We start from the raw sequence: 57,671 nt of genomic DNA on the forward strand, positions 1-57,671 counted from the left end.
ATTTGCAGTGATTACCGGATGTCTGCGAATTGTCAAAGAAAGTATTTTCACAGGAACAAATAATTTTGTATCGGATACCATCTCAGATACGCAGCTCAATGAATACTTCTGCTCTATACAGCGTGAAGTTGACTGCCTGCTCGCGGATACGAATCTTACGTCTTATGCCTCAGAGCTTCGTAAATGGTACAATGGATATCATTTCGGAGCTTGGGATTTTTAAAAAAAGTGTCAAAGCATGGCTTATAGAAACTGCCGCAAAAGAGGACCGAAAGATTCTATTTGCGGCATTATGAGATGGAAATGCAAAGCTGTTAACCGAATTAATCTCAGATCTTCTGTTTGATACCATCAGCTACCATGATTATGCCGAAAGCTTCTACCATGCATTTCTAATCGGATTATTCTCTAATGCAGGATACCGTATAGAATCGAACTACGAAAACAGACTTAGGCGTTCCGATATCGTTATAAAAGATCGTAAAAACCGCAGAGCCGTCGTGCCGGAAGCAAAACGGGCATATTACGAAACTCAGCTAGAAAGCGAATGCGATAAAGCGCTTGCACAGATTGCGAAAAGCAATACGCAAAAAAGGTGGAACATGATGGATATAAGAATGTAAAGAGGCTCGAAATTGCATTCTTTCAGAAGAAATGCCTGGTGAAAAATGTGCAGATACCCGCTAATCACGTGTCTGCATCAAAATCACCCTCCCCGCCGGAAAACTAATCACCGCTTCATCGGAACCCTCCGCAATTTCATTACTGACGCAAAGGCTGTTACAAGGCTTCAGCGTATGATTTCTCAACGGATATTTGGCTCCCCTGATATCGAATGCGAATATCTCTTCCCCCAGCGGAAATACAGAAAAATACGGCCCGTAAACCTCTCCCCTCTTCAGATGCGTCTCACCGCCGCCTATAATAGATATGGAATTCTGGCGGTCCATGATCTTCGCATCTATTCCGGCTTTGAAAGGTATTGCAAGACTCTGCACATTCGCCCACAGATGATCGACCCTTCCTCCTGTGGCGCCCAGGATAATAAGTTCCTTATATCCCAGCGTCATAGCAAGACGGATCGCAATCTCGGTATCGGAAGCGTCCTTTACCGGATTGTACTCCCTTATGGGCACATTCGTCTCATTCTTGTAATAATCCCTGATCTCCTCTCGCGTACTGTCAAAATCACCCACGATATAATCCGGCATAATCTGATGATAGTACAGGAACTCTACGCCCTTGTCCACCCCGATCACACATCTGTCCTTCTGCTGCTTAAGAACAGAAAGGGTCAGTTCTTCATCCAGTTCCCCGCCGCTGATAATTACACATCTTTTACTCATATTCTCTCAGTATCTCCATGAATTCTCTCGTATTCTCCGCCGTTCTGTCTCCAAATACCGCGGAGCCTGCAACGATCACATTCGCTCCCGCGTTAAGAACTTCCCGCACATTCGAAAGGCCGATCCCGCCGTCCACCTCGATATCCGCCGATATCCCCTGTGCTTCCATCATGCCGCGTATCTTACGAATCTTATCCAATGATTCCGGGATAAACTTCTGCCCCCCGAAGCCTGGATGCACACTCATAACCAGGATCATGTCTATATCCTTAAGATAAGGCTCTACGGACTCTGCCGGAGTCTCAGGACAGATGGACAAGCCTGTCTTCAGGCCGCACTCCCGGATCTTCCCAAGCGTCGCATCTACATCCGCACACGCCTCCAGATGAACCGTCACCAGATCTGCTCCGGCTTTCCTGAAATCTTCTATATAGCGGATCGGCTCCTGAACCATCAGATGAACATCCATCACCTGATCCGACGCATCATGGATAGACGCCAATACAGGCATACCAAAGGAGATACTTGGCACAAACATCCCGTCCATCACATCATAATGCAGATACCTGGCGCCATTCTTCTCCGTCTCCTGAATCTCCCGGCCAAGAACCTTGAAATCAGCCGCCAGAATCGACGGGGCCAATATATAATCCATACTCAATACCTCCTCCTGTTCTTCAATTCCTCATACATCTCCGTATAGTCCTTATAGCGGACAGGATGTATCTTCCCTTCCTCCACGGCCTGCTTCACCCCGCATCCCGGCTCGTGTATATGGTCGCATCCCTGGAAACGGCATGTCCCCTCATACTGCGCGAATTCCGGGAAATGATATTTCAATTCTTCCTTCTCGAAATCATTGACATACAGAGAACTGAATCCCGGAGTATCCATAATATAGGAATCTCCGTCAATGAGAAACAGCTCTGAATGCCGGGTCGTATGCTTCCCCCGTTCGATCTTCCGGCTGATCGCTCCCGTCTCCATGTTCGCCTCAGGAGTCAGCACATTGATCAGCGAGGACTTACCCACGCCCGACGGGCCGGCGATCGCCGTCGTCTTCCCCTTAAGAGCCTGTCTGACTTCGTCAATATTCTCTTCCTTCCATGCGCTTACGAACATCAGAGGATAGCCGCTCTCCCGATAAACCTCCCGCAGTTCGCTGATCTGTGATCCGTCCGCAATATCCGTCTTATTAAAGCAGAGTATCACCGGCAGACCCTTGCTCTCCATCATGACCAGGAAACGATCCAGAAGATTAAAATGCGGGGCGGGCTTAAGAACCGCGAAAACAACCAACGCCTGGTCTATATTCGCCACCGCCGGACGGATCAGTTCATTACTGCGCGGCAGAATACGGATTATGCTGCCCGTCTTCTCCTCTTCATCCAGCGCCTCTATCTCTACATTATCTCCTACCAGCGGTTTGATCTTCTCCTTGCGGAAGATTCCCTTCGCTTTACATTCATAAACACCGGATTCTACCACATGTACATAGTAGAATCCGGCAATCCCTTTCACGATCTTACCATGCATATATCAACCACCCATCTGCTGCCGACACAAAACACCGTTAAAATCCGAAAATTCCCGGATCGACAGTCTGCGGCGGATCCTCCGGTTCCTCCGGTTCTGTGCCTGTGCCTGAACCCTTAGGCCCCTGGCTTACTACAAGGCTTACGGAAGTACCTTCTTCCACACTGTTCCCTACTCCCGGACTGCAGCTGATCACATTGCCGGCCGTCACAGAATCACTATACTGGTAGGATACATTGCCCACACTAAGACCGGCGCTGCTAAGAAGCTGTCTTGCATTCTCCAGGGACGTATCCGTAACCGGAGGCACTTCTACCTTCTCGGCAGGTTTAGGTCCGTTGCTGACCGAGATCCCAACAGCCGTTCCCGGCGCAACCTTCTTGCCGCCGTCTACACTCTGGGCATACACCTGTCCTTCCGGAACGTCGTCATTATACTCATAACCCACAGAACCCACAACCAATCCTTCGGCAAGGATCGCACTCTGGGCATCCGCATCCATCATACCGATCAAGTTCGGAACCGTCTTCTTCTCCGTTCCCTTGCTGACCCGCATCACGATCTCGGTATCCTCCGTCGCCTCCGCATTGGCGGCCGGCGTCGTGCCGATCACATCTCCTTCTGCCACAGAATCACTATATTCGTACTGCGGCGTCGCTATCTTCTTGAAGCCTTCCTGCTGAAGCCGACTCCGGGCATCGTCCTCGCTCATCCCGCTGACATCCGGAACCTTGATCTTATCACCGACCAGAGCCGAGCTCACTACCACATGAACCGTCGTGTTCTTCTTCACCTTCTTACCGGCCTCTGTCTTCTGCTCACTCACAGTTCCGGCTTCATACTGCTTAGACTCTTTCCGTTCATCTACCTTGAATCCCAGACCGACTTCATTGAGCGCCTTCTTCGCCTCATCTTCCGTCTTGCCTACTACATTCGGCACCTTAACCTCGTCGTCCTTCGTCTTCTCATTCTTAAGCGTCGGACCAAACTTAAACAATCCCGCGGTCTTTCCTATGGTAAATATCACGATAAACAGGATAATGACGATCACCACTGCAGTCAGGATCTTCATCACCTTATTCATCCGCGGATTCACACCGCCCGAACCATGTCTGGAATCATATTCATCGAATTCATCGTCAAAATCATCATAATCTCGGTCATAGTCATCATCATAGCCGCGATCATCATAATCGTCGTCATAACCATGACCGTCGTATTCACCGTCGTCATATTCATCATATTCCCGGTCTCTGCCGAAATCACGGGAATCATATTCGTCGAAATCGTCTTCATCCTCGTAAGCATCGCCGATGATGTCCAGCTCATCGCCCCTGATAATCACCGTATTCGCGTTACGCTGCGGCGGTATCGCCACAAAATCTCCGTCCGGATCCACCAGAGAACGCTTCATATCCTGGATCAGTTCATCCGTATTCCTGTATCTTCTCTCACTGTTCTTCTGCGTACATTTCAAAATAATCTGCTCTAAGCTGTACGGAATATCCGGCACCAGCTCCGACGGCGACATAATCTCCTCCTGCAGGTGCTTGATCGCCACCGACACCGTAGAATCTCCGTCAAAAGGCACCTGTCCAGTCACCATCTCGAACAAGGTGATACCTACCGAATAGATATCGCTTCTCTGGTCGCTGAACCCGCCTCTTGCCTGCTCCGGCGACGTGTAGTGTACAGACCCCATCGCATTAGAGCTGACCGTATTGGAGGTGGTCGCCTTGGCAATGCCGAAATCCGTCACCTTCACCTTGCCGTCCTTGGAAATGATGATATTCTGCGGCTTGATATCCCGGTGGATAATATCTGCCGCGTGGGCGACTCCAAGCCCCGTACACATCTGGATCGCAATACTGATCACTTCCTTGTGCGAGAGCCTCCCCTTCTTCTCTATATATTCCTTCAGCGTAATGCCCTCAACCAGCTCCATTACCATGTAATATAAGCCCCGGTCTTCTCCGACGTCATATACGTTCACGATATTAGGATGCATCAATCCTGCCGCCGCCTGAGCTTCTGAACGGAACTTACGTACAAAATTCTCATCCTCTTTGTATTCCTTCTTGAGAACCTTGATCGCCACATACCGGTTCAGCATACGGTCCTTGCCCTTATAGACGTCCGCCATGCCTCCTGCGCCGACCTTGCTCAGCACTTCATATCGTTTACCCAGCACTATACCATCTTTTACACTCATACACTCACCTCATCTGCAAGTGGCTCTGCCATAACAACCCCTATGTTATCTCTCCCGCCGTTACTGTTCGCTTTCTCGATCAACATCTGCACCGCTTCCACGATATCACGGGAACCCCTTACAATATCAAACATATCTTCATCCTCTACCATATTACTCAGGCCGTCCGTACACATCAGTATCATATCGCCTTTCTTCAGCCGGTACTCATAGATGTCCGCTTCTACTCCTTCTTTGACTCCGATCGCCCTTGTAATGATGTTCTTATCCGGATGGTTCTTCGCTTCCTCGGCTTTGATCCCGCCAAGCCTGACCATCTCCTCCACGAGAGAATGGTCCTTGGATATCTGGCGTATCTTCTCATTGATCAGGTAGAGACGGCTGTCTCCCACGTTGGCAAAATACAGTGTATTGCCAACAACCGTTGCCACCACCAATGTCGTCCCCATACCTTCCAGCTTGATGTCCGCCGATGCAGCTTCGATCAATTTATCATTCGCAATACTGACAACATTGCGCAGAATCTCTTCCGGTTTGTTCAAGGGAGTATTCTCCAGTTCTTCCCGCAGGACTCCTACCGTATATTTGGACGCAAAATCCCCCGCCTTGTGACCGCCCATCCCGTCGGCTACCGCAAGAAGGTTCGGAAACGGCCCGATCGGCTTATCCGTCACATATACATAATCCTGGTTGACCTCACGCTTTCTTCCCACATCAGTCATTGCATATATCTTCATCTGTTTCTCCCTGTTTGCGGCCGTTCTCCCCGGCATAACGTCTGCGGAGCTGACCGCAGGCTCCGTCTATATCAGAGCCTCTTTCCCTTCTTATAGTAACATTAATTCCGTTTTTTTCAAGTTTATTTTTGAAATCAAGGGCACTTTCCCTGTCCGGCTTCCTGTAATCCCGCTCCCTGACAGGGTTCAACGGTATAAGATTCAGGTGACAATTCCGTTTCCTCAGAATGCCTGTAAGCTCTCTGATATCGTCCGGCTGATCGTTCACACCTGATACCAGGCTGTATTCAAATGTAATCCTTCTGCCCGTCTCCTGAAAATAATAATCGCACGCCTCAAGCACATCTGTCAATTCGTACTGTCCCGCCACCGGCATCAGTCTCTCCCTCTTCTCCTGGTTTGAACCGTGAAGAGACAACGCCAGCGTGATCTGCAGCCCTTCCGAAGCCAGCCTCCGCATATTGGGTACGATCCCGCAGGTGGAAGCGGTAATATTCCTCTGACTGATATTCAATCCATACTCATCGCTTACCATACGAACGAATTTGACAAAATTATCATAATTATCAAGCGGTTCTCCGGTTCCCATCACCACGATATTAGAGATTCGTTCCCCTGATATCGTCTGGATCTGGTAGATCTGCCTTAACATCTCCGACACAGTAAGATTCCGCTTAAGCCCGCCGATCGCCGATGCACAGAACCTGCAGCCCATACGGCAGCCCGCCTGTGAGGAGATGCATACGGAATTGCCATATGTATACCGCATCAGAACGCTCTCGATCATGTTGCCGTCCTCAAGTTCAAACAGGAACTTCTCTGTGGGATCCGCCTTGGAAATCTGATGCTCGGCCACCCGCATTCCGGCAATCTTATATTCTCCTTCGAGTCTGTCCCGCAACTGTCTGGACAGATTCGTCATCCCGGCGAAATCACCGATAAGCTTCACATGCAGCCATTCATAGATCTGCCTGCTGCGGAAGGACTTCTCGCCCATCCCAGTGATCTCGTCTTCCAATTCTCTATAATCATAAGAACAGATATCTTTTCTATCCATCACTTTCATCTATGTCCTATTCTGTCTTCCCGTCAGTTCCTGCGGAACATGGCAATATAGAATCCATCTCCGCCGTCTCTGCCCGGGAGCATCTGCTGTTCCCGGATCAAGCCAAATTCCGGGTTCTGCCGTACAAACCATCCGGCATTGTCTTCATTCTCTCCCCGATGTATCGTACAGGTACTATAGAGCAGCCTGCCGCCGCTCTTCACATATTCCTTCACTACAGATAATATCTCCCGCTGAAGCGCTGTCAGCTCCTTCTGCTTCTCTGGCGTCATCTTATATTTCAAATCCGGTTTCCTGCCAAGCACGCCAAGCCCGGAACAAGGAAGATCCGCAATCACAATGTCCGCTTTCCCGACAGACGCCTCATCAAGGCGGCGCGCATCCATCCGCACCGTCTCAATATTCAAAAGCCCGCTCCGCATAATGTTATCCTGCATGATCTGCACCTTGTAGTCTGTCAGATCTCTGGCCTCCACATGGCCTGTCCCGCGAAGCGCCTCCGCGAGATGGATCGCCTTGCCTCCCGGCGCCGCACAGACATCTATGATATAATCGCCGGCCTTAACGTCCGCCCAGCCTGCCACCTGCATAGAGCTGATATCCTGTACCTGATAATATCCCTTCCGGAAGCTTGGAAGCTTCATCAGGTAATCCAGGCCGCTAAGATGAAGCGCACAGGGCAGCGCGGCGTCTTCTGCCGCATGGACCCCTTCCTCCTTCAGAATTCCGACCAGTTCTTCCCTGGAGATCTTATCCGGATCAAACCGGACCGTCACCGGCTTCTCCTTCAAGAATTCCTCCGCCATCATACACGCAGTCTCTTCATCATATTCGTCCATCCACTGCCTTAAGATCCACTCCGGCATGGAATAGCGGACGGATAAACCCAAGAGGCCTTCGTCCCCGGACGGATACGAAATATCTGCAAGGTTCCTGCTGATGCTGCGCAGTACGCCGTTGACAAATCCCTTAAGATTCCCAAATCCCTTCTTCACCGCCAGCTTCACGGCCTCATTGCAGGCGGCAGAATCGGGAACACTGTCCATGTACTTCAACTGGTATACCGCACTTCTGATGATCGTCCGGATCACCGGCTTCATCTTCCCGACCTTAACCTTAGAAAACTGGTCAATAATATAATCAAGTTCAATCATGCGTTCAAGCGTGCCATCTACCACCCTCGTGATAAACGCACGCTCTTTCTTATCCAAATACTGGTACTGGTCCAGAACATTCTTAAGAGCAATGTGGCTGTACTCACCGTCCCGTGTAATCTGGAGCAATATTTCAAGAATCAGTTCACGCCCGCTTACGGATGCCGCCATACCTCTCTCCTCCATCAACGTCTCCGGTTATTCGCGATCATTATGATACGGAGAAGCTGCAGGATGGATGAGATCGCACCGGCAACATAGGTAAGCGCCGCCGCAAACAGAACCTTCTTCGTCGCATTCACTTCGTCCTCGTAGAGCATCCCGCTCCCGCCCAGGATATGGATCGCACGGCTGGACGCGTTAAACTCGACAGGAAGCGTCACCAACTGGAAGATAACTGCCAGCGAAAACGCCAGTATACCCAGATTCAAAAATAATATCGAAGAACGGCTGTTAAAAATCAGGCCGATCGCAATCAAGATCCACGCGATAGAGCTTCCAAAATTCACAACCGGAACCAACGCACTCCGAACCTGCAGCGGTACATAACCCGTATCATGCTGGATCGCATGCCCGCACTCATGTGCAGCAACTCCAAGCGCCGCAACGGATGTAGAACCATATGTGGCGTCCGACAGCCGCAGCACCTTGGATCTGGGATCATAGTGATCCGTCAGATTCCCGCCTACATGCTCCACCCGCACATCATAGATCCCGGCACGCCGAAGGATCTGCTCCGCCGCGTCTCTCCCGGTAAGCCCGGAATGATTCCTGACCCGGGAATATCTATTGAAAGTAGAACGCATCTTAGCCGACGCCAACAGACAGATCGCCAGACCAATCACGACCAGAATATACGTAGGATCATAAAAACCATAAAACATAAATATACGCCTCCCAAACTATATCAATACCACATACAGAGTATTATATATGAAAAACAGGTAAAATACCTGTTTTTCATATAAATTTAACAATTCTTAACTTTTTCACCACAGTTCACGCATGAGCCATTATTCTGCTAAGTTTGTGCTCGCACAAGGACTTAGCAGAATGGTGGCTCATGCAGGGAGCGCCTTCTTATGAGCAAAATTAGCCGCGCTGCGGCGAGAAAGCAGCGCTAGCTGCGGTTTTGCGAATGGCGCGGGGGAACGTCCGCCTTCTTATGAAAGCACCGTCCCCGCATCTACCTGATACCCTCTGAGGAACGCCCCCGCATCCATCCTCTTCTTCCCGGGTATCTGCAAGGAGCGTACCTTAAGGCTCCCTCTCCCCGTCTGCACGCAGAATCCGTCCCTCTCCACCCGGATCACCGTCCCAGGCTCCCTGCCTTCATCTATATCCGCCACATCCGCTTCCCAGATCTTCATGGTCCTGCCATTCCACTCTGTATAGGCGCTTGGCCATGGATTCAGTCCCCGGATCAGACACTCAATGGACTTCGCATCCTTGCTCCAGTCAATCCTGCCCATGCCCTTATCAAGCATCCGGGCATACTCTGTCGTGCTCTCCCCCTGCGGTTCCCGCACAACCGTTCCATCCTTAAGCGCCTCTAACGTCTGAACACAAAGTCCGGCTCCGGCTCTGGCGAGCTTATCATGAAGGCTTCCGCCAGTCTCCTTCTCATCAAGGACGATCTCTGTCTTCATCAGCATATCGCCGGTATCGAGCCCCTCGTCCATCTGCATCGTCGTCACGCCTGACACCTTCTCTCCATTGATAACGGCCCACTGGATCGGCGCGGCCCCCCGATACTTCGGCAGCAGAGACGCATGGACATTCACACATCCATAGGGCGTCATCTCAAGAATCTCCTTCGGAAGGATCTGGCCAAATGCAATGACTACCATGATATCGGCATCGTATTTCCTCAATTCTTCGATACATTCCGGCGCCCTGACCCTCTTAGGCTGAAACACCGGGATCTGATGCTTAAGAGCCGCCTCCTTCACCGGCGGATACTGCACCTTCTCCCCTCTTCCCTTAGGCTTATCCGGCTGGGTAACTGCAAGCACGATCTCATGCCCCGCTTCTATCAGGGCCTCAAAGGTTCCCACCGAGAAATCCGGCGTTCCCATGAATATAACCTTCATCTATTCTTCCTCCTCATAATCCACGTCGCGCAGCCCGCCTTCAACCAGATCTACATACATCTTCCCTTCCAGATGGTCAATCTCATGGCAGAGCGCCCTTGCAAGTAGCTCCTCGCCCTCGATCTCGATCACATCCATATCCTCGGTATAAGTCCTCACCTTCACATAATCCGGCCTGGTCACCGTACCGGCCTTCCCCGGAACGCTTAAGCACCCCTCGTCACCGGTCTGCTCTCCTGCCGTGCTTAAGATCTCCGGATTGATCAGAACCACCGGACCATCCCCGATATCCACCACCGCGATCCTCTTAAGGATCCCGACCTGAGGCGCGGCAAGCCCTACTCCCTGCGCCTCATACATAGTATCCAGCATATCGCTGATGAGGATCCTGTTCCTCAGCGTCATCTTCGTTACTTCTTTGCATTTCTTCGTGAGTACCTCATCTCCAAGCTCACGGATCTTCCTAATCGCCATAATCTGCTCTCCTCCCGGTCTTAATGATTACTAAAATATATTCATTGGATTAAAATCGAATTGAATCCTCATAGTCTTAAATCCTTCATTGATCTCTATATACTGCTCCATCCGGTTCTTCACCTCGATCAGCAGTTTATAATCGGCGCCTTTCAGATAAAGCACACGCCGATATACATCATTCACCTTCCCCACATAAGGGCTTGCAGGGCCAACAATCTGAAGCTGCCTGTTCTTATCAAGGCGCACCGCGAAATCCTTCAGATACCTTGCAGCCGTATCAAGCAGTTCCTCCAAAGGCCCGGTCATCAGGACTGCCAGCAATTGTTCCACCGGCGGATAGCCCATCAGCTCCCTGTACTTCATCTCGGCATCATAGAATCCCTCATAATCCTGCGCCGCGGCCATCTCAATACTATAATGCTCAGGGCTGTAAGTCTGTATCACGACCTCCCCCCTGCTCCTCCCGCGTCCGGCGCGCCCCGCCGCCTGGGTCAGTAATTGGAATGTCCGCTCGCCCGCACGGTAATCATTCGAATACAGGGACATATCTGCCGCCAGGATCCCCACCAGCGTCACATTAGGGAAATCATGCCCCTTGACGATCATCTGTGTCCCGATCAGGATATCCGCCTCTTCGCTGGCAAATGCTTCCAGTATCTTCTCATGTCCATCCTTCGTCCTAGTGGTATCCAGATCCATCCGCAGGATACGTGCGCCAGGAAACTGCCTTGCCGCCAGCTCCTCAATCTGCTGTGTACCCGCCCGGAAACCGCCGATATACTGTGAACCGCAGGAGGGACAGACCGTAATCTGCGCTTCCTCATGACCGCAGTAATGGCAGACCAGCTTCCCGTTCCGATGCGACGACAACGATACATCGCAATGAGGACATTTTACTACATATCCGCAAGACCTGCAAGAAACAAATCCGGCATACCCCCTCCGGTTAAGAAAAAGCATGATCTGTTCATGCCTCTCAAGCCTCGCTTTTATCAGGTTTTTCAGGCGGTCGCTGATGATAGAACGATTCCCCGCCTTCATCTCCTTACGCATATCTACCACATAGACCGCCGGAAGTTCCCCTGCTCCGGCCCGTTTCTTCAATTCAAGGATCTGAAAATCTCCTTTCTTGCAGGCATAAAAGGACTCAAGCGACGGCGTCGCAGATCCCAGCACAACGCTGGCATCCTCCGTCCCGGCCCTCCTGATGGCCGTCTCTCTGGCATGATACCGCGGCGCCTGCTCGCTCTTATAAGAAGTCTCATGCTCTTCGTCGATGACGATCAGCCCCAGACGAGGAAACGGGGTAAACAGCGCGGAACGCGGGCCGATCATCACATCCACCTCACCGGCCTTCACCCGCTCCATCTGATCGTAACGCTCCCCCTGTGACATTCTGGAATTGAGTATGGACACGCGGTCGCCGAACCGTCCGTAGAATCTCATGACCGTCTGATATGTAAGTGCGATCTCCGGGATCAGGACGATCGCCTGCCTGCCCTCATCCAGCACTCTTGCGATCATCTCCATATAGACTTCGGTCTTCCCGCTTCCCGTCACACCATAGACCAGATAGGTCCTCCGGATTCCCTGACTGTAGTCTTCCCAGAATTGTTCGATCGCATGCTGCTGTTCCTTGGTATATTCCGGTATCTCCTCCCGGCGGCTCTTATGCCGAACAGGGTTTCTAAGGACCTGCTCTGATTCCAGGGAAACGATTCCCTGCTCTTCCAACGCCCTGACCACTGTCCGGGTCACGTTCAGCTTCTTCGTGACAAGCTCATATTCCTGTCTTGGCTCGTCTAAGAGCGCCGCCAGAAGCCTTGCCCTTGCCTTCTGGTTCAGATGCAGATAATGCTCTAGCCGCTGCCTCCCCGCCTCCACATCCACACAGAGCCGGATATACCTCTTCTTACGCGCCTTCTCCTGCTTCTTGATGGGGATTACCGTCTTAAGCGCCTGTATCATCGTCCCGCCGTAATAATCCTTCATCCACGCCGCCAGATTCACAAGCCTTGACTCTATCGCAACGCTGTCCTTTGCAATGCACAGGACTTCCTTTATCTTCGCCGCGTCGTACTCCGTGGTTTGGGAAAATCCTACCACATAACCCTTTGTCTCCCGGTTGCTTCTTCCAAAAGGCACGATCACTTCCATGCCAATCTGAAGCACCCCGTCCAGATCAGAAGGGATGCTGTATTGAAATATTTTATCCAGTTTCTCATGCGTAATGTCGATAATGATATCAGCGTACATGCATTTCCTCTAATACTTCCTTCACAAGGATACGATCGTCCATATCGTACTTCACACCCTTGATCTCCTGATACGTCTCATGGCCCTTCCCCGCCAGAACGATCACATCCCCCGGCCTGCCATGCTCGATGGAATAACGGATCGCTTCTTTCCGGTCGCAGATCGCAATATATTCGCCGTCCGTCTTCTTGATTCCCGTGATAATATCATCAATAATATCCTGCGGCTCCTCAAAACGCGGATTATCCGAAGTAATGACCGTGAAATCAGACATACGCCCCGATACTTCTCCCATCTCATACCGCCTGGTCTTGGAACGGTTGCCGCCGCACCCGAATATGGTCACGATCCGCTCCGGTCTATAGTCCCTGAGCGTATGAAGGAGACTCTCAAGGCTCATGGCATTGTGCGCATAGTCGATCATCATGGTGAATTCATCCGATACCTTCACCATCTCGATCCGCCCCCGTACCTTCGCCACCTTAAGCGCCTTCTGTATATTTTCCACAGGAACATCAAAATGCCTGCACACGGCAATCGCCGTCAGAGAATTGTATACGCTGAAATCTCCAGGTATATCAATCTCTACATCAAAATCCATCAGTCCGCTCACATGATACCTGACTCCCAGATACCCGGGCCTCGTAATATGCTCGATATCTACAGCGCGAAGATCTGCCTTCTCTGTAAATCCAAAAGTCTCAACCTTGCAGGTCGCATCCTTGAATACATCCTCATACCATGGATCATCCACATTGGCAATCCCAAGGCGGCACTGGGTAAACAATATTCCTTTGCACCGCTTGTAATCCTCGAAATCCTTATGCTCGTTCGGCCCGATATGGTCCTCCCCAAGGTTGGTGAAGATCCCGATCTCAAACATGATCCCTGCCGTGCGGTGAAGCATCAGCCCTTGCGAAGACACCTCCATCACCACACTGTCGCACCCTGCCTCAACCATTTCCGCAAAATACTTGTGGATAGTATAAGATTCCGGCGTCGTATTGTTCGCCGGGATGGACTTCTCACCGATCAAAGCCTCAATAGTGCCGATCAGCCCCACCTTATGTCCGACTCCCTCCAGGATCGACTTCACCATATAAGTGGTAGTGGTCTTCCCCTTCGTCCCTGTGATCCCGATGACCTTAAGCTTCTCTGCCGGATATCCGAAATAAGCTGCCGACATCAGCGCCAGCGCATACCGGGTATCCTCGACACGGATCACCGTCACATTCTCCGGGACATCCACATCCTTCTCCACTACAAGGGCCGCCGCCCCCTTCTCTGCCACGTCCCCGGCATAAGCATGCCCGTCGGAAACCGCGCCGCTGATGCAGACAAACACGCTTCCTTCCGTTACCTTCCGCGAATCATTGATAAGCTCGGTAACATTGATCTCGTCGCTTCCCTGGCTGACTTCATATCTCAAACGTTCTAATAACTGAGTTAATCTCATGACTATACCGCCTCCTGGTTTCTATACCTAACTTTCAACATAGAATTTTACCATACTTCAAACTATTTTTCTACAACAGATATATTTAATAATGCATCCCTTCTAATTTTATGTTAAGATGTCTTTATTAATAAGAAGAAAATACAGAAAAGAGGTATATGATTATGAAAGCATACGAACGATTATTGAAATACGCGGTAGTTCGCACGCCCAGCGATGAGGACAGCACGACGGTTCCGTCCTCCGAATGTCAGTTTGACCTTGCCCGCCTGCTCGAAGAAGAGATGAAGGAGCTGGGGCTTACCGACGTTAAGCTCACCGACCAGTGCTATCTGTACGGTAAGCTGCCTGCAACCGCAGGGCTAGAAGACAAGCCCGCCATTGGGTTTATCTCCCACATGGACACCGTATCGGACTTCTGCGACCATGAGATCCGCCCCCTGATCACAGAGAACTATGACGGGGAGGACTTAGCGCTTGGGGACAGCGGACTGATCTTAAGCCCTGTAAATTTCCCGCACTTAAGAGACTTAAAGGGCCGTACCCTCATCACCACCGACGGCACCACAGTTCTTGGGGCAGATGACAAGGCCGGTATCGCCGAGATCCTTACCCTGGTGGAACGGATTCAGCAGGAACAGATCCCGCACGGTCCGCTCTGTATCGCATTCACCCCGGACGAAGAAGTCGGAAGCGGGGCTTCACATTTTGATGTGGAAGCATTCGGCGCAGATTATGCCTACACCATCGACGGCGACACGGAAGGCGAGATCCAGTACGAGAGCTTCAATGCCTGCAAAGCACAGTTCGACGTCAAGGGCTTCAACGTTCACCCAGGTTCTTCCAAGGATACCATGATCAATGCAAGCCTGGTCGCCATGGAGATCAATTCCCTCCTGCCAGGTATGGAGACGCCGCGGGGCACCGAAGACTATGAAGGTTTCTATCACCTCACAAGTATGTCGGGAGAATGCTCCGAAGCACATCTGAATTATATTGTCAGGGATCATAATAAGGAGTTCTTCGAGGCGAGAAAACGCACTCTTCGGTTGATCGAGAAGAATCTGAACGAGAAATGGGGCGTAGGAACGGTAACCCTTACGATTACGGAGCAGTATAAGAATATGGCCGAGATCATCACAGACTGCATGCATCTGGTAGACAACGCCAAGACCGCCTGTGAGAATGCCGGTGTTGCTCCGCTCATTCTCCCCATCCGCGGCGGCACGGACGGCAGCCAGTTAAGCTTCATGGGACTGCCGTGTCCGAATCTTGGAGCTGCCGGACACGCCTACCACGGACCTTATGAGCATATCACAGCAGAAGGAATGGACAAGGTTGTGGATATCATCGCGGAGCTGGTGAAGCTGTACACAATCGATACTATTATCAGATAAGAAGCACGTCCGCAGGAGCCAGGTGTGCATGCAGGCATGTCCGCCTGGCTCGTTGTCCGCTCTCTATCTCAGCATATCCAGGATCTCAGCCTTCGGCTTCGCACCCACTTCCCGCTTCACAGCTTCCCCGTTCTTGAACACCATCAGGGTCGGAATAGACATTACCCTATAATCCCTGGCAAGCTCCGGGTTCGCATCCACATCCACCTTACAGATCTTCGCGTCCGTGACCTCTCCCGCGATCTCCTCGACCACTGGGCCTACCATCTGACATGGTCCGCACCAGGTTGCCCAGAAATCAACTAACACCGGTACATTAGATTCCAATACCTCTTCTTTAAAATTATCCTTGGTTAAATGTATTACTGCCATCTTTTTCTCCTTTTCTTCTATAATGATATTTGTATTATACCCTATTTCCCTTCCATTTTTATACTTATTTACGAAAATTTTAAAAAGTCGTATAATCTTTGTAACGAATTCGCAGGTCATGCGTCTAATGTGCAAGATAAAGGCAAGGAGGTGACGGAATGAAGCTTGATTTCGAAGAGATCTACCAGCGTTTTTTCAAAGATGTGTATCTATTCGTTCTCGCGATGAGCAAAGACCCGAACATTGCGGAAGAGATTACGCAGGAGACATTTTTCAAGGCCTTGAAGGAAATCAAGCATTTCCGCGGAAACTGTTCCGTCAAATCCTGGCTCTGCCAGATTGCCAAGAATCTCTACATCTCCTACACCCGCAAGAAGAAATCGGTGCACTCCGACCTATTGGAAGAAATGCCCGGTGAATCTGATGTGGAATCTATCTGCATCCAAAAGGACGAGGCATTGTCCATCTACAAGCTGCTGCACTGCCTGGACGATCCTTACAAAGAAGTATTTACCCTGCGGGTACTGGGAGACCTAAGCTTCAAAGAGATCGCCGAGATCTTCGATAAACAGGAGAACTGGGCGAGAGTCACATATCACAGAGCCCGCCTTAAGATACGGGAACTGATACAAACCTGAAAGGAGACGTTGATATGAGTAAAATATCCTGTGATGTTATCAAAGACCTGCTGCCCCTGTATAAAGACCGCGTGTGCAGCGAAAAGAGTATGGATCTGGTGGAGGAACATCTGCCGGAATGCGAAGATTGCCGCAAATATCTGGAAGCAATGGATGAAAAACTGCCGCCAATTAAGGATGAATTGCCATGTGACGCCAGAGATTTCAAGAAGATTGCCAACCGGCTGACTCTGGCAAGGATCATTCCTCTCTGTTCCTTCGCCCTGATCATCGCCATAATCATAATGTCCGTAATCACCAATACTCTGTATTGGAAAATACCTGGACTTGACAGCCGCGTCAAGGCAGAAGACGTCCGTGTCACAGAGCTGTATCTATTGGAGAACGGGAATCTCTACTTTACCCTGGAAAGCGATGTTCCGTTTAAGATTCCCGCCTATACGCCTGACGCACTGCCTTCCTCACCATCCCACGGAAAAGGTGAGGATAAGGTAGCCTTTGAGAAATGCTCTGCTTTTGCAAAAAATGTTCTGGAGACGCCCAGCTTTACCCAATGTTCATTTGCCGTGCCTCTCAAAGAACATGTGTATATGGAAGATCCGTCATTACCCGACGCAGAGTTCGTGATCCGCGAAACTCTCTCTATCTGTTATGAAGGGAAAGGAGACGGGAAGCTTGCCATATGGCAAGACGGACAGAAGATTGAAGCTGCGCCTAAGAAGGTTGAGGAGCGGGTGGCGCATGAGAAAGATCGGCTTGAGAACGGCGCCGGTGGGTATTCTGATGGATATGAAGTGCTGCCGGAGTATGAGGGTGGGATATTGAGCCTTTATTATTAGAAGCTAAAGGATGTTGCGAAGGGGGGGACCGGATGGTCACCCCTCGGCAAATTATTCTGAATGAAGTCCTTAATTTTATTATATCTGCTCCAACTCTAAATCGGAATACTTCCCTTGGCAACCAGACAGTTCAAACTTCATCTCCATTATATATAGCCCATTTCCACTGATAATATCCTCGTCCTCTTCTTCGTCTTCCCAAATACTATATCCATCTATATAAGCAGAAACTTCCAATATTCCCTCGATATATTCCATATCCTCTTCTTCTCTTACATCATATTCAATGATTCTTAGTTCATCTATATAATCTAATTCTGCACAATCTACATCTTCTTCTATTATCTCATATAACTCAGATTCATCTAATCGCCAGATACATTCCAAAGCATACTCTTCAATCTGATCAAAAAACTCACTGCTCAAAATATTTAGAACAATATTTTTATTATATTTCATTTAGAATATACCTCACTCTTCTAAAAACCTTAAATGTTTTTGCCGTTGGTAAGATAACACATCTTGATACAGCTGTGTTTTAACAAAATCCTCTTTTCGATAACTTACCAACAAGACATTCCTAACTCTGTCTTCGTTCATATTCGCTTTTCCGCTTTTCGACAACCGTCCAAGAAATGTACATATATCATGACCATTTGTAATATTCCATAGTGCCTGATCATCTACTGCATCTGCTTCCTGCTTGCACCTTACATATCTTTCCTGCTCTTTTGCCCTTAGAAATAGTTCTTCATCGTTTAATCTCTCACTGGCAAAATCAACCAAATCACCAAACCTTACATTCCTGAAATTTATTCCCAATTCTTCTGTCTCATTCTTTTTCCTTAATATACTATAAGCTGATAGCTGACGCATAGCGTTTATTAGAAAAAGCTCACATGTACTTTTCCCTTTATAATATATCTGGTGAAAACTTGTAGAAATGCAGCGATCCGCTAATAACATTAGCTCCAAACAACAGTGATCATACAGAAATATTCGTTGTGATAAGTCTCTTTCATTCACATAATCCCTATCCCTGATTCCAATAATATCATCTGATTCTTGTTCATCTTCCTCAAGAATCTCCTGCAAACCAGTTTTCCCTGCAAAAGATTCCATACATATCACATTTTCACAAAAGATTTTCTTAGCAAAAAGTACATCGTCAGATCCCTCAACAATAACAAAGCATTTTTCATTCCGTATATCTTCAGATCTCTCCAAACGAATTTCTTCAAGGATATCCTCTTTCGTCCTATTTTCTCTGATTGAGTCCATTCTTATACAATTCTCCTAAATCTATCTGAATGTTTCTGTTCCCGTTAATAATCTGCGGGGAATGTGTTGCAATCAATAATGTCAACTTTCTCAGCTCTGATATTTTCTTTAAGTCCTCGATAAACATTCTCTGCCAAGCAATATGCAAAGACATCTCCGGTTCATCAATCAGCAGAAAGCCACCGTCCGAATTCTCAAATAATAAATTATAAAATAATACAATTATTTCTTTTTCACCAGATGACAATCTTGATAAATGAATCGGTCGCCCTGATGTTTCATCAATAACAACCAGCCCGCGTGTATATGAAATCTCCATTCTCTTAAATCGAAATCTCCGGTTGACTATATTCTGAAATAATTCCAGTCTATCCAATATACCCTCAAATTCTCGATATTTACTGTCAAAATCTTCAAAATAAACCTTCAAAGCACGTGCATCTTCTCTTCGAAATTCCATATTTTTCAATTCCCGCATCCGAGTAAATCCATTATTATGTAATTTCTGAACACGAGTATGCATAAGTTGTAGGCTTTCATAAAAATCCTTCTCTGAAATCCCTTCTTTTTGAATAAAAAGTCTCTCCGGGAAAGTACTGTCCAGTTCATTTGCTTTTTGCGAATAATTCCCCTCTGCTTCCTGCATACATTTCTCAAGTTTATCCGGGATCTCTTCTGTAGACTCAATCCACTCTCTTTCTATACTCCTTTCACCAATATATCGTATTGATCTTCGGGTCCTATCACCCACTATTCTATGCTCACTGATAAAAAAGACATCTCCAAAAATATCCTTCATTATACTTAAAATCTCTCTATAATCCTCTTTCTCTTTTGAAAATTCTTCCATTTCTACATAGCTGACTAATTTCTTCTTGGCTATATCCATACCACGATTAAAATACCGGATATATTTCTGTTTAATCTTTTTACCGTTAAACAATACATAGTCATCTTTTGAAACAATTGTTAACCTTTTTCTTTCATCTTCCGCCGTTACTTCTATCGTGTCATAAATTGGTTCAAAAAAGAAGTCTAAATCACTATTCCCTATTGCATAAATACAACGAATTATTGTCGTTTTCCCATATCCATTTGGTCCGGTCAAAATTGTTATCCCATTCTCTCTTATATGCAACTCATAATTAAAATGCCCAAAAAGCCCCGAAATACTGAATCTGGCCATAAAATCTCCTTTCATTATAACATTCTCTTATGATTGTATCACATAGCCGAAAAAAAGTAAGCAAAAATTTCATTGTTCGGATGTAAACCTAATGTATATTCATATTCGTTCACATAACCGGTCATTTTCTCACATGTTTTTCCCAATTATGTTGTTTTTATATGTTAGTTATGCTATAATAATGTCATATTTTAACATATTAAACAAAAGAAAGAGTGACGAAAAATGTACAGTGTTGAGAGAAAAGCCGAGATCATTAATATGCTCGAAAGTACAGGGGTTGTCGATATCAACAATCTTGCCGCAAAATTCGGTGTTTCCAAGGAAACCGTCCGCCGGGATCTGCGCGATCTTGAAGCCAATTCCATTATTCAACGCACTCACGGCGGCGCTGTTCTGGCCAAACAGCATAATAACACACAGAAATCTCACGAATATCCCATAGCTGTCCGCGGAATCCAACAGTTCAATGAGAAGAATGAGATCTGCCGCAAAGCCGCTTCATTTATTCAAGACGGTGATATTATTTTCGTGGACAATAGTTCTACTACTATGTATTTAAGCAAATATGTATCCAAAGACATTCAGGTGACATTTATCACGAATTCTATCAAATTTTTGCTGGAATGTGTACAGAACCCGAACCCAAATGTCTTCTTGATCTGCCTTGGCGGAATTTTCAACAATCACAACCTTTCCGTTTATGGCAACACTACTATTAAGAATGCCGCAGAATATTACCCTAATAAGGCTTTCCTGTCCTGCGCATCCATCAGCTCTCAGACGATGCTCGCCGATACGAGTATATACGAAATTGACACCAAACGTACAATGATCGAACGAGCCCAGGAGATCTATATCCTGGCAGATCATACTAAATTTAACAAAAACGGTCCCATCTTTTTGTCATCCATGGATTCTGTCAATTATTTAATTACAGACGAGCAGGCGGATTCCTCTTTGCTAAAGAACTTTGCTCATACGAATATCAACATTATCTCTGCCAATTCATAATTGCCTGATACAGTATTTACAAAAAGCCAGCCCCGCGGTATCGTCCCCGGGTTCTGGCTTTTACTTATGAGTTGAACTCCCCCTCATATGTCTCTATATATGCTCCCACCAAAGCGCTGCCCAAACCGCTTCCTCACTCAAAGCAGTCATAGTATGCATAAGATTCGGAGGTATCGCAATTACATCTCCAGCTTCCACCACTTCCTGTTCATCATCTACCGTTACCGTCAACTGTCCGCTGTACACAATATAAATCTCATCCGTAGGATGCTTGTGAAGCTCCATAGTATTCCCTTTCGTCAGATAACCATATTGATGCCAGAATGGGCATTTTAGTTCTTCCGGTACAACCAGATCCGCTAAAATCGTATCTTGATGCGCATGATACGCAGTGTCCTTATCGAATCTTTTCACGACAATTTCTTCCCCAAATACTTTATCATTATCCATATGCGGCCACCAGAGTGCCGCCCACAAAAACGGCGCCTTGTCCTGATCTGTACACATCATAGTATGCCATACATTCGGCGGGATTGCGATCACATCTCCGGCACTTACCTGCTTATTCTTCCCGCCCACCGTCACATACCCGGTTCCCTCTAATACTATGTAGATCTCATCTGTTTCATGGGCATGTCCAGCCATCGTCTGATTATTCAGCAAATAACCATATGCATGTTTAAACGGCGCACTATAGCCTTCCGGCACCACGTCAGATGCAAGTATCGTTCCTTCATGAGACGCCCTGGCATTATTTGGATCAAATTTCTTCTTTATAATAGACATAATGTAATTTCCCTCCTGCAATCTCTATTTTATTTTATTCTAATGCTTCCCTCAGACATACCTATCCCTTCACTGCACCTGATGTCAGCCCTGAGATGATCCTCTTTTGGAGTATCAATACGATAATTGCCAGCGGTACTGTTACCGTCACAATCGCTGCGGCATTTTCCACCCATGGAATTGTATACTCTCCGCGGAACATCGTTATTCCAACCGGAATCGTCCTTGCTGTATCATCCGTATTGATCGTCAACGAAAACAGATATTCATTCCATGCCTGTATAAATATCAAAATAGCCGTTGTAAACATTCCCGGAATCGCCAACGGCAGAACAACCTTCGTAAAAGCCTGTATATTCGAGCATCCGTCAATCTTAGCCGCCTCCTCCAGTTCAAGTGGTATTGATTTAAAAAAGGTCGTCAGATACCACAATGACAGCGGTATCCCAAAAGTCATATATGGTATGACAAGTCCCCACCATGTATTTCTCAATCCAATATTACTGATAAACATATACATCGGCGATATCACAGCGATTGCCGGAAACATGGAAACACATAACGATAATCCCAGAATAAACGGTTTCCCTTTAAACCGCAGCCTTGCCAATGCATATGCCGCCAGAGACGTAACGGTAATACACAATACCATTGTAATCAGTGATATCCCCAGACTGTTCATGATATATCTCGCAAACGGCCGCTTTGTAAAAATAGTAACATAAGACGTATAATTAAGATCTGACAGATCCGGCAGCAGCGTCATAGACGATATATCCCTTTGATACCGTAGCGATGTCACAACCTGCCAATAGAAAGGAAACAGCATCACAACCAGAAACAGTGCGATAAACACATAAAATAACACTTTTTTTAATTTCGCATATTTCTTCTTCATACTCAGCTCTCCCTCTCTGTCTTAAACAAATCTGCCCCAAATACCTTCACATAGATCACACAGATAACTGCTAATACCACAAACATCACAACCGCGATCGCCGATCCCAGGCCAAAATTCATATTAGCAAACATAGTCTTATAAGCATACACCGATATCGTTTCTGTCGAATTAGAAGGTCCCCCGTTAGTCATGACTGATACCAGATCAAACACCTTAAAGGTATCCAGCGTTCTAAACACCAATGCAACAAGAATCGACGGCCTAAGCAAAGGCAGCGTAACTTTAAAGAACTGCTGTATCTTATTGGCTCCGTCAATCGTTGCCGCCTCATAAAGCCCCGCATCAATTGTCTGCAAACCTGCCAGAATCATCAGCCCCATATAAGGCGACGTTTTCCAGATATCTGCAAAAATAAGCCCAAACAGTGCTCCGGATTTTGTTGTCAAAATATCACTGGCCGAGGAAAATAACCCTATACTTTCAAACAGATTCGAAATAATACCATATTCTCCATCATACATAAAACGCCACATCAACGCCGATACCGCCGCGGGAATAGACCACGGAATCAAAATAGATGCCCTGACGATCCCTCTTCCAACAAACACTTTATTCATTAAGAGTCCCAGAAGAATACCGATACATAGTTCAAAAAATACCGCAAATACTACAAATATAAACGTATTCCCCAGGGAGCGCCCCAATCGGTCATTAGAAAACAACACTTTATAATTATTGAAACCGACAAAATTCGGCTCTCTCAAAGAAGATTCCATATCCCGCGCGATCTCAATCGCGACATCTACATTCTCAACATCTTTATAAGGCTCTAACCGGGCAATCACATCATCAATATTGCTCTTCAACATTTCTGCCGATTGCTGTTCAATCTCTCTGACCGTCAATTCATCATTATTCAGCGATTTCATTGACAATACTGCGTCATAAACAACCTTATAACTGTCTGTCAGTTCTTCTCTGGCCAGCAGTTCCTCCTGCGTCTGATTGATGCTCTCTAATAAAGATTGTGCGACAGACGCTGCTTCTTTTTCTTCGCCTTCACTTACATACGCAAGCCTCTTGTTCAGCCTGAAGAACGTATCGGCATAATATTCAAGATCCAGATTGTGTGTTGTATATGTTTTGGATAATGAAGCATTGTTCAACCTTAAATCAAATGTACTTAAGTAAAATGTTCGGAGTACCGGAAATAATGCAACAGCAAATATGAGAATAAGCGCGGGTGCTGTCATCAGGTATCCTGTCAATGCCTCTCTCCTTGCGGCATTCATTACGAGCCGTTTTTTCCTCACAATGGCACCTCCTCCGTCTGCGATCTCAATACGGCAGCCATTATGGCTACCGTATTGACTCGACGCATTGATTTACTGGTTATCAACAATAGCTTTCATTTCCGTATCCATCGTTTCAACAGCCTTCTTGGCATCCTCGGTTCCCGAAACCACCTTAGAGATCTCAATCTGCATGATTTCAGAGAGCTCTGTCCACACCGGGGAAACTGGTCTCGGAACACCGCTGTCTACCGCTTTCACAAGAAGTTCAAAAAACGGACGCTCTTCAACAATTTCCTCATCCTGATACAAATCCTGATTCAAAGGGGGCTGTGCTCCTGTAATCGCATTGATTTTCTGTCCTTCTACTCCTGCCTTGAACTTCACGAACTCCCATGCCTCTTCTACATGCTCCGTATTCTTATTGATCATAACTCCCCATCCGCCGATACATCCAAAAGAGCCCTCTGAGCCCGCCGGAAGCGCTGCAACGCCCACATTATCAACAACCTTAGAAGTCTCCGGATTCGTCACATTCGCATAAGCGCTCGGCCATCCTCTCATAAATAGAACATCTCCTGCTGAAAAGAGATCTATACATTCTGATTCCTTAAGGGTTGTCAGATTATCCGGAGAAGACGGTGCCAAAGCAATCTTGCTCATAGTCTCAAGCCCCTTTACCACACCATCATTATTGATAATAATATTCCCGTCGTCATCCACAACCTTACCGCCTTCGGATGCTATAAACTCCATCGCATTGCAGACAAGTCCTTCATACTGCGCTGCCTGCATCGCGTGACCATACTTTATCTTGCCTTCACTGGTATATTTCTCTGCCATCTCATATAATTCATCCCACGTTGCCGGAGGAGTCTCGACAAGATCCGTCCGATAGAACAATATTCCTGCATTTGTATGACATGGAATACCCCAGATCTGCCCTTTGAATGTATAAGCATCTACATAGCCGGGAACAAAGCTGCTCAGATCAAAACCATCTCTCTCAAGCAAAGTATCGATCGGCAATATATACCCTGCCTCTGCGAATTCTGCCGGCCATGTAACATTGCTGTCTATCACATCATAATCTGTACCGCCTGCAGCAAAGCTTGTCACATAAGCGTCATGCTGCGCACCCTGATCTGCCGGCATATCTACCCGCTGGATCTTGATATTCGGATGGCTTTCCTCAAAAGCTTCTATAATCTCTGTCGTCGCTCCGGTACTGTCCGTTCCGCCTGCATAGACAATTGTTACCACCTCATCCGAAGCTTCGCCCGAATCGCCCGCTTCCCCTTCTTCTTTGGAATCTGATGAACTCCCTGCATCACCTGACGATGAACTAGATTTGCTGCATGCCGCCATCGAAAATACCATTGCTCCGCTCAACATAACTGCCAATACTCTCCTGAATCTCTTAGACATAATCTTTCCTCCTCTTCTAGTCCTTATTAAATAATTTATCTTTTCTTCCTTCATACGGATTCTTGATGATCAGAGGCTTTAAGAACTCTGCTGTTTTCTCAACACCATCCATTCGGCTCATCGTAACATCCTCATGCTCGTAGCTCAGAGAACCCGTGTACCCTATCATAGACAGCTCTGTGATCAGCCGTTTCCATTCTACCTGACCCCATCCCGGAATTCTAAATCGGTATGTATGTTCCAATGCAGACATGTCACCATGCATCAGTGTTCCGCCCAACGCAATATTATGCTTTACCAGTTCTGCATCCTTAGCATGTACATGGAAGATTCTATCCTTCAGACTGTCAACCGCCAACGCCGGATCTATCATCAGGTAAATGATATTAGCCGGATCCAGATTATACCCCAGAGCAGGATGATAATCTACCAATTCCAAAGCACGTCTGGCCGTATGAATATCATAGACAAAACTGTTCGGATGGATCTCAATCGCGAACTTCACCCCATACTCCTGAAACTTATCCAGAATTGGTGTAAACCTCTCCGCAAATTGCTCTTCATACTCACTCCAGCCTTCTCCGTACGGGAAGAAGAAAAATCTCCCCCAGTTTTCAACACCCGGATAGCCAACAACAATCGGAGCCTCTAATGCATTCGCCGCCTGCGCCGTTCGAATCAGGCTTTCTGTTCCATGCATGATCTTCTCTTTTGCAGTTCCTTTGTAAATAAAATCCGTTTCTTTTCCCGGCGGTCCCATAATAAGGAATGAATCTGCATGATTACTGAGGGCCTGAATCTCCATTCCATATCCGGCAACCATTTTCTTCACTTCCACTGCATGATTCCCTTTTATAATATCTTTTGTCTCCAATTGCCCATTTCCTTCATATGCGGGAATCTCCAACGTCTCATATCCGTATCCTGCAACCATCTTCACGACTTCTTCTAATGGTTTTTCAGTAAAATTCGCCGTAAAAAAGCCTAATTTCATTTCATTTTCACCTCTTTTCCTCATTCTATGTGTGAGATACCTTCAATGCTCCCTTCTCTTTCCTGGTCCGAACAAGTTCCGCATGCGCTTCCTTATCATATACACAACAACCGACTCTGCTCTGCTGTATCAGAAGCTCCAGACAACTGTCACACAACAGACAATAATGAATCTCATCTTCCCTCCCTTCTTCCAGTTTCTTCGGAAGATACGGATCAGCAAACGACTGCCTGCCAAGACCAATCATATCTGTCACATTGTTTTCAATGCACCAGGCGCCATAATTCAAAAGACTGCTCTCTTCCTCGGTCACCGCACACAATCCATTCTTCCCTTCCCTGAACGGAGAGAAGTTAGAACCGATTACCACTGTCTCCGGCTTCAATGCCTTCCTGAACTCCTTTGCCCAATACTGGTGCATATAAGCATAATACGGTATATGCTTGTCCACTTGTGTAAGGCTTATCGTAATTGACGGACTGCCTGCGGACTGGATGATGAAACTCGCGCCCCTTTCTTCCAGACCTTTGATCAGCTTAATTGGTTCTGTCAGATCCATGATCGGAGAGTGCGGCCCTTCCGTACCAAAACCTCCCGGAAACCCTTCCCACGCAGAAACCTTGGAACCAATCAAGAATTTTTCATCCGGAACAGCCTCTCTGATCCGTTCTATCAGTTCAAAAGCAAAACGGCTTCTATTCTCCCAGCTTCCGCCATATTTCCAATCACGGTCATTATGCGGACGAATCATCTGACTTCCCAAATATCCATGACACAGTTTCATATCAATGCCATCTGCACCCGCTTTGTACGCAATCTTTGCCGCAGTCACATAGGAATCCATGATCTTCTCCACATCCGCTTCTGTCAGCAGCTCACCTCCATATCCCGGAAGCGGGTTCGGTGTTACTCTCTTCGAAAAATCTGGATTAGAGATTTCTCCCGAATGTGTTAACTGAAAAATAAATATTGTCTTTGGGTTTGCCTCATGAACCTTTCCCACAAATTCTGTCAATGCTTCCTGATTCTGTGGCATAATCGTCAACTGATTATCTCTTGCGCGGCTTTCTCTGGTAACAGTGATTGCTTCCAGCGAAACCATACCTGCTCCGCCCTTCGCCAAATCGCAATATCTCTGAAGTGTCGATGAAGACGGGTTTCCTGTCTCATCTTCCTTATTGCATTCCATTGGCTGAATAAAGAATCTATTCTGAGCTATCCTGTTTCCAATCTTTATCGGTTGTAATAACGTTTCTTTGCAACTCATTTTCATCCTCCTTAACTTCGACATATTTCTTTTGTTTTTTACTGTTTATGACTGTATATTACCACATATTCAATTACTTTACAATAATTTTTACACTATTTGTGAGTTTTTACCAATTTTTGACACATTATTTGTATATAACACACAAATTCAAAAACAAATATTGTTTTTTGACCGTTTTTGTGTTAATATTCGGTCAAGAAATGTTTTGTATCATAACTCAGAAAGGAGGATCCATATGATACATACCCTGACCCTAAATCCCGCTATTGATAAATTACTGTTTCTGGACAAATTTAAAAAAAATATAACAAATCGCCTGCGTTCTAACGATGATTCTCTAGGCGGAAAAGGCACTCACGTATCTGTCAATCTCAAATCTCTCGGCATCGACAACACCGCATTTGGGATATCATACGGTCAAACCGGCAGGAAAATCATCCACATGTTGTCCAAATCAGGCGTCAACGTTCAATTCATCCACAGAGATGAATCCGACAGCCGCATCAATTACATATTGATCGAAGACAATGGAGATTGTTCAACATTCGCATCAGGAGGGATTTATCTGGACAAAGAAACTATTGACGAATTAATCAACCGAATGCTCCCAGAACTTAAAGAGAACGATTCACTGATTCTGTCCGGAGACACCAGCAATTGTTTCGATCCTTGCGTATATAACTACATAATCAATAAACTCAAACCCCTCAGTCTCAGAATTTATTTTGATGCCAGCGGTCCTACTTTGAGGGAATGTTTGAACGAATTTCCCTTTTTGATCAAGCCAAACCTGGACGAGTTGTCACAGTTATGTGACCGTGAACTAAGAACGGATTCCGAGATTATTGACGCCATCTCTTCCCTGGATCGTTATCATATCAATATTGTTGCCGTTTCGCTTGGCGAGAATGGCTCCATAGTAAAGTGTTCAGACAGCCTCTATCGGGCGATACCGCCTAAAGTAAAGGTCCTTAATACGATTGGCTGCGGTGATTGTTATCTATCCGGCATGATCTATGGCATAGAAAAAAAGTATGATATGGAACAGACCTTAAGATTCGCCACCGCAATTTCTGCTGCCACTGCCGAATCCGAGTCATCAGTTGGATTCAACCTGCAGCGTGCACAAGAATTGATGCCTATGGTCACTATTAAAAAAATATAAAAAACTAAAAAAGAAAGAAGGAACTAATTATGAGCAATCTGTCTTATTATGAAATGCGCAAAGAAATGTGCAAAGTAGCACAATTAATGTGGGAACGGCGCTTAACAAATGCCGCAGGCGGCAACTTTGCCGTAAGAGTAGACGAGAACCGGATCCTGATCTCTCCTTCCATGATGTCTGAAGAGAGACATTGTGAATTGGGACCCGAAGATTTCCTGCTGATCGACTATGATGAAAACATTCTGGAAGGAACCGGACGCCTGTCACGGGAAGGCTTGATGCATTGCCTGATCTTGAAGAATTTCAAGGAAATAGAATGCACCATTCATGCGCATCCCTTTTACTGCATGCCCTTTGTCGCACAGGCCAAACCGATTCCCAATGTCACCGAAGCTACCATGGGACGAGGATACGTCGGATGTATTGAATGGACGAAAGCATATTCTCCCGAACTGTCCCAGAATGTATACAATTATTTTGAGGAGCACAGAGAAACAGCAGAGAAAAAGCCGATCGGAGTAATCATGCCCCTGCATGGTGTAGTCGTATCTGGCCGCAGCATCTACTCGGCCTACAGCATGTTAGAAAGGATTGAATGCGATGCTTTCTGTACAATTACCAGGAACCTGATATAACATTGCGGAGGGGACGCCATGCATGTAGAAGAACGCTATAAAAAAATCATGATGCTATTACATGCTGACAAAAAAATCGAGATACGCGAACTTGCACATTCTTTCCAAGTGTCACGGGAAACAATCCGAAGGGATCTTAAGACCATGGAAATCCAGGGGAGACTGATACGTGTCCACGGCGGCGCCATGCTTCCGGAAAACGCCTCCCAGCCACCGGGTACATCGGAACTTCCTGTAAATATACGGGCGATCATCAATGTTGCTGAGAAAAAGATTATCTGCAAATATGCGGCAAAGCAAATACAAAACGAAGATACTATCTTCATTGATAACAGCACAACTTGTATTTACTTATACCAGTATATTCCAAAAGATATACAAGTTACTATACTGACAAATTCCGTCTCCTTTTTGGTAGAATGTGCAAAAGATCTCTCTTCCAGCCACACCATTGTTTTCCTCGGCGGAATATTAAAAAGCTCCAACCTGTCAGCATATGGCACATTAGCATTGCAAAATGCAAAACAATATTTTCCATGCAAAGCATTCATATCCTGTACAGGAATTGTTTCCGACGCACAGATTACAGATTCAGGTATTCAGGAAATAGATGTCAAAAAAACTCTTATGGAGAATTCTCAAGAAGTTTTCTTGCTGGCAGACCATACTAAATTTGCTCCTGTCGGCCAGATTCATCTTTGTAATTTTGCAGATATTGACCATCTTATCACAGACACGAAACCGGATATATCTTATCTTAGGTTATCAAAAGAGCTGATCGAGAAAATTATCGTCGCACAGGAGGAATGTTTATGAACATCATCGCTTTTGACCTGGGCGGAAGCAGCGGCAAAATATTCCTGGGGGAATATGCAGGAAAAAAACTGCGCATAAATCTTCTGCACCATTTTGATCACTCAGCCGTTTCCCTTGGCAGCCATCTTTTCTGGGATTTTTTACGAATTTATCAGGAACTATGTTACGGTATTTCTGCAGCAGTCAATGCAACAAATGATGACATTACTTCTCTTGGAATCGACAGCTATTGCAATGATTTTGCACTAATTACGCCTACAGGTGAATTACTGACACAAATGCATTGCTACCGTGACAGCCGGACTATGGAATTAAAAGAGCAAATATACGATGTTATGGACCCTAAACAGCTCTATTTCATTAATGGTAATCAGAATGCGCCTTTCAATACACTTATGCAGCTGGCAGCTATGAATCTTCAGGATGAAAATTACCTGCTGCAAAGTAACAAACTGCTCTTCCTTCCCGATCTTCTGATCTATTATCTGACCGGAAAAATGCAGACCGAATATACTCTTGCTTCGGTCAGCCAGATGTTTGATTCTAATATTCGGGATTGGAGCAGCAAGATCCTAAACCACTATGGAATACCTCAGAGGTTGTTTTCGGAAATCGTCTATCCAGGCACAGTCACTTCCTACACTGACAGCTTCACGAACCAGAAGCTTCACACGAAAGGATTCGCCGTTACTACAGTCTGTGAACACGATACAGCATCAGCATTTCTTGCCGCTGCAGATAATCCGGGCTGCGCTATTATAAGCTGCGGAACATGGGCTTTGGTCGGCTGCGAAACATCCGTTCCAGTCATCCAAGAATACGGATACCGCTACAACATCGCCAATGAGGGAGGCTTTAGAGGTCATCACAGAATCCTGCGAAACGTCATGGGAACCTGGCTAATCCAGGAAATTCGTGCAGAACTTTGTTCTCCTAAGAGACAATATAGTTATTCGGATATGGAACAGGACGCAGCAGCGGCCGAACCCTTTCGTTATCTCATTGATGTAGATGACGAGATCTTCTATTCACCTGGAAATATGATCAGCAAGATACGATCCTATTGTCAAAAATATTATAACAGCTCTCCCGATACCTCGGGCGCGCTCATCCGCTGTATCTATGAAAGCCTGGCATTAAAATACCGTTGGAATCTGGAAAAGCTCCACACTCTGACAAACATTGATTTTCATGTAGTCAATATCCTGGGCGGCGGGTCTCAGAGCACTCTTATGTGCCAATTTACCGCCGATGCCACCGGACTTCCTGTTATCGCAGGTCCGGTCGAAGCGACCGCACTCGGCAACATGATTGTCCAATTGATCGCCTTAAAACAGATAAGCGGTATCTCGGAGGGACGGCAGCTTATCCGCAGCTCTGTAAAAACAACAGAATACCTGCCCCAGAACACTTATATCTGGAACAAACAGTACCTCCGCTTTAAAAACCAAATCGTCTCAATAGCAGAAAGGAGATCACTATGAAACATTTCAAAACAGGAATCATCGGAACTGGCTTTATCGGACAGGTCCATATCGAAACCCTGCGCAGGCTTGGAAATGTCGAGGTCACAGCGCTTGCCGACACTTTTAACGCAAAAGAAACCGCAGAAAAGCTTAACGTACCCCATTATTTTTCTGATTATAAAGAAATGATAGACATAATGAAACTGGATACGGTACACATCTGTACGCCAAACAATACACATTTCGAGATTGCTATGTATGCCATGGACCATAACGTCCATGTGATCTGCGAAAAACCGATGTGCATCACCATTGACGAGGCCAGTAAACTGACCGCCAAAGCCAAAGAAAAGAATCTGATCGGCGGCATTAATTTCCATAACCGCTTCTATCCGATGAACAACCATTTGAAAAATATTATCAAAGACGGAGAACTAGGAGAGATCTTCTCAATCACCGGTAATTACACTCAAGACTGGCTGCTCTATGATACCGATTATAGCTGGCGCCTGAACTCCAGCGAATCGGGTAATACCCGTGCCGTCGCTGATATCGGCTCTCACTGGATGGATCTCGCTGAATATGTGACAGGCCAGAAGATCATCGCCGTTAACGCAGACTTCTCAACCATACATGCAACGAGGAAAAAACCAAAAGGGATTGTACTTGCTTACTCTGAGAAAAATACTGATGAGAACGACTATGAAGACGTCAAGATCAACACTGAAGATAATGCAAACATACTCTTTAAATTCAGTAACGGAGCAAAGGGAAGTGCATTTTTCTCTCAGGTTATTGCCGGAAAGTCTGTAGACATCAATCTGCAGATCGGAGGCTACAAAAAATCTGCAGAATGGAACAGTATGAGCTGTAATAATCTGATCATAGGAAAACGAGACGCTTGCAGTGAATTCGTTGAAAAAGGACTTGGAACTGTCCATTCAAGTACGAAGCCATTAATCGCATATCCTTTCGGTCACGCAGAAGGCTTCCCGGATGCTTTTAAGCAAAGTTTCCGTGATATATATCATCATATTGAATATCCAGATAGTTCTCATGAACATGCGGATTTTGATGATGGGCTTCATGAAATGATTCTCTGCCAGAAAATATTTGAAAGCAATCAGAAGCAGGGATGGGTAGATGTTCCTTAAGACCGTTTCTTATATGGGGAGGATGAGGGCTGCCAGGTTTACCGGCAGCCCTCATCCTCCCCATATCTTCATTTGACCACATGTTGCTCCTCGTTATAATCGACTATTACATCACAGGGTATCCATACGCAATACTTTCACCCAGATCTATCCCGAATCCAATTATTACGCCAATTATTACCAGACAATTTACTGTCACTCCTCTCCCAAATGTGCTATACTAACTACAGAAAGGAATTTTTACCGCTATGAATTTGGAACTCTCATACAACCGACAAAATCTCATCTTCGAGAAAGAATACAACCTGAATACCAAACCTTTGGAGATCGATCTGCTTATTATAAAGAAAGAATCGAACTTTCCTATCAAGAATGAGATCGGACATCTCTTCAAAGGGCATAATAGCATTTGAACGCAAAGCTGACGATATCCCCGTATCTATAGTACGGGATTCCAAAGTTAGCACTAAAAAGAAAAATTCGACAGAGATATAGCTGACTCTGTACTCAACGTTATGTACTGTTATGGCTTCTCTCACAACGGCAGCCTCATCTGCGTAACCTGATACGCCCTCTTATACTGGCTGATAATATCCTCCATCCGATACGCGATCTGCCTCTCCTTGCATTCCCCTGCGAAATACTCCCACAGCTTCCGCGCCCTGGGACTGACACACTCATAAGCTCCCCCATACTTCTTCTGATAGGCTTCCGCCAGCCCTTCCCCGGGAAATAATTCATTCAGCTTCCGATAATACCAGTCTCTCTGATTCCCCCGCAGGGTCATGCCGAATGCAGGATAGATGAACTTCGCCCCAGACATTTGCGCCCACCTGACGATCTCCCCGATATTCTCCTGGTTATCCTCTATGAAGGGCAGCACCGGCATCAGCAGGATCCCTGTATAGAGCCCCGCCCCAGATAACTTCTCGATCATCTTGAACCGCTCCGCCGGACGTGAGACGTTCGGCTCGATCTTCGCCGCCAGTTCATCCTCTGCCGTTGTGATTGTAACCTTTATCAGCACCGGAGAATGCTCGGCGATACTTTGAAGGACGTCTATGTCCCGGGTAAGCAGCGTACTCTTCGTCGCAATAGCCGCTCCGAACCCGAACGCATCGCACAGTTCCAACGCGTGCCGGGATAACTCAAGCTCACGCTCGAAGGGATTATATGGGTCGCTCATAGCGCCCGTCCCCACCACGCCGCTTCTGGTCTTCCTGCGCAGATCATCCCGGATGATCTCCAGCGCCTTCTCCTTGGCGCGCACCTGATCGAAATTCTCCACTCCATAACAGTCCGAACGGCTGTCACAGTATATACAGCCATGGCAGCACCCCTTATAAATATTCATATTGTAATCAATCCCGAACCACTTTGCAGGAGCCTTCGTCTTCGTCACAATTGTTTTCGCAGAAATGTATTCCATCTAAAGCCTCTCCCTTCACCTGGCAGCCGGCAGCTCCATCGTCTCTCCGTCAAGCGCCGCATAGATCAGTCCGTCATGTCCATCGTACACAAGCTTCAGAGAGAAGAACGGCCTCTTCTCGGCCAATAGCCGGAAGAAGATCTTATCCCCCTCCCAGATGTTCAGCTCCTCCACCTTATCTATATCTACCCACTCAAGCTCTCCCTCGTCGCAGGGGACCGACTCTCCTTCGAATCCGTCCGCCGTAAATAATGACATATACTCCGTAACGCCATTTCCCGATACGAAGGTCACAAGTCCTCGATACTGATAGGATGTCAGTGTATAGCCTGTCTCTTCCCTCACCTCGCGCAGCAGACATTCCTCAGGGCTTTCGTCCGCCTCAAAATGACCGCCCACGCCGATCCATTTATCCTTATTCACATCGTTCTTTTTCACCGTTCTGTGCAGCATCAGGTATTTGCCGTCACGCTCTATATAGCACAGGGTACTTAATTTCGCCATATCTTTCACTCCTTGCCTTAACCTCCCAACAACTGCCGCAAGACCTTGATCTTCTCCCGGCCCACCGGAAGCACCTCTTTGTCGTAACCCTCCATCTTCACCGCGAAGCTGTTATTCCCCCACAGAAATAACTCCTTCACCTTCCCCAGGTTGATCAGATAGCTCTTCTGGCTTCTGAAAAATCCCATATCCTTAAGCCGCTTCTCAAAATCGCCGATGGTTTTCCCCTCATAGTATTCGTTCTTGTCAGTATGGATCATACAGCCGCGGTTGCAGGTCTCGATATAGACGATATTTCCCACCTCTTCATAAATGGTCTTTCCGTCCGTATTGATCGCGATCCGCTTCCTTGCCTCCGGCTTCACGTTCTCCTGTACCGAAGGATTCCCGAATCCGCACTTCCTCAGCATTTTCTCAAGACGTCTCTGGCCGAAGGGCTTCAGGATATAGTCGTCCACCTCTAGTTCAAACGCCTTCACGGCATACTCGGAATATGCCGTCACGAATATGATCTTCATCTCCGGCTGCATATTCTTCAATGCATTTACAAGAACGGTACCGTTAATGTCACCCAGATTGATATCCAGGAAAAATATATCGTATCTCTCCTCCCCCGCCATCTCAAGCGCCTGCGCTCCGTTCTCGCCTTCATCGACCTGCGCCTCCGGAAGAAGCTGCAATATCTGGTGCTTAAGCTCACTTCTGGCCGGTCTCTCATCGTCAACTACCGCAATCCTCATAGACCCTTCCTCCTCACAAAATGTGGTAGTGTCAAATCTACCACTATATTTTTTGTTGCAAACCTTATAATTCCAAGGATTACACCACTTTTTCAAGAAAAAAAGCAATGACCTCCCTTTTTTGTGTCAATACTATTACTAACCCACAAACACTGAAAGGAAAATCATTGCTTATGGATATTATTACCTATTTACTCTCTCTCATTCAATCTCTTTACCAGCAAAACTGCTGGTTGATCAACTTTATCTGCAGATACATCCCTCTGAAACAGTGGGCCTTTGATGATTCCCATTCTCCAAAATACCAGAAGTTCAAGATTGATGAACTCCCTCTTATCACCGACTTCCGCCAGGACTGGACTTATAAAGAATTAATCCCTTACTTTGAAAAACGTTATGGTAAAAAGATCCGCCCTGTCAGCCGCCGGTCAGAATGCGATATCCCGGATGAATGCACCTGCCCCCGCTGTAATGCGCCGAAACCTTTCCTTTACAAAAATAATGGTTCCAAAGGGCAGCTTCTCTGCAAGGTCTGCAGCGCAAGGTTCTCACCCCATGAAAGCCGCTTCTCCTCTGTAAAACTACGCTGCCCGCACTGCGGCAATGCCCTGGTTCCCAAGAAAGAACGCAAACACTTTATCATCCATAAGTGCGTCAATCCCAAATGCCCTTATTATCTCTACAACCTCAAAAAAGTGGATAAAGAAGACCTCCGAGAGGATTACGGCAAAAACAAATATAAACTCCACTATATCTACCGTGAGTTCACGATGGATTTTTTCAGCATGGATCTAAATACCCTTCCTAAAAATGCCTCATCCCTGAAATTTAGCAAACATAATGCCCACGTAATGTCCCTGTGTCTGACCCTCCATGTCAACCTCGGCCTCTCTCTGCGAAAAACCTCGCAGGCCCTGAAAGACCTGTACAACATCAACATTTCCCACCAGCAGATCGCCAACTACTGCAAGACTGCCGCTGTCTGCATTAAGCCCTTTGTTGACCAATACCCTTACGAAAAAGGGGATGTATTTACTGCCGATGAAACTTATATAAAAATCCGTGGTATCAAAACCTATGTCTGGCTTATTATGAACGCTGCGTCCCGATCCATCATCGGCTATCAGGTATCGGATAACCGTGGTGTCGGTCCCTGTATCCTCGCCATGCGTATGGCTTTCCGGGGACTGACAAAGCTGCCGGAAAACTTCAAGTTCATTGCCGACGGTTACAGCGCCTACCCACTCGCCGCAATGGAATTTGTAAAAAAGTTGGGGAAAGATTTTACCTTCAAAATCACCCAGGTGATTGGGCTTACCAACGACGATGCCGTTTCTACAGAACATCGTCCGTTCAAACAGATGATTGAACGCCTCAACCGCACCTATAAGGCCTCTTACCGTCACACAAACGGCTTTGACAACATCGACGGTGCTAATTACGATCTTGCCCTCTGGGTCGCATACTATAACTTTCTCCGTCCGCATAAACACAAGAAATACAAAGTACTCAACGAAGTAGAAATGCTACAGAGTGCCGACAACATGCCGGGTAAATGGCAGCTTCTCATCTTCCTCGGTCAGCAGACTATCCTGAACATGCAGAAAAATGGAAACCCTGCATCGGAGCGGAGCTGTTGTCAATAGAACCGTGGAATACCGGAGCAGACGGTAGCGCCGTCTGTGAGGATATGCCGCGAAAGTCTATTGACATAAGGCTCACGGATTATCCTGTTTAGCAGAAAAGGGGCAACTGCGCCCTTTTCCTGCCTTCCGGCGAGGACGGGTTCGGGCAGAGCCCGAAAATGGGTCAAGGGACTGGTCCCTTGTGGGTTCTTAGGGCAACGCCCTAAGCCCTCGGAGATCTTTTCGGAATCAATATCTGCAGTTTTCAAGGTTCATTTGAGCCTATTTTTTTCAGCTCGTTTTTTCATAGATTACTTGACACTACCCAAAATGTAATTCCACACAGGTTCCCTGCCCGGAGCTTGTGATACGAAGTCCATGCTCTTCCCCATATGTACTCTTCATTCTCTTATGCACATTGCTAAGCCCGATACTGTTCCCGATCGCCTGACCGCTCCGAAGCTTCTCAAGGATATCGTCCCCGATTCCTTTTCCTTCATCCCTGATCTGTACCAGATACCCGTCTGCCGTCTCCCTCACGCAGATCGAGACAACTCGTTTGCCCTCCCTGTTCATACCATAGCGCACCGCATTCTCTACGATCGGCTGCAGGATCAAAGTCGGGATCCTGATATCCATGTACTCCGGGACATCATAGGTAACCACAAGCTTCTCCTCAAACCGCGCCTGCTCAAGCTCCAGATAGTCCCTCACATGATCCATCTCTTCCTCCATGGGCACCATATACGCATCATAATCCAGATTATAGCGGAAATAATTTGCAAGGATGATCAGAAGCTCCCTCGCCCTCTCCGGATCCTCCCGACACACACAGGACACGGTATTCAGCGCATTGAAGAGGAAATGAGGATTCACCTGGAACTGCAATGCCTTAAACTCTGCTTTCCGGCACATATCCTTCTGGCGCTCCAGCTCTGCAAGCGCGATCTGATAAGAGCTTAGGAGCACCAGATGAGAGAGCAGCTCCAGTTCACTCTGGCGGAATACCCACTGCTTCTTCACCCACACGATCAGACAGCCGATCGCCTGTTCCCGGATCACAATCGGCGCCGCCACCAGCGAATAATCCTTCATACACTCATACCACGTGCTGCTATGCGGTACCCGATACATCGTCTCAAGCTCCCGGGTCTCCATCGCCCTGACCCCGATATCCGGAATTCCCGCTTCCGGCTGGAGCTGTTCGGATGTTTCCCGCTGACAGTCCGCTATGATCTCATTCTTATTGGTAACCATAACTCCCGCCCAATCCGTCTCTTCCAGGATGATCCTCGCGAACCTCTCCATATTCTCCTGATTCTCAAGTCCCTGACGGAGCTGCGGAAGACATTTCTTCATCAGCTCCGACGCCTGCTGAAGCTGCCGGCTCCTCTCAAGATCCTGCTGGACGAACACATTGTTGAAGCTTGAGATGAATATCAGAATACCGACGGCATTCATCACGATCATCGGCACGGAGATCTCCAGTATGGTATTCAATGCCATCTGGACCGGCACGGTGAACCGAAGAAGCGACACCATATCACAGACTTCCGCAAAACAAGTCAGAAGAAACAGATCCTTGTATTTCCATTTGCCCCGCTGAAAATACGGATAGAATCCCCCTCCGAGAAGGCCGAATAACATCGTGGAGAATGCCGACGCCATGGCAAATGCCTGCGGAGAAGAGAAGAAATACACATAGACCGCGCCGATCAGGGATGCATAGAGCCCTACGATCGGCCCGCCGAGAAGCCCCGCCGTCATCGCACCGATCACCCGCGTATTCAAGCTGTAGGAACCGACATCTATCCCCGTATAAGTGGACAGCACGATCACTCCTCCAAATATAACGGACAGCAGGGTTTGGCTCTTGAAGCTCCTCTGCTCCTGCACGAGCAGATTCTGGATCAGACGGAACTTGGAGAGCAGGTTTGCAACCAGTACGAGAAGGCCGATATTAAGAATCAATTCAAACACCAGTGTATTCTCCTTCATGTGCTCTCCTCCCATCTTCTTAAAATAACTGTAGCATATTTCCCGAAGGGATACAACAAAAACTCTTCGAGGCCTCCGATAGATGTACCGAAGGCCCCGAAGAGATGTATGTATGTTCAAAATGTGATCCGAAACCTTAATTAATAAGCAACTGTCTTCTTCTCGTTGTAGACGTCGCGGTCCAGCTCGCCAAGCTTGCTCGCCACCAAAAGGCCTACCATGACATCCACATCTACGTTCATTAATGTACGGAACATTCCCGCAAACCAGTCGATACCGATCAATACCGCGATGCTCTCAAGCGGAAGTCCCAGTGAAGAAGCAAGGAAGGTATACACGATAACAGAACCGCCGGGTACAGAGATGGTACCCATACACATCAGACAGGATAACAATATCGCCATACCCATCTGGTATACCGTCATCTCGATTCCGGTAGACTGTGCTATGAAGAAGATCGCCGCAACATAGCACTGGGCAGCGCCGCAGCTGTTCATGGACATCGTGATCGGTCCGGTAAAGTCTGCAACCTTGCGGCTGATACCAAATTTCGTAACCGCATCCTCCATCTTTGTTGGCAGACAGATCGCGCCGGAAGTGGTGGTAATGGCCATAATGGACATTTTCGCGAACTTCTTCGGCATCTTCGCGACATTTACCTTGCACAATGCCGCCGTAAGCGGTCCGAATATCAGGAACTGGATCGCATCGCCGATAAGGAGCAGCACTAAGAACTTCAGCATCGGAATGATAACCTTCAGCCCTGTAGAGCCCGCAACATTAGCCAACAGGCAGAAGATACCGATCGGTGCGATATTCATGACCGTCTTGATAATATTCGTGATGACTGCGTTCAATCCCTGTACCCAGTCAACCATGACACGGTTGCCGCTCTGCTTCGTGTAGGCGCCCATCGCGATACCGAAGAACAATGCGAATACGATACACGGAACCATGGCTCCTTCTGACATAGAATTGATCACGTTCGTAGGTACGAATCCCAGTATCGTATCCTGCAGGGAAGCAGATTCCACCGTTGCATTCGCGATATCCTCCGCGCTGCCAAGAGCAATACCCACGCCCGGCTTAAAGAGCATGGACAGTATCACGCCAAAGCCCGCAGAGATCACGGTAAAGAAGATGATCCATTTGAATGTATGAAATCCCATCTTACCGACATCCTGACCGTCTCCGCTCCCTACTGCCGCCGCCACTGCGGACATAACGAGAAGCACTACCGACATCTGGATCAGTCGAAGGAATATGTCGCCGATAAATTTCAAATTAGCCGCCCACTCGCCGATGACCGCACCGAATGCAATACCTCCAAAGGTTGCAATCAGGATCTGTGTTGTAAGAGAAATCGAAAATCTTTTTTTCTTTTCTTCCATTTGTTACCCTATCCTCCATTTTCATTTTTTCGCACATTTTCTGAGATGGCCATCTCTCATTTCTGTACATATTTTACCTTTTTTCAGAAAATACGCAATAGTTTTTGTATGAAATGTAAGAATATATGTATGAAAAGTTGTAATTCCTAACCAGGCTGCACATCCTTCGGCAAATATGCTAGAATAGAGACATCACGCTATCGCAATCGGCGGCTGAAATGTGTATCAAGAGGAGAGATGTTAAGATGACTCGGACGATTGAGTATCTGGTAGACGAGACAGACGGCGGACTCAGAGTTGAGCAATTTCTCAGGCGGCGGGGATATTCCTGCCAGAATCTTACGGAGATCAAGCGGATGCCTGGGAGCGTTCTGGTGAACGGAATTCATTACTATATGAGACAGAAGCTTGCGGCAGGAGACCGGCTCCGTGTCTGCATCTGCGAGACGGAATGCTCCGGGAAGATTCCTCCCGTGAAGCTTCCTCTTGACATTGTATATGAGGACGAGGATATCATCGTGATCAACAAGCCTGCCGGTATGCCGATCCATCCTTCTCTCAATAACTACACGAATTCCATGGCCAATGCCCTGGCCTGGTACTATCAGGAGCAGGGCAAGCCCTTTATCTTCCGCTGCTGCAACCGTCTGGACCGAGACACCTCCGGCCTTACCGTTGTCGCGAAGCACTTGGTCAGCGGCAGTATCCTCTCCGATATGGTGCGCAGACATATTATACGCCGGGAGTATCTTGCCATCGTGCGCGGGCATGTGCTGCCGCAATCCGGCACGATCGATGCTCCCCTTGCCCGCAAGCCCGGAACCATCATTGAACGAACCGTGGACTTCGAGCACGGGGAGACGGCCGTCACCCATTATCGGGTCGTGGACGAACGAAACGGCCACAGCCTGATATCCCTGCGCCTGGAGACAGGACGGACCCACCAGATCCGGATACATATGAAGCATCTCGGATATCCTCTGATCGGAGACTACCTGTATAATCCGGACATGGAATATATGGACAGACAAGCGCTGCACTCACACCGGCTTGCATTCACACATCCGATTACAGGAGATGCTATGGAATTCACTGCTCCGCTTCCCGAGGATATGAGCGCCGTTCTGCAATGCGGCAGACAGAACATATCAGGAGATTTCCCGGCAGTCTTTGAGCAATGACTGCAGCAGCATGATATGGTATTCCTCATCCTGGATGATCCTTGCCAGCACCGCGTTCACATAGCAGTCTTCTATCACCCGCATATGCGCTTCATACTGGCTGATCGCCGCCCTCTCCGCCTCTATGTCCGCTGACAGCATCTTCTGTACATTTCCCGGGATATTCAAATATTCCGGCGTCCACATCCGCCGTCTCCCGTTCCTCATCTTCGCGGTGAAATCCACCTGGCCGCCAAGCAGACAGATCAGCTCACCAAGCTTCTGCAGGTGCATCATCTCCGCCATCGCGATACCCAGAAGCGTCTTCGCCATCTGGCACATCTCGTGGGACAGGCGGTTCTCGTTATTGATATACTGTGTGATGGCGGACATCTCCGATACTGCACCGCAGTAATCCACACTGAGCAGATCTGCATAGGCGCGGTTCCTCTCTTTTACCTGTATCGGCGGATAGGGCAGGTCGACCATGATCGGTCTGCCGCCCGAGAAATTACATGTATTGACCAGCGGATTCTTCTTTTCTTCCATAAATCAAATCACTCCCGAATCTGCCCCTTCCGGATAGGGAAAGGGGGACTATTTGCAATAGTATATTCGGAGGATAATATTTGGTGCATTCCTGCGGGTAAGCAGCATCCTTTCCAAACTGGCTTTACCGTTTTGTGCAAGGTACGATTCAGACAAAAAAATAAGCGTACCACTATTTCTAATGATACGCTTATGATTATTTAGATATAAACATTGCTCACGCCTATCTTTGTGATATAGCCGCCTGTGCCGCTGCCAGTCTTGCGATCGGTACACGGAACGGTGAGCAGGATACATAATCCAGACCAAGCTTATTGCAGAACTCTACAGAGCTTGGATCTCCGCCGTGCTCGCCGCAGATACCGATGTGAAGCTTCGGATTCGCCGGCTTACCTAACTTGATAGCGGTCTCCATCAGCTTACCAACACCTGTCTGGTCAAGCTTCGCGAACGGATCGTTCTCATAGATCTTAGCATCATAGTACCCTTCCAGGAACTTGCCTGCGTCATCACGTGAGAATCCGAATGTCATCTGTGTCAGGTCATTCGTACCGAAGCAGAAGAAATCAGCCTCCGTTGCGATCTCGTCAGCAGTAAGGGCTGCTCTTGGGATCTCGATCATCGTACCAACTTCATACTCAAGCTCGATACCTGCCGCCGCGATCTCTGCGTCTGCAGTCTCAACAACGAACTTCTTCACATACTTAAGCTCTTTGATCTCGCCGATCAGCGGAATCATGATCTCCGGCTTGATCGCCCAATCCGGATGAGCCTTCTTCACATTGATAGCCGCACGGATAACAGCCTTGGTCTGCATCTTCGCAATCTCAGGATAGGTAACTGCAAGACGGCATCCGCGGTGACCCATCATCGGGTTGAACTCGTGCAAGCCTTCGATCAGGGTCTTGATATCTTCTACAGACTTGCCCTGCGCGTCGGCAAGCTTCTTGATGTCCTCTTCCTCTGTAGGAACGAACTCATGAAGCGGCGGATCAAGGAAACGAATCGTAACCGGATTGCCTTCCAGCGCTGTATAGAGAGCCTCGAAGTCTCCCTGCTGATATGGCAGGATCTTCTCAAGCGCTGCTTCTCTCTCTTCTACGGTATCAGAACAGATCATCTCACGGAATGCAGCGATTCTGTCTTCCTCGAAGAACATATGCTCTGTACGGCAAAGACCGATACCCTCTGCGCCAAGCTCAACTGCCTTCTTAGCGTCTGCCGGTGTGTCTGCGTTGGTACGCACGCCCAGTCTTCTGTACTTGTCTGCCCATGTCATGATACGCTCGAATTCTCCGGCGATCTTAGCGTCAACGGTAGGAATAATTCCATCGTAGATGTTACCTGTCGTACCATCGATAGAGATCGCGTCTCCCTCGTGGAATTCCTTGCCTGCCAATGTAAACTTCTTGTTCTCCTCGTCCATAGCGATGTCGCCGCATCCGGATACACAGCATGTACCCATACCGCGCGCAACAACGGCTGCATGGCTTGTCATACCGCCGCGTACCGTCAGGATACCCTGTGAGGACTTCATACCTGTGATATCCTCCGGTGATGTCTCAAGACGTACCAGAACAACCTTCTCGCCTCTTGCATGCCACTCAACAGCATCCTCTGCCGTAAATACAACCTTACCGCATGCAGCTCCCGGAGAAGCTCCAAGTCCCTTGCCGATCGGTGTAGCAGCCTTAAGCGCAGCAGCGTCAAACTGCGGATGAAGAAGTGTATCTAAGTTACGAGGATCGATCATAGCTACTGCTTCTTCATCAGTCCTCATACCTTCGTCAACGAGGTCACATGCGATCTTAAGAGCAGCCTGAGCCGTTCTCTTACCGTTACGTGTCTGCAGCATATACAGCTTACCGTGCTCAACCGTGAACTCCATATCCTGCATATCTCTATAATGTTTCTCAAGAGTCTCACATACCTTCTTGAACTCTACAAATGCTTCTGGGAATTTCTGTTCCATCTCGGAAATGTGCATAGGCGTGCGGACACCTGCAACTACGTCCTCGCCCTGTGCATTGGTCAGGAACTCGCCAAACAGGCCGTTCTCTCCTGTAGCAGGGTCACGGGTAAATGCAACACCTGTACCGCAGTCGTCACCCATGTTACCAAATGCCATGGACTGTACGTTAACGGCCGTTCCCCATGAATACGGGATATCGTTATCACGGCGGTAAACATTCGCTCTTGGGTTGTCCCATGAACGGAATACAGCCTTGATCGCGCCCATCAACTGCTCCTTCGGGTCTGTTGGGAAGTCCTGTCCGATCTTCTCTTTGTATTCTGCCTTGAACTGTCCTGCAAGCGCCTTCAGATCGTCTGCGGTAAGCTCAACATCCTGCTTAACGCCCTTCTCTTCCTTCATCTTGTCGATCAGTTCTTCGAAATACTTCTTGCCAACTTCCATAACTACGTCAGAGTACATCTGGATAAATCTTCTGTAGCAATCCCATGCCCAACGCGGATTACCGGATTTCTCTGCCAATACCTCAACAACGTCCTCATTCAGGCCAAGGTTCAGGATCGTATCCATCATACCCGGCATAGATGCTCTTGCGCCGGAACGTACAGAGACAAGAAGCGGATTCTCCTTATCACCGAACTTCTTCTCTGTGATCGCTTCCATCTTCGTAACAGCTTCCATGATCTGTCCCATGATCTCGTCATTGATCGTTCTTCCGTCTTCATAGTACTGTGTACAGGCTTCAGTTGTGATCGTAAAGCCCTGCGGCACCGGAAGGCCCAAGCTTGTCATCTCAGCAAGGTTCGCGCCCTTACCACCGAGAAGATTTCTCATGGTTGCGTTACCCTCTGTGAACATATAAACCCATTTTGCCATTTGTCATGACCTCCTAAAAACTATATATTTTTCTAAGTCGCACATAATATTTTACTGGTTTTACCAGTATTCGTCAAGTATTTCCAAATAGTTTCCAATTGATATTTTCAAACTGTTACTGCAAGAGATATTCTATAAACTTTGCCGCCATCTCCGGATTCTGGCTGTTGACGGGAACTGCCGCATAGATCTCCTCATAGCTCGTCATCTCTTCTTTGCTCAGGATATTCTCATCCTTCAGGCGTACACCGTCGTCAAGTATGGTATCGCCGCTTCCGCCCGCCTCTGCGCCCAGAAGCTCCTTCATATCCAGGAATCCGTCATGGGCGCTGTAATCCTCATAGACACGCTTGGGGCAGACCAGCACGTCTATGGCGTCCGCCCCCATCAGTGTCGTAAGCGCCGTCGTGCTCGTCATCTCGCCGCCGTCGTCCGGTATATTGGTACGGATCTGCAAGACCCCGTCTTTTTCACTGATATCCGCATACTCAGCAAATGATTCCTCAAGCCATTCTGCCTTCAAGTCATTGCCGCCGATCACGACTGCATTTAACAGAACCTTCGTGCGTATCCCCTTGTACATCGACACGCCGATACAGATCACCAGCACCAGGCACAGCGCCCCGGCAAGCCACCCCTTATAGTACATCCACAGATATTCTATCTTCTTACCCAGGGTCATCGTCCCCCAAGTCTCTTTCACGATATACTCTTCCGTACTTTTCTCCGTGTTTTCTATCTTCATCCGTACCTCCCGGTTCTTACTCTGAACTGTTACGTAAATTCCGCTATCCTGACCGGACACCCGTCATGAGTTCTGGAATACTCTGCCGCCAGCGCACAGTAATGGCTCTCCAGAGACTTGTCAAGAGAGGTCACATAAGAACTCTCTTCCTTCTCGCCGCTGATCATATCCAGGAATTCCACCAGCATACGCTCATCTCCGCCGCCGTGCCCCGAGAAATCCCCGGCAAGCTCTGCCACATTGACGGTCTCCACCGGCATCCCGCTGTCAAATCTCCGGATACTGATCTCACAGTTCTCGATCTTCCCCACCATATTCACACGCATCTCGCCTTTGGTGCCCATGAACCTGGCATACCTGGAGATCTCCGGCGTAAAGGCACACATCGTGAAGCTCATGGTCGTCCCGTCGGTCATCTTAAGATTCACCACCTGGTGATCTACCACGTCATTGTCACAGTGATATACACACCGGCCGTATCTTCCTTCCCGAAGCGCCTCCATGATCTTCTCCTCCGTGGGGCCGGACGGCACCAGCACGTCTAACGGCCACTGCCTGTTCCCCTTCCGGAAACCGGTCTCTTCATTGTCCAGGTAGATCTTCTCCGCGTCGAATGGACAGGCTTCCTTCACCTTGCAGCCGTCCAGGCATCGCTTCGTACAGCCGGCCGGTGCCTGTTCCTTCTTGAAGAGATACGTGTCTCCGTAAGACGTCACCGACTCGCAGGTCTTCCCCGCAAGCCAGAGATACAGATCCATATCGTGGCAGCATTTCTGCAGGATCATGGGGCTCGTCTCCTTTGAATTGGACCAGTTCCCGCGCACGAAGCTGTGTGCCTGATGATACCATCCTACATTCTCGGAAGCCATGATGGATACCACATCCCCGATCACACCTTCCTCCAGAAGTTCCTTCACCTTCTGGTAGATGGGCGTATAGCGGAGCACATGGCATACCACTACCTTCCGCCCGCAGCGCTTCGCCGCCTCGGCAAGCCTCTGACATTCCTCCACCTCTGGCGACACCGGCTTCTCGAGAAGGAGATGATACCCCTTCTCAAGCGCCGCGATGGCATGCCCTACATGCTGCCGGTCCTGTGTCGCGATGACCATGACGTCGGCAAGCTTCTCTTCGGCAAGCATCTCCTCCGCACTGGAGAAACAAGCTTCCTTCGGCAGACGGAATTCCTCTGCCGCAAGCGCAACCTTCTTTGGATCGATATCCGCCGCCGCAACAATCTCCATCTTATCCGGATAAAGCATCCCGATCTTCCCGTAATTATCTCTTCCCCGGTTCCCCAATCCGGCTATCGCAACCTTAATCGGCCTACTCATATCCTATCCCTCTTCCTACATCTCGAGCAAAAATGCTTTGTAGCCTTTGTATGCTTCATATACATCTGCCTTGCTGGTCACTTCCCACGGCGCATGCATGCTTAATACCGGTACGCCGCTGTCGATGACTTCCATCCCGTAATTCGCCATAATATAGGCAATCGTTCCGCCTCCGCCGACGTCTACCTTGCCAAGCTCCGCGAACTGGTACGCCACCGCGTGGTCTTCCATCGCTTTCCTGATCCGTGCCAGATATTCGGCGTTCGCATCATTGGAGCCGCCTTTGCCCCTGCTTCCGGTAAATTTATTGAATACCAGACCCTTCCCGAAGAAGGCTGAACTGCGCTTCTCAAATGCCTCTGCGAACATGGGGTCATACGCCGCGCTTACATCAGAAGAAAGCATCCTTGAGTTCTGCAGCGCACGTCTTACCTTAAGCTCAGACTCGCTTCCCTCCAACGCGATCATTTCTGCGATCACATTCTCGAAGAAACGGGAATGCATACCGGTCGCCCCTACGCTTCCGATCTCTTCCTTGTCCACCAGGATACAGCAGGCTGTCTTCTCTACCTCTTCCACATCCAAGATCGCGAACAAAGATGTGAACGCACATACCCTGTCGTCCTGTCCATACGCCAGTATCATACTCCTGTCGATTCCACAGTCTCTTGCCCTTCCCGCCGGAACGATCTCAAGCTCCGCCGATGCGAAATCATCCTCTTCCATATTATAATATTCCTTGAGGATCCTCATCACATTAGACTTCACAGCCTCCTTCTCTTCTTTGTCCAGATCCTTGTCCTGCTCAAGCGGGCAGCTTCCAAAGAGGATATCAAGCTTCTCCCCCTCGATCACCTCATTGGCCTTCTTCTCCATCTGCTTCGCCGCAAGATGAACCAGCAGATCCGTGATGACAAACACCGGATCCTCATCCTTATCCCCGATATTCACCTCAACTACCGTTCCGTCCTTCTTCGCAATGACACCATGCAGCGCAAGCGGAATCGCAACCCACTGGTACTTCTTAATCCCACCGTAATAATGCGTATCCAGATAAGCGAATTCATCACTCTCATATAACGGATTCTGCTTGATATCAATACGCGGAGAATCAATATGCGCCCCCAAGATGTTCATCCCTTCCTCCAGCGGCCGTTTCCCGATATGGAATACCGCAATGGCTTTGTCCATGCACACCGCATATACCTTATCCCCGGACTTCAGCGGCTGTCCGGCCTTGAGAACCGATTCCAGAGACTTGTATCCCTTCTTCTCAATCCTGTCCACCGTAAGCTTCACACACTCACGCTCCGTCTTACCCGCATCCAGACACGCCTTATAATCATCGCTGATCCTCTCCAACTCCCTGCGCGCCGGTGCGGCATATGATTTCCAAATATTTTCCTTGCCCATATCCTGACTCCTCCTTAAATTTTATTCTCTCCCTATTTCATCTCTTCTCTTACTTCTTTGAAGCACTTTACAATAAAGTCTATATCCTCTTTTGTATGGCTCGCACATACCTGTGTACGGATCCTTGCCTTCCCTTTCGGAACCACCGGATAAGAGAACGCCACCACATAGACTCCCTTCTCCATCATCCGCTTCGCAAATTCAGCCGCCGTCTTCTCGTCATACAGCATCACCGGCACACACGGATGAGTTCCCTGAATGATATCGAATCCATTGTCCACCAGCTCCTTGCGGTAGTATGCCGTTACTTCCTCCAGATGATCCCGAAGCTCGGTACTCTCATCCAGCATATCGAATAATTCGATACTAGCCCCCGCGATCGCCGGCGCCAGGGAATTAGAGAACAGGTACGGGCGGCTTCTCTGGCGCAGAAGGTCAATGATCTCTCTGCGGCCTGACGTATATCCGCCGGATGCTCCTCCGAGAGCTTTGCCCAGAGTTCCCGTGATAATATCCACACGCCCCTGTACACCGCAATGCTCCGGCGTCCCGCGCCCGGTCTTGCCTACGAATCCAACCGCATGACTGTCGTCCACCATCACCAGCGCATTGTACTGATCCGCCAGATCACATACGCCTTTCAGGTTGCAGATGATCCCGTCCATGGAGAACACACCGTCCGTCGCGATCAGCTTGATCCTCGCACCGGCCTCGTCCGCCTCCTTAAGCTTCGCCTCCAGATCGCCCATATCGTTATTCTTATAGCGGAATCTCTTTGCCTTGCACAGACGGACACCGTCAATAATAGACGCATGGTTCAGCTCATCACTGATCACAGCATCGTCTGCCGTCAGGATCGTCTCAAATAATCCTCCATTCGCATCAAAGCAGGAAGAATACAGGATTGTATCGTCTGTCCCAAGGAACTCGGATATCTTCTTCTCCAGCTTCTTATGGATATCCTGTGTTCCGCATATAAACCGAACGGAAGCCACTCCATATCCCTTCTCATCATAGGTTCTCTTCGCCGCCTCGATCAGACGCGGATGATCGCCCAGTCCCAGATAATTATTCGCACACATGCAAAGAAGCTCTCTTCCGTCCTCCAGCTTCACCCTCGCCCCCTGCGGAGAGACAAACGGAGCCTCGCCCTTGAACAGACCCGCTTCTTTGATCCCTTCTACTTCTTTGGTATAAATACTCAAAATATCATTTTTACGTGCCATCTTAATATCATCTCCCTCTTACTCTATTCTTAATCATTCACATGCGCCCAATCAAGGATTACCTTGCCTGACTGTCCGGAAATCATCGCCTCAAAGCCCTTTTCATAATCCTTGATATCAAAATGATGTGTAATGATCGGGGAAATATCCAGTCCCGCCTGAATCATTGTAGACATCTTATACCAGGTATCCCACACCTTTCTTCCATAAATTCCCCGGATATTCAGCCCGTTAAAGATCACTGTCTCCAGATCCACAGTCGCGTCCGTTCTTTGGAGTCCAAGCAGCGCAATATTTCCGCCGTGCTTCATATTATGGATCATATCGTGCAGCCCTGCCTGTGACCCGGACATCTCAAGCCCCACGTCGAATCCTTCTGTCATGCCGATATCCTTCATTACATCCGCAAGCTTCTCTTCCTTCAGATTCACCGTCCTTGTAGCTCCAAGCTTCTCGGCCAGCTCCAGCCTGTAAGGATTCATATCGGTCACGACAACATGTCTTGCCCCTGAAAACTTCGCGATCGCCGCCGCCATACATCCAATCGGTCCCGCTCCTGCAATCAGCACATCTTCCCCAAGCATCTCATAAGACAGCGCCGTATGGGTTGCATTCCCAAAGGGATCGAAGATCGCATACATCTCTTCCGGGATCGCCGGGTTACACGGCCATACATTGGAAGACGGGATCACAAGATATTCCGCAAATGCTCCGTTACGGTTCACGCCTACACCCTTCGCATCCTTACAATTCTCCTTATGCCCCTCCAGACAGTTCCTGCATTTCCCACAGGTAATATGACCTTCACCGGATACCAGATACCCAGGCTTAAATCCTCTGACTCCGTTCCCTACCTCAACAACTTCACCAACATACTCGTGTCCGGCCGTCAAGCCAATCGGGATTGTATGCTGCGCCCAGTCGTTCCACTGATAAATGTGCACATCCGTTCCGCAGATTGCCGTCTTCCTAATTTTGATCTTAACATCATTCGGCCCTACCTCCGGAACCGGCACTCGCTTCAACCACAGCCCTTCCTGGGGCTTCTCCTTCACCAGCGCCCACATCAGTCCGTCGTTCTTCTCACTCAATACTATATTCCTCCTGTTCCTGCCGCCTGTCCGGCGGCATTCTATATGATGCCATTATAACACTCACCAACATTGTAAACAATGGATTTTAGAGTATAATTTAGGGACGCAGTGAATTACCATTCACCACGTCCCTATATAGAATATTACCATTCAAATTTTTTAGCAAAATAAGCGTCAAGCTCGTCGATCTTCACTCTCTCCTGCTCCATGGAGTCGCGGTCACGAACCGTTACTGCACCGTCCTCCTCAGAATCGAAATCATAAGTCACACAGAACGGTGTTCCGATCTCATCCTGACGGCGGTAGCGCTTACCGATATTGCCGCGCTCGTCATACTCGCAGTTATACTTCTTAGAAAGCTGTGCGTATACCTTCTCAGCCCCTTCATTCAGCTTCTTGGACAGCGGCAGCACACCGATCTTAACCGGTGCAAGCGCCGGATGGAAGTGAAGGACTGTTCTCATATCGCCGCCTTCAAGCTCTTCCTCGTCATATGCGCTGCACAGGAACGCGAGAACCATACGGTCCGCTCCCAGTGAAGGCTCAATAACATACGGAATATATTTGATCTTCTTCTCATCATCAAAATATGACATATCCTGCTTGGAAGTATTCTGGTGCTGTGTCAGGTCAAAGTCCGTCCTGTCAGCAATTCCCCACAGCTCACCCCAGCCGAATGGGAATAAGAACTCAACGTCTGTCGTAGCCTTGCTGTAGTGGCTTAATTCTTCCGGTGAATGATCGCGGTAACGAACCTCTTCTTCCTTAAGGCCCAGCGCTTTAAGCCAGTCAAGACAGAACTGTTTCCAGTATGCAAACCACTCAAGGTCTGTATCCGGCTCACAGAAGAACTCTAACTCCATCTGCTCGAACTCTCTGGTACGGAAGGTAAAGTTACCTGGTGTGATCTCATTACGGAAGGACTTACCAACCTGGCAGATACCAAACGGGATCTTCTTCCTGGAGGTACGCTGTACATTCTTGAAATTAACGAAGATACCCTGGGCAGTCTCCGGACGCAGATACACGATGCTCTTAGCATCCTCCGTAACTCCCTGGAAGGTCTTGAACATCAGGTTGAACTCGCGGATCTCCGTGAAATTATGCTTGCCGCAGGTCGGGCATGGAATCTCATGCTCCCTGATATAAGCCTCCATCTGCTCATGGCTCCATCCGTCAATGCTGTCTCCGATATCTATGTTATTCTCATGGGCATAATCTTCGATCATCTTGTCCGCACGAAAACGCTCATGGCACTCTTTACAGTCCATAAGAGGATCACTGAATCCACCCAGATGTCCGCTTGCCACCCAGGTCTGAGGATTCATCAGGATCGCACAGTCCACACCTACATTATACGGGGACTCCTGCACGAACTTCTGCCACCACGCCCTCTTAACGTTATTCTTCAATTCCACTCCAAGGTTACCGTAATCCCATGTATTGGCAAGCCCGCCATAGATCTCAGACCCTGGATAAACGAACCCCCTGGTTTTCGCCAATGCTACGATCTTGTCCATAGTCTTTTCTACCATATCTCTTCCTCACCTTCTTCTATGATTTTCTTATTATACCGTCAACCCCTCGTCTTTTCAAGTATTATTGCATAATTGTTTCCAGGATTTCCAGTGATTTAAAATGTTTTCCAAGATACCTGGCAAGATAATCCGTCACGAGTTTCCCCAATTCCTCTAAGACCTCTTCCTTCACTACGAAGGTATAGAGCTTCTCAACCGGCGACGAGATAATGTATTGAAGCGTATATAACGTAGATGTCAGCAGCGTCCTGCCGTCCGTACATTTCTCCCTGCAACGGCCGCATATAAGACCGCCCCGTTCTACACTAAACACCTGTCCCTGCTCTGCTGACCTGCAGCAGACGCACTCGAATACCTGCGGCCCTTCGCCGTTGACCGCGATCACCTTGAGCTCATATATGTACCGGATCAGCCTGTTGGGGATCCTGGGGTTCACCAGCGCCCGCATGGTCTGGTACAGAAGCTTAAGAAGCGCCGTCTCATCATTGGCCTCCCTGGCATAATAATTGGCAAGCTCCATAAAGTAGAATCCGTAATACGCGCCCTCCACGTCCAGCCGAAGCTCCTGAAAATAATTGGAAATAGAGGCCGACACCAATGTATATGATGTCCGCCCCTCATAAACGGTAAATTCCCCGAAAGAAAACGGGCTCGTCACTCCCACCAGCGCGCTGTTCGGCTTCCTCGCCCCCCTCGCAAACGCCGCGATCTTCCCTCTCTCCTTCGTAAGGACAACTATGCGTCTGTCGTATTCACCAACCGGTGTCGCTGCAAGCACCATGCCGGTTACCGTAATCTGATTCACCGCTTTCCCCGCTTTCATAATGGTCCATGACCTGTTTGCAGATCGCCATCCCTTTATAATACAGATAATCCTTGATCTTCCCTGATTCAAGAAACCGCTTCCAGTAATCTTCTTCCATGATGTCACCTCATCCCTGACAAATATCTTTACAAGATTAGGGTGTCCCGGAAGCACATTATTTTATTCTTCTTCCCGATATCCAAAATTTTTCATCAGGAATTCACTGTCCCGCCAATCCTTCTTCACTTTGACCCAAAGCTTGAGATTTACCTGCATTTCCAGCATTCTTTCAATCTCATACCTGGCGGTGCTGCCGATCTTTTTCAACATATTTCCTTGTTTGCCAATAATTATCCCCTTGTGCGAATCCCGCTCGCAGATGATCGTCGCGTCGATATGCATGACTTTATTATTCGTCTTCATGCGGTCGATCGCCACCGCGATCCCGTGAGGGATCTCATCCTCCAGACAGTGAAGCGCCTTCTCCCGGATCAGCTCCGCCACGATCTGACGCTCCGGCTGGTCCGTAACGGTCTCTTCATCATAGAACTGCGGCCCATAGGGAAGATACTTCATCACGACCTTAAGTAATTCATCCGTATTATCCCCGTTTCTCGCGGAGACCGGAACGATCTCCGCAAAATCATAGATATCCTTGTAAGCCGCGATCGACGGAAATACTTCCTCGCGCTTCACACTGTCAATCTTGTTGATCACAAGCACCACCGGGGTCTTCACCTTCTTAAGCTGCTTCGCGATATGCTGCTCGCCGGCTCCTATGAAGGTAGTCGGTTCTACAAGCCACAGCACCACATCCACCTCGTTCAAGGTCCGCTCGGCAACATTTACCATATATTCCCCAAGCTTATTCTTCGCCTTGTGGATCCCCGGTGTATCCACGAACACGATCTGTCCCTCTTCAAGGGTCAGCACCGTCTGGATCCGGTTGCGGGTGGTCTGCGGCTTATTGGACGTGATCGCGATCTTCTGGCCGATCAGATAATTCATAAGGGTGGATTTCCCCACGTTGGGACGGCCGATCAAAGTTACAAAACCAGATTTATAATCCTTTTTCATTCTTTCTCCTGTTCTATTTTTGCGCATGTTCCGTAACAGTACACTAGAATCTTGTCACCGTCCCGAACATATCTCTATTCTCTTCTATCTTCTCCTCGCTGCCGATCACGCAGAACTGATCCGCCTTAAGCACGGCCTTTGCCACGCGTGCAAGCGCGCGGATATCCTCCTGCCCCGCATCCAATATCTGACTTCTCTCCTCCCGGATCATATCGGCGCTCACCTTATTCATATAGAGGTTCATGGAACGTTCGCCCTTGATCGCCGGAGTCATAGGCTGATCGATATTGCTCATGGTTCCGATAATATACTTCGTCATATCGCGCTCGCTGACGGTAAAGTTCTCAAGATAATCCACGACGCCTTCATACACCTCCACCGTCCGGCTAAGGTTCGGATCGCGGTAAGATACAAAATACCCCTCCCCGATCCTGTTGAAGTTGCTCATGCAGCCGTATGCCCCGCCTTTGACGCGGATATTCTGCCACAGGTAATCATAGCTTAAGATCACTTTCAGGATCTGCAGCGCGCCGGTGTAGGACGCTCCATGGTCGATGAAGTTCCCGGTCCTTGCCACATACTGCACCTTGGACGCCGTCTTGAAGCCCTCGTTCTTCTTCTCGCAGTGGATGACACAAGCTTCTTCTTCTGTCTTCCCCCGGTATAAACGGTTCTTCATCTCCCCGATGAACCCTTCTATCCCCTCAAGGCCTTCTCTTGAGGCCGTATAGCTGAGCATCATATTGTCCGGGCAAAACAACTGCTTCGCCAGACCTTCAAGGACCTCTGTCAGATGCTCTTTTTCTTCGTCAAAGTTCTCCTCGATACGCGAAACCGTCTGATAGAACTCTATACCGTTGGTCATATCCTTAAGCTTCGCCGACGGGGAAGCGTAGGACATCGCGCGCAGGGCGGCCGTGGTATGGCCGGAGGACTGGAACCGCATCAGAAGCCTTGATTTGAGCATTGCAAGTATCTCCTTCAGTCTCTTCGTATCCGACAGCCTGGACGCCGTGAGGATCTCGCTCATCATGGCAAATACGACCGAGAGCTTCCCGTACAGTGACTTCCCTTTGATCTCGAATGTAGCCTTGAACGCTTTCTCCCGGATATTGGTCACATCCGTGTACAGCTCCAGAGACGTCCCGATCCCGCCGGTATGCATATTGATCTCATTAAACAGTTCTCCGTAGCCGTAATTCTCCGTGTCAATGATCCCCAGCGCCGACTGCAGGATCCCCACATAGGGAAGCAGCTCCTCTCTGACCCCGGAGATGTCAAAGAGCACGCTCACATAGCCGATCCCATTAGTCTCGATCTCATGGAAGATCACCGGAACGTCTGCAAGCCTAAGCTCCTCGTTCACGATCGGCTCGATCTCCCTTGAAATGTCCTCTCTTCTGAGCACCGGAATCCGCTCTAAGTCCTCTTCCTTCTCAGGTTCGGACTGGTATTCCTCCAAAGCGGCGGTCTTCTTCACCAGCTCTTCCACCTCGTCCGCCGTCAGGCTTGCCTTGTAAGCCTGAAGCTTCGCGTCAAGCTCCGCGTCCATCCTTGCCGTGCGCCCCTTCTCAGGATTGACGATCACGACCGCCCCGTGCGTGTTATCCAGAATGTATTTCTGGATCAGCTCTTCATAATATCCGGTTCCCACCTGCTTTTTCAGAAATTCGAATGTATCAAGAGCTTCCACATGGATGAACGGCTTCTCTTCATCATAGAGCCAGCTGTCCATCATCTGCAGACCATACATCAGCCCCTTGGGATAATTGCCGAAGTCGGCCTCGCGGTAGCGGAATTCATGATAATTAAGCCCCGCTTCCAGAGCCTTCCTGTCGATCCCGTTCTTCACAATATCAGACAGCACCGACTCGATCAGCTCTACAAATTCCTGCTTCTGCTCCTCATTGGCATTCTTCGAGATCACAGAGAAGATCGGCTGATAGATCCCGTTATCATAAGAGCCCATGATATCCTTCCCGATCCCCGCATCCGTAAGAGCCTTCTTAAGCGGCGCCCCCGGTGCAGACAGCAGCGCGTAATCCAAGATCTGGAACGCCAGATACAGCTCCTTATCAAGACTGGTGCCGATCACCTTATTGTAGGAAAGATAGGTATTATCAACCTCCGATTCCTCGCTTGCTATCGAATAGGCAAACGTCTTCTCCAGCATTTCCCCAAAAGGCTCCTGATACCGGATCTCGGAATCCACCGTCCTGGCGTCAAAGGCGCTTAGATACTCCCTGTCAAGCCACGCAAGCTTCTCCTCCATATCCATATCCCCGTACAGGTAAATGTAGCTGTTAGACGGATGATAATATTGCCTGTGAAAATCTAAAAACTGCTCGTAGGTAAGGTTCGGGATCGCCTCAGGATCGCCTCCCGATTCATTGGCATAGGAGGTATCCGGGAACAGCGTGTTAAGGATCACCCTGTCGAGCACACCCTCCGGAGAAGAGAACGCTCCCTTCATCTCATTGTAGACAACGCCGTTATATTGGAGCTTGTCCTTAGCAGAATCCAGCTTATAGCTCCACCCCTCCTGACGGAAGATCTCCTCGTGGGCATAGATATTCGGATAGAGGACCGCATCCATATACACATGCATCAGGTTCTGGAAATCCTTGTCATTGCAGCTTGCCACCGGATATACCGTCTTATCAGGATAGGTCATGGCATTCAAAAAGGTGTTGAGCGATCCCTTTACCAGCTCAACGAACGGATCCTTGGCCGGGAAATTCTTAGAACCGCATAAGACGGAATGTTCCATGATATGCGGAACTCCCGTGCTGTCTCCCGGCGGGGTGCGGAACCCGATACTGAACACCTTGTTATTGTCATCCTTCTCTATCAAAAGAACCCTGGCCCTGCTCTTCTTGTGACGGAGCAGATATCCCTTCGCCTGGATTCCGGTCAAATCCTCTTCCTTCAATATCTCATACGTCTTCAAGTCTCTGATACTCATCTGCTATTCTCATTCTCCTTTCGATTTACGTTTGCGATACGTTCTACTACACATTCTATCCAATTTTTCATTAGTCTACAAGAGAAATCTCCTGTGCCGCGGAATTTTTTCAAGGAAAAATACCCTCCCGGCCATCTAATAAGTGTAAAATAAAAAGAAAGGTCCGGAACTTTCAGAAAGGAGCACTATGGATATACTTGTTCGACAGGCAAAAAAACACGACAAAGACGCTTTCAGTCAATTAATGAAGCTTCATACCCCCA

52 protein-coding genes and 1 pseudogene (1 of these 53 running past the window's edge) are annotated in these 57,671 nt (G+C 48.1%); 14 read left to right on the forward strand and 39 right to left on the reverse strand.

From position 1 onward, the window contains the following. Nucleotides 1-223: pseudogene (locus tag VSQ62_RS25240) on the forward strand (AAA family ATPase); the annotation flags it as partial. Between the two features lie 202 nt (nucleotides 224-425). After that, entirely contained in the window at nucleotides 426-623 is a 198-nt protein-coding gene (locus tag VSQ62_RS25245; RefSeq protein WP_334638512.1) for a hypothetical protein, read from the forward strand. Nucleotides 624-683: 60 nt separating this feature from the next. Here the strand turns inward: VSQ62_RS25245 and VSQ62_RS25250 are convergent, their stop codons facing one another. The 12 genes from VSQ62_RS25250 to VSQ62_RS25305 all read right to left on the reverse strand — a co-directional run bounded on the left by VSQ62_RS25250 (nucleotide 684) and on the right by VSQ62_RS25305 (nucleotide 14,333). Further along, entirely contained in the window at nucleotides 684-1,346 is a 663-nt protein-coding gene (locus VSQ62_RS25250) for a thiamine diphosphokinase (protein ID WP_334637803.1), read from the reverse strand. Further along, a complete protein-coding gene (gene rpe / locus VSQ62_RS25255) occupies nucleotides 1,339-2,001 on the reverse strand; it encodes a ribulose-phosphate 3-epimerase (protein WP_334637804.1) in 663 nt (220 codons plus the stop codon). Before rpe ends, VSQ62_RS25250 begins: the two co-directional genes overlap by 8 nt. A 2-nt stretch (nucleotides 2,002-2,003) precedes the next feature. After that, entirely contained in the window at nucleotides 2,004-2,882 is an 879-nt protein-coding gene (gene rsgA / locus VSQ62_RS25260) for a ribosome small subunit-dependent GTPase A (RefSeq protein ID WP_334637806.1), read from the reverse strand. A 37-nt stretch (nucleotides 2,883-2,919) separates the two neighbouring features. Then, nucleotides 2,920-5,094: a Stk1 family PASTA domain-containing Ser/Thr kinase gene (gene pknB, locus VSQ62_RS25265; protein WP_334637808.1), complete on the reverse strand. Its 2,175-nt coding sequence runs from the start codon at nucleotides 5,092-5,094 to the stop codon at nucleotides 2,920-2,922. Continuing rightward, complete coding sequence (locus tag VSQ62_RS25270; RefSeq protein ID WP_334637810.1) at nucleotides 5,091-5,831, reverse strand: Stp1/IreP family PP2C-type Ser/Thr phosphatase; 741 nt, start codon at nucleotides 5,829-5,831, stop codon at nucleotides 5,091-5,093. The genes pknB and VSQ62_RS25270 overlap by 4 nt, the downstream gene beginning before the upstream one ends. Then, complete coding sequence (gene rlmN / locus VSQ62_RS25275) at nucleotides 5,809-6,888, reverse strand: dual-specificity RNA methyltransferase RlmN (RefSeq protein ID WP_334638513.1); 1,080 nt, start codon at nucleotides 6,886-6,888, stop codon at nucleotides 5,809-5,811. The genes VSQ62_RS25270 and rlmN overlap by 23 nt, the downstream gene beginning before the upstream one ends. A 32-nt stretch (nucleotides 6,889-6,920) precedes the next feature. Beyond that, on the reverse strand, nucleotides 6,921-8,222 hold the full coding sequence (rsmB, locus tag VSQ62_RS25280) for a 16S rRNA (cytosine(967)-C(5))-methyltransferase RsmB (RefSeq protein ID WP_334638514.1): 1,302 nt from the start codon (nucleotides 8,220-8,222) through the stop codon (nucleotides 6,921-6,923). 14 nt (nucleotides 8,223-8,236) lie between these two features. Then, nucleotides 8,237-8,935, reverse strand: a complete 699-nt coding sequence (locus tag VSQ62_RS25285; protein ID WP_334637811.1) for a zinc metallopeptidase — start codon at nucleotides 8,933-8,935, stop codon at nucleotides 8,237-8,239. A 279-nt stretch (nucleotides 8,936-9,214) separates the two neighbouring features. After that, nucleotides 9,215-10,144: a methionyl-tRNA formyltransferase gene (gene fmt / locus VSQ62_RS25290; protein ID WP_334637812.1), complete on the reverse strand. Its 930-nt coding sequence runs from the start codon at nucleotides 10,142-10,144 to the stop codon at nucleotides 9,215-9,217. Further along, nucleotides 10,145-10,618 (reverse strand): peptide deformylase, encoded by a 474-nt coding sequence (gene def, locus VSQ62_RS25295; RefSeq protein ID WP_334637813.1) that lies wholly within the window; start codon nucleotides 10,616-10,618, stop codon nucleotides 10,145-10,147. Between the two features lie 30 nt (nucleotides 10,619-10,648). Then, a complete protein-coding gene (gene priA / locus VSQ62_RS25300) occupies nucleotides 10,649-12,877 on the reverse strand; it encodes a replication restart helicase PriA (protein WP_334637815.1) in 2,229 nt (742 codons plus the stop codon). Beyond that, entirely contained in the window at nucleotides 12,867-14,333 is a 1,467-nt protein-coding gene (locus VSQ62_RS25305; RefSeq protein ID WP_334637816.1) for a UDP-N-acetylmuramoyl-L-alanyl-D-glutamate--2,6-diaminopimelate ligase, read from the reverse strand. Before VSQ62_RS25305 ends, priA begins: the two co-directional genes overlap by 11 nt. A 164-nt stretch (nucleotides 14,334-14,497) precedes the next feature. Between VSQ62_RS25305 and pepT the strand changes: the two genes are divergently transcribed. After that, complete coding sequence (pepT, locus tag VSQ62_RS25310; RefSeq protein ID WP_334637817.1) at nucleotides 14,498-15,730, forward strand: peptidase T; 1,233 nt, start codon at nucleotides 14,498-14,500, stop codon at nucleotides 15,728-15,730. Nucleotides 15,731-15,793: 63 nt separating this feature from the next. On the opposite strand, the gene trxA is transcribed toward pepT, so the two are convergent. Continuing rightward, on the reverse strand, nucleotides 15,794-16,102 hold the full coding sequence (gene trxA / locus VSQ62_RS25315; protein WP_334637819.1) for a thioredoxin: 309 nt from the start codon (nucleotides 16,100-16,102) through the stop codon (nucleotides 15,794-15,796). A 158-nt stretch (nucleotides 16,103-16,260) separates the two neighbouring features. Here trxA and VSQ62_RS25320 point away from each other — a divergent pair, with 158 nt between their 5' ends. Continuing rightward, complete coding sequence (locus VSQ62_RS25320; protein ID WP_334637820.1) at nucleotides 16,261-16,740, forward strand: RNA polymerase sigma factor; 480 nt, start codon at nucleotides 16,261-16,263, stop codon at nucleotides 16,738-16,740. Nucleotides 16,741-16,754: 14 nt separating this feature from the next. Next, nucleotides 16,755-17,579 (forward strand): zf-HC2 domain-containing protein, encoded by an 825-nt coding sequence (locus VSQ62_RS25325; protein ID WP_334637821.1) that lies wholly within the window; start codon nucleotides 16,755-16,757, stop codon nucleotides 17,577-17,579. 78 nt (nucleotides 17,580-17,657) lie between these two features. Here VSQ62_RS25325 and VSQ62_RS25330 read toward each other — a convergent pair whose 3' ends face one another. From VSQ62_RS25330 to VSQ62_RS25340, 3 genes are read right to left on the reverse strand one after another with little or no spacing between them, the layout of a single operon-like run. Beyond that, nucleotides 17,658-18,038, reverse strand: coding sequence for a hypothetical protein (locus VSQ62_RS25330; protein ID WP_334637822.1), 381 nt, complete (start codon nucleotides 18,036-18,038; stop codon nucleotides 17,658-17,660). A gap of 12 nt (nucleotides 18,039-18,050) precedes the next feature. After that, nucleotides 18,051-18,860, reverse strand: a complete 810-nt coding sequence (locus VSQ62_RS25335) for a DUF4435 domain-containing protein (RefSeq protein ID WP_334637823.1) — start codon at nucleotides 18,858-18,860, stop codon at nucleotides 18,051-18,053. Then, nucleotides 18,838-20,046, reverse strand: a complete 1,209-nt coding sequence (locus VSQ62_RS25340; RefSeq protein ID WP_334637824.1) for an AAA family ATPase — start codon at nucleotides 20,044-20,046, stop codon at nucleotides 18,838-18,840. The genes VSQ62_RS25335 and VSQ62_RS25340 overlap by 23 nt, the downstream gene beginning before the upstream one ends. 225 nt (nucleotides 20,047-20,271) lie before the next feature. Here VSQ62_RS25340 and VSQ62_RS25345 point away from each other — a divergent pair, with 225 nt between their 5' ends. After that, nucleotides 20,272-21,060, forward strand: coding sequence for a DeoR/GlpR family DNA-binding transcription regulator (locus tag VSQ62_RS25345; protein WP_334637825.1), 789 nt, complete (start codon nucleotides 20,272-20,274; stop codon nucleotides 21,058-21,060). 93 nt (nucleotides 21,061-21,153) lie between these two features. Here the strand turns inward: VSQ62_RS25345 and VSQ62_RS25350 are convergent, their stop codons facing one another. The 6 genes from VSQ62_RS25350 to VSQ62_RS25375 all read right to left on the reverse strand — a co-directional run bounded on the left by VSQ62_RS25350 (nucleotide 21,154) and on the right by VSQ62_RS25375 (nucleotide 27,728). Then, the gene (locus VSQ62_RS25350) at nucleotides 21,154-21,846 is read right to left on the reverse strand and encodes a cupin domain-containing protein (protein ID WP_334637826.1); all 693 of its coding nucleotides are present in this window, start codon (nucleotides 21,844-21,846) and stop codon (nucleotides 21,154-21,156) included. A gap of 61 nt (nucleotides 21,847-21,907) precedes the next feature. Continuing rightward, nucleotides 21,908-22,744 carry a carbohydrate ABC transporter permease gene (locus tag VSQ62_RS25355; protein WP_334637827.1) on the reverse strand — a complete coding sequence of 279 codons (837 nt, stop codon included), beginning with the start codon at nucleotides 22,742-22,744 and terminating at the stop codon, nucleotides 21,908-21,910. Between the two features lie 2 nt (nucleotides 22,745-22,746). Next, the gene (locus VSQ62_RS25360; protein ID WP_334637828.1) at nucleotides 22,747-24,060 is read right to left on the reverse strand and encodes a carbohydrate ABC transporter permease; all 1,314 of its coding nucleotides are present in this window, start codon (nucleotides 24,058-24,060) and stop codon (nucleotides 22,747-22,749) included. A 72-nt stretch (nucleotides 24,061-24,132) separates the two neighbouring features. Then, entirely contained in the window at nucleotides 24,133-25,467 is a 1,335-nt protein-coding gene (locus tag VSQ62_RS25365; protein WP_334637829.1) for an ABC transporter substrate-binding protein, read from the reverse strand. A 16-nt stretch (nucleotides 25,468-25,483) separates the two neighbouring features. Continuing rightward, nucleotides 25,484-26,461 carry a sugar phosphate isomerase/epimerase family protein gene (locus tag VSQ62_RS25370; RefSeq protein ID WP_334637830.1) on the reverse strand — a complete coding sequence of 326 codons (978 nt, stop codon included), beginning with the start codon at nucleotides 26,459-26,461 and terminating at the stop codon, nucleotides 25,484-25,486. Nucleotides 26,462-26,486: 25 nt separating this feature from the next. Next, on the reverse strand, nucleotides 26,487-27,728 hold the full coding sequence (locus VSQ62_RS25375) for an oxidoreductase (RefSeq protein WP_334637832.1): 1,242 nt from the start codon (nucleotides 27,726-27,728) through the stop codon (nucleotides 26,487-26,489). A gap of 238 nt (nucleotides 27,729-27,966) precedes the next feature. On the opposite strand from VSQ62_RS25375, the gene VSQ62_RS25380 reads away from it, so the two are divergent. Genes VSQ62_RS25380 through VSQ62_RS25400 form a run of 5 tightly spaced genes read left to right on the forward strand, consistent with a single transcriptional unit; the run spans nucleotide 27,967 to nucleotide 32,967 of the window. Further along, on the forward strand, nucleotides 27,967-28,896 hold the full coding sequence (locus VSQ62_RS25380) for a 1-phosphofructokinase family hexose kinase (protein ID WP_334637833.1): 930 nt from the start codon (nucleotides 27,967-27,969) through the stop codon (nucleotides 28,894-28,896). A gap of 29 nt (nucleotides 28,897-28,925) precedes the next feature. Continuing rightward, nucleotides 28,926-29,531, forward strand: coding sequence for a class II aldolase/adducin family protein (locus VSQ62_RS25385; protein WP_334637834.1), 606 nt, complete (start codon nucleotides 28,926-28,928; stop codon nucleotides 29,529-29,531). Nucleotides 29,532-29,549: 18 nt separating this feature from the next. Continuing rightward, the gene (locus tag VSQ62_RS25390; RefSeq protein WP_334637835.1) at nucleotides 29,550-30,347 is read left to right on the forward strand and encodes a DeoR/GlpR family DNA-binding transcription regulator; all 798 of its coding nucleotides are present in this window, start codon (nucleotides 29,550-29,552) and stop codon (nucleotides 30,345-30,347) included. Beyond that, on the forward strand, nucleotides 30,344-31,831 hold the full coding sequence (locus tag VSQ62_RS25395) for a rhamnulokinase (protein ID WP_334637837.1): 1,488 nt from the start codon (nucleotides 30,344-30,346) through the stop codon (nucleotides 31,829-31,831). The genes VSQ62_RS25390 and VSQ62_RS25395 overlap by 4 nt, the downstream gene beginning before the upstream one ends. Next, nucleotides 31,828-32,967 carry a Gfo/Idh/MocA family protein gene (locus VSQ62_RS25400; RefSeq protein ID WP_334637839.1) on the forward strand — a complete coding sequence of 380 codons (1,140 nt, stop codon included), beginning with the start codon at nucleotides 31,828-31,830 and terminating at the stop codon, nucleotides 32,965-32,967. Before VSQ62_RS25395 ends, VSQ62_RS25400 begins: the two co-directional genes overlap by 4 nt. Before the next feature lie 535 nt (nucleotides 32,968-33,502). Here VSQ62_RS25400 and VSQ62_RS25405 read toward each other — a convergent pair. Genes VSQ62_RS25405 through VSQ62_RS25415 form a run of 3 tightly spaced genes read right to left on the reverse strand, consistent with a single transcriptional unit; the run spans nucleotide 33,503 to nucleotide 35,640 of the window. Next, complete coding sequence (locus VSQ62_RS25405; protein ID WP_334637841.1) at nucleotides 33,503-34,396, reverse strand: SPL family radical SAM protein; 894 nt, start codon at nucleotides 34,394-34,396, stop codon at nucleotides 33,503-33,505. 15 nt (nucleotides 34,397-34,411) lie between these two features. Beyond that, nucleotides 34,412-34,900, reverse strand: a complete 489-nt coding sequence (locus tag VSQ62_RS25410) for an NUDIX hydrolase (protein ID WP_334637842.1) — start codon at nucleotides 34,898-34,900, stop codon at nucleotides 34,412-34,414. Nucleotides 34,901-34,917: 17 nt separating this feature from the next. Further along, a complete protein-coding gene (locus tag VSQ62_RS25415) occupies nucleotides 34,918-35,640 on the reverse strand; it encodes a LytR/AlgR family response regulator transcription factor (RefSeq protein WP_334637843.1) in 723 nt (240 codons plus the stop codon). Between the two features lie 173 nt (nucleotides 35,641-35,813). Between VSQ62_RS25415 and VSQ62_RS25420 the strand changes: the two genes are divergently transcribed. Further along, nucleotides 35,814-37,286 (forward strand): DDE-type integrase/transposase/recombinase, encoded by a 1,473-nt coding sequence (locus VSQ62_RS25420; protein ID WP_334633522.1) that lies wholly within the window; start codon nucleotides 35,814-35,816, stop codon nucleotides 37,284-37,286. Between the two features lie 300 nt (nucleotides 37,287-37,586). On the opposite strand, the gene VSQ62_RS25425 is transcribed toward VSQ62_RS25420, so the two are convergent. Then, entirely contained in the window at nucleotides 37,587-39,263 is a 1,677-nt protein-coding gene (locus tag VSQ62_RS25425) for a LytS/YhcK type 5TM receptor domain-containing protein (protein ID WP_334637844.1), read from the reverse strand. Nucleotides 39,264-39,403: 140 nt separating this feature from the next. Then, entirely contained in the window at nucleotides 39,404-40,654 is a 1,251-nt protein-coding gene (locus tag VSQ62_RS25430) for a dicarboxylate/amino acid:cation symporter (protein ID WP_334637845.1), read from the reverse strand. Nucleotides 40,655-40,899: 245 nt separating this feature from the next. Between VSQ62_RS25430 and VSQ62_RS25435 the strand changes: the two genes are divergently transcribed. Beyond that, nucleotides 40,900-41,835, forward strand: a complete 936-nt coding sequence (locus VSQ62_RS25435) for an RluA family pseudouridine synthase (protein ID WP_334637846.1) — start codon at nucleotides 40,900-40,902, stop codon at nucleotides 41,833-41,835. On the opposite strand, the gene VSQ62_RS25440 is transcribed toward VSQ62_RS25435, so the two are convergent. The 12 genes from VSQ62_RS25440 to VSQ62_RS25495 all read right to left on the reverse strand — a co-directional run bounded on the left by VSQ62_RS25440 (nucleotide 41,803) and on the right by VSQ62_RS25495 (nucleotide 57,408). Further along, entirely contained in the window at nucleotides 41,803-42,363 is a 561-nt protein-coding gene (locus tag VSQ62_RS25440) for a ferritin-like domain-containing protein (RefSeq protein ID WP_334637847.1), read from the reverse strand. The genes VSQ62_RS25435 and VSQ62_RS25440 overlap by 33 nt on opposite strands. A 223-nt stretch (nucleotides 42,364-42,586) precedes the next feature. After that, complete coding sequence (ppdK, locus tag VSQ62_RS25445; protein WP_334637848.1) at nucleotides 42,587-45,211, reverse strand: pyruvate, phosphate dikinase; 2,625 nt, start codon at nucleotides 45,209-45,211, stop codon at nucleotides 42,587-42,589. 115 nt (nucleotides 45,212-45,326) lie between these two features. Continuing rightward, nucleotides 45,327-45,956, reverse strand: a complete 630-nt coding sequence (locus tag VSQ62_RS25450) for a hypothetical protein (RefSeq protein ID WP_334637849.1) — start codon at nucleotides 45,954-45,956, stop codon at nucleotides 45,327-45,329. A 29-nt stretch (nucleotides 45,957-45,985) separates the two neighbouring features. Continuing rightward, nucleotides 45,986-47,290: a Gfo/Idh/MocA family protein gene (locus tag VSQ62_RS25455; protein WP_334637850.1), complete on the reverse strand. Its 1,305-nt coding sequence runs from the start codon at nucleotides 47,288-47,290 to the stop codon at nucleotides 45,986-45,988. A 15-nt stretch (nucleotides 47,291-47,305) separates the two neighbouring features. Continuing rightward, a complete protein-coding gene (locus tag VSQ62_RS25460; protein ID WP_334637852.1) occupies nucleotides 47,306-48,703 on the reverse strand; it encodes an aminopeptidase in 1,398 nt (465 codons plus the stop codon). A gap of 32 nt (nucleotides 48,704-48,735) precedes the next feature. Continuing rightward, nucleotides 48,736-49,929 (reverse strand): glycine C-acetyltransferase, encoded by a 1,194-nt coding sequence (locus VSQ62_RS25465; RefSeq protein WP_334637854.1) that lies wholly within the window; start codon nucleotides 49,927-49,929, stop codon nucleotides 48,736-48,738. Between the two features lie 29 nt (nucleotides 49,930-49,958). Then, on the reverse strand, nucleotides 49,959-50,996 hold the full coding sequence (tdh, locus tag VSQ62_RS25470; RefSeq protein WP_334638515.1) for an L-threonine 3-dehydrogenase: 1,038 nt from the start codon (nucleotides 50,994-50,996) through the stop codon (nucleotides 49,959-49,961). A gap of 170 nt (nucleotides 50,997-51,166) precedes the next feature. Further along, nucleotides 51,167-52,558, reverse strand: coding sequence for a glycine--tRNA ligase (locus VSQ62_RS25475; protein ID WP_334637856.1), 1,392 nt, complete (start codon nucleotides 52,556-52,558; stop codon nucleotides 51,167-51,169). A gap of 64 nt (nucleotides 52,559-52,622) precedes the next feature. Next, on the reverse strand, nucleotides 52,623-53,366 hold the full coding sequence (gene recO, locus VSQ62_RS25480) for a DNA repair protein RecO (RefSeq protein WP_334637857.1): 744 nt from the start codon (nucleotides 53,364-53,366) through the stop codon (nucleotides 52,623-52,625). Further along, nucleotides 53,314-53,484 (reverse strand): hypothetical protein, encoded by a 171-nt coding sequence (locus VSQ62_RS25485; RefSeq protein ID WP_334637858.1) that lies wholly within the window; start codon nucleotides 53,482-53,484, stop codon nucleotides 53,314-53,316. The genes recO and VSQ62_RS25485 overlap by 53 nt, the downstream gene beginning before the upstream one ends. Before the next feature lie 62 nt (nucleotides 53,485-53,546). Further along, nucleotides 53,547-54,443 carry a GTPase Era gene (gene era, locus VSQ62_RS25490; protein ID WP_334637859.1) on the reverse strand — a complete coding sequence of 299 codons (897 nt, stop codon included), beginning with the start codon at nucleotides 54,441-54,443 and terminating at the stop codon, nucleotides 53,547-53,549. Nucleotides 54,444-54,486: 43 nt separating this feature from the next. Further along, nucleotides 54,487-57,408, reverse strand: a complete 2,922-nt coding sequence (locus VSQ62_RS25495; protein WP_334637860.1) for an insulinase family protein — start codon at nucleotides 57,406-57,408, stop codon at nucleotides 54,487-54,489. A 187-nt stretch (nucleotides 57,409-57,595) separates the two neighbouring features. Between VSQ62_RS25495 and VSQ62_RS25500 the strand changes: the two genes are divergently transcribed. Further along, a protein-coding gene (locus VSQ62_RS25500) for an RNA polymerase sigma factor (protein WP_334637862.1) crosses the window boundary here: on the forward strand, nucleotides 57,596-57,671 show its beginning. 494 nt of this gene lie beyond the right edge of the window; the window shows 76 of its 570 coding nt (coding positions 1-76); the start codon lies at nucleotides 57,596-57,598; the stop codon falls past the right edge of the window.

The sequence above is a fragment of the Sporofaciens sp. JLR.KK001 genome (assembly GCF_036941055.1).
Classification (GTDB): domain Bacteria; phylum Bacillota; class Clostridia; order Lachnospirales; family Lachnospiraceae; genus Sporofaciens.

Excerpts from the sequence above, each read along its gene's own strand:
- VSQ62_RS25250 (WP_334637803.1), bottom strand. The coding sequence starts at position 1,346 with ATGAGTAAAAGATGTGTAATTATCAGCGGCGGGGAACTGGATGAAGAA.
- rpe (WP_334637804.1), bottom strand. The coding sequence starts at position 2,001 with ATGGATTATATATTGGCCCCGTCGATTCTGGCGGCTGATTTCAAGGTT.
- rsgA (WP_334637806.1), bottom strand. The coding sequence starts at position 2,882 with ATGCATGGTAAGATCGTGAAAGGGATTGCCGGATTCTACTATGTACAT.
- pknB (WP_334637808.1), bottom strand. The coding sequence starts at position 5,094 with ATGAGTGTAAAAGATGGTATAGTGCTGGGTAAACGATATGAAGTGCTG.
- VSQ62_RS25270 (WP_334637810.1), bottom strand. The coding sequence starts at position 5,831 with ATGAAGATATATGCAATGACTGATGTGGGAAGAAAGCGTGAGGTCAAC.
- rlmN (WP_334638513.1), bottom strand. The coding sequence starts at position 6,888 with ATGGATAGAAAAGATATCTGTTCTTATGATTATAGAGAATTGGAAGAC.
- rsmB (WP_334638514.1), bottom strand. The coding sequence starts at position 8,222 with ATGGCGGCATCCGTAAGCGGGCGTGAACTGATTCTTGAAATATTGCTC.
- VSQ62_RS25285 (WP_334637811.1), bottom strand. The coding sequence starts at position 8,935 with ATGTTTTATGGTTTTTATGATCCTACGTATATTCTGGTCGTGATTGGT.
- fmt (WP_334637812.1), bottom strand. The coding sequence starts at position 10,144 with ATGAAGGTTATATTCATGGGAACGCCGGATTTCTCGGTGGGAACCTTT.
- def (WP_334637813.1), bottom strand. The coding sequence starts at position 10,618 with ATGGCGATTAGGAAGATCCGTGAGCTTGGAGATGAGGTACTCACGAAG.
- priA (WP_334637815.1), bottom strand. The coding sequence starts at position 12,877 with ATGTACGCTGATATCATTATCGACATTACGCATGAGAAACTGGATAAA.
- VSQ62_RS25305 (WP_334637816.1), bottom strand. The coding sequence starts at position 14,333 with ATGAGATTAACTCAGTTATTAGAACGTTTGAGATATGAAGTCAGCCAG.
- pepT (WP_334637817.1), top strand. The coding sequence starts at position 14,498 with ATGAAAGCATACGAACGATTATTGAAATACGCGGTAGTTCGCACGCCC.
- trxA (WP_334637819.1), bottom strand. The coding sequence starts at position 16,102 with ATGGCAGTAATACATTTAACCAAGGATAATTTTAAAGAAGAGGTATTG.
- VSQ62_RS25320 (WP_334637820.1), top strand. The coding sequence starts at position 16,261 with ATGAAGCTTGATTTCGAAGAGATCTACCAGCGTTTTTTCAAAGATGTG.
- VSQ62_RS25325 (WP_334637821.1), top strand. The coding sequence starts at position 16,755 with ATGAGTAAAATATCCTGTGATGTTATCAAAGACCTGCTGCCCCTGTAT.
- VSQ62_RS25330 (WP_334637822.1), bottom strand. The coding sequence starts at position 18,038 with ATGAAATATAATAAAAATATTGTTCTAAATATTTTGAGCAGTGAGTTT.
- VSQ62_RS25335 (WP_334637823.1), bottom strand. The coding sequence starts at position 18,860 with ATGGACTCAATCAGAGAAAATAGGACGAAAGAGGATATCCTTGAAGAA.
- VSQ62_RS25340 (WP_334637824.1), bottom strand. The coding sequence starts at position 20,046 with ATGGCCAGATTCAGTATTTCGGGGCTTTTTGGGCATTTTAATTATGAG.
- VSQ62_RS25345 (WP_334637825.1), top strand. The coding sequence starts at position 20,272 with ATGTACAGTGTTGAGAGAAAAGCCGAGATCATTAATATGCTCGAAAGT.
- VSQ62_RS25350 (WP_334637826.1), bottom strand. The coding sequence starts at position 21,846 with ATGTCTATTATAAAGAAGAAATTTGATCCAAATAATGCCAGGGCGTCT.
- VSQ62_RS25355 (WP_334637827.1), bottom strand. The coding sequence starts at position 22,744 with ATGAAGAAGAAATATGCGAAATTAAAAAAAGTGTTATTTTATGTGTTT.
- VSQ62_RS25365 (WP_334637829.1), bottom strand. The coding sequence starts at position 25,467 with ATGTCTAAGAGATTCAGGAGAGTATTGGCAGTTATGTTGAGCGGAGCA.
- VSQ62_RS25370 (WP_334637830.1), bottom strand. The coding sequence starts at position 26,461 with ATGAAATTAGGCTTTTTTACGGCGAATTTTACTGAAAAACCATTAGAA.
- VSQ62_RS25375 (WP_334637832.1), bottom strand. The coding sequence starts at position 27,728 with ATGAGTTGCAAAGAAACGTTATTACAACCGATAAAGATTGGAAACAGG.
- VSQ62_RS25380 (WP_334637833.1), top strand. The coding sequence starts at position 27,967 with ATGATACATACCCTGACCCTAAATCCCGCTATTGATAAATTACTGTTT.
- VSQ62_RS25385 (WP_334637834.1), top strand. The coding sequence starts at position 28,926 with ATGAGCAATCTGTCTTATTATGAAATGCGCAAAGAAATGTGCAAAGTA.
- VSQ62_RS25390 (WP_334637835.1), top strand. The coding sequence starts at position 29,550 with ATGCATGTAGAAGAACGCTATAAAAAAATCATGATGCTATTACATGCT.
- VSQ62_RS25395 (WP_334637837.1), top strand. The coding sequence starts at position 30,344 with ATGAACATCATCGCTTTTGACCTGGGCGGAAGCAGCGGCAAAATATTC.
- VSQ62_RS25400 (WP_334637839.1), top strand. The coding sequence starts at position 31,828 with ATGAAACATTTCAAAACAGGAATCATCGGAACTGGCTTTATCGGACAG.
- VSQ62_RS25405 (WP_334637841.1), bottom strand. The coding sequence starts at position 34,396 with ATGGAATACATTTCTGCGAAAACAATTGTGACGAAGACGAAGGCTCCT.
- VSQ62_RS25410 (WP_334637842.1), bottom strand. The coding sequence starts at position 34,900 with ATGGCGAAATTAAGTACCCTGTGCTATATAGAGCGTGACGGCAAATAC.
- VSQ62_RS25415 (WP_334637843.1), bottom strand. The coding sequence starts at position 35,640 with ATGAGGATTGCGGTAGTTGACGATGAGAGACCGGCCAGAAGTGAGCTT.
- VSQ62_RS25420 (WP_334633522.1), top strand. The coding sequence starts at position 35,814 with ATGGATATTATTACCTATTTACTCTCTCTCATTCAATCTCTTTACCAG.
- VSQ62_RS25425 (WP_334637844.1), bottom strand. The coding sequence starts at position 39,263 with ATGAAGGAGAATACACTGGTGTTTGAATTGATTCTTAATATCGGCCTT.
- VSQ62_RS25430 (WP_334637845.1), bottom strand. The coding sequence starts at position 40,654 with ATGGAAGAAAAGAAAAAAAGATTTTCGATTTCTCTTACAACACAGATC.
- VSQ62_RS25435 (WP_334637846.1), top strand. The coding sequence starts at position 40,900 with ATGACTCGGACGATTGAGTATCTGGTAGACGAGACAGACGGCGGACTC.
- VSQ62_RS25440 (WP_334637847.1), bottom strand. The coding sequence starts at position 42,363 with ATGGAAGAAAAGAAGAATCCGCTGGTCAATACATGTAATTTCTCGGGC.
- ppdK (WP_334637848.1), bottom strand. The coding sequence starts at position 45,211 with ATGGCAAAATGGGTTTATATGTTCACAGAGGGTAACGCAACCATGAGA.
- VSQ62_RS25450 (WP_334637849.1), bottom strand. The coding sequence starts at position 45,956 with ATGAAGATAGAAAACACGGAGAAAAGTACGGAAGAGTATATCGTGAAA.
- VSQ62_RS25455 (WP_334637850.1), bottom strand. The coding sequence starts at position 47,290 with ATGAGTAGGCCGATTAAGGTTGCGATAGCCGGATTGGGGAACCGGGGA.
- VSQ62_RS25460 (WP_334637852.1), bottom strand. The coding sequence starts at position 48,703 with ATGGGCAAGGAAAATATTTGGAAATCATATGCCGCACCGGCGCGCAGG.
- VSQ62_RS25465 (WP_334637854.1), bottom strand. The coding sequence starts at position 49,929 with ATGGCACGTAAAAATGATATTTTGAGTATTTATACCAAAGAAGTAGAA.
- tdh (WP_334638515.1), bottom strand. The coding sequence starts at position 50,996 with ATGTGGGCGCTGGTGAAGGAGAAGCCCCAGGAAGGGCTGTGGTTGAAG.
- VSQ62_RS25475 (WP_334637856.1), bottom strand. The coding sequence starts at position 52,558 with ATGGTAGAAAAGACTATGGACAAGATCGTAGCATTGGCGAAAACCAGG.
- VSQ62_RS25485 (WP_334637858.1), bottom strand. The coding sequence starts at position 53,484 with ATGGAAGAAGATTACTGGAAGCGGTTTCTTGAATCAGGGAAGATCAAG.
- era (WP_334637859.1), bottom strand. The coding sequence starts at position 54,443 with ATGAAAAAGGATTATAAATCTGGTTTTGTAACTTTGATCGGCCGTCCC.
- VSQ62_RS25495 (WP_334637860.1), bottom strand. The coding sequence starts at position 57,408 with ATGAGTATCAGAGACTTGAAGACGTATGAGATATTGAAGGAAGAGGAT.